Annotated in this window: 40 protein-coding genes and 1 pseudogene; 24 read left to right on the top strand and 17 right to left on the bottom strand. The window is 74.4% G+C overall.

The window, feature by feature from the left end; genetic code table 11:
• The 6 genes from KSNIM_RS08815 to KSNIM_RS08790 all read left to right on the top strand — a co-directional run.
• The coding region (locus KSNIM_RS08815; RefSeq protein ID WP_317634002.1) for a BTAD domain-containing putative transcriptional regulator at nucleotides 1-965 on the top strand (965 nt) is incomplete at its 5' end.
• Nucleotides 966-1,250: 285 nt separating this feature from the next.
• Nucleotides 1,251-1,625 (top strand): GatB/YqeY domain-containing protein, encoded by a 375-nt coding sequence (locus tag KSNIM_RS08810; RefSeq protein WP_317634001.1) that lies wholly within the window; start codon nucleotides 1,251-1,253, stop codon nucleotides 1,623-1,625.
• 77 nt (nucleotides 1,626-1,702) lie between these two features.
• A complete protein-coding gene (locus tag KSNIM_RS08805) occupies nucleotides 1,703-2,410 on the top strand; it encodes a hypothetical protein (protein ID WP_263102667.1) in 708 nt (235 codons plus the stop codon).
• A 97-nt stretch (nucleotides 2,411-2,507) separates the two neighbouring features.
• On the top strand, nucleotides 2,508-3,479 hold the full coding sequence (locus KSNIM_RS08800) for a zinc-binding dehydrogenase (RefSeq protein ID WP_263102666.1): 972 nt from the start codon (nucleotides 2,508-2,510) through the stop codon (nucleotides 3,477-3,479).
• Nucleotides 3,480-3,561: 82 nt separating this feature from the next.
• A complete protein-coding gene (locus tag KSNIM_RS08795) occupies nucleotides 3,562-4,605 on the top strand; it encodes a S66 peptidase family protein (RefSeq protein WP_263102665.1) in 1,044 nt (347 codons plus the stop codon).
• A gap of 160 nt (nucleotides 4,606-4,765) precedes the next feature.
• Nucleotides 4,766-6,679, top strand: a complete 1,914-nt coding sequence (locus KSNIM_RS08790) for a hypothetical protein (protein WP_263102664.1) — start codon at nucleotides 4,766-4,768, stop codon at nucleotides 6,677-6,679.
• 158 nt (nucleotides 6,680-6,837) lie between these two features.
• Here the strand turns inward: KSNIM_RS08790 and KSNIM_RS08785 are convergent, their stop codons facing one another.
• The 4 genes from KSNIM_RS08785 to KSNIM_RS08770 all read right to left on the bottom strand — a co-directional run bounded on the left by KSNIM_RS08785 (nucleotide 6,838) and on the right by KSNIM_RS08770 (nucleotide 11,545).
• Nucleotides 6,838-8,214 (bottom strand): S8 family serine peptidase, encoded by a 1,377-nt coding sequence (locus KSNIM_RS08785; protein ID WP_263102663.1) that lies wholly within the window; start codon nucleotides 8,212-8,214, stop codon nucleotides 6,838-6,840.
• A gap of 193 nt (nucleotides 8,215-8,407) precedes the next feature.
• Nucleotides 8,408-9,166 (bottom strand): 3-oxoacyl-ACP reductase FabG, encoded by a 759-nt coding sequence (gene fabG, locus KSNIM_RS08780; RefSeq protein WP_263102662.1) that lies wholly within the window; start codon nucleotides 9,164-9,166, stop codon nucleotides 8,408-8,410.
• An 11-nt stretch (nucleotides 9,167-9,177) separates the two neighbouring features.
• Nucleotides 9,178-10,365, bottom strand: a complete 1,188-nt coding sequence (locus tag KSNIM_RS08775; protein ID WP_263102661.1) for a thiolase family protein — start codon at nucleotides 10,363-10,365, stop codon at nucleotides 9,178-9,180.
• A 31-nt stretch (nucleotides 10,366-10,396) separates the two neighbouring features.
• Complete coding sequence (locus tag KSNIM_RS08770; protein WP_263102660.1) at nucleotides 10,397-11,545, bottom strand: acyl-CoA dehydrogenase family protein; 1,149 nt, start codon at nucleotides 11,543-11,545, stop codon at nucleotides 10,397-10,399.
• A 125-nt stretch (nucleotides 11,546-11,670) separates the two neighbouring features.
• Between KSNIM_RS08770 and KSNIM_RS08765 the strand changes: the two genes are divergently transcribed.
• The gene (locus KSNIM_RS08765; protein WP_263102659.1) at nucleotides 11,671-12,309 is read left to right on the top strand and encodes a TetR/AcrR family transcriptional regulator; all 639 of its coding nucleotides are present in this window, start codon (nucleotides 11,671-11,673) and stop codon (nucleotides 12,307-12,309) included.
• 115 nt (nucleotides 12,310-12,424) lie between these two features.
• Nucleotides 12,425-12,713, top strand: a pseudogene (locus tag KSNIM_RS08760) (peptidase S12); the annotation flags it as partial.
• Here KSNIM_RS08760 and KSNIM_RS08755 read toward each other — a convergent pair.
• From KSNIM_RS08755 to KSNIM_RS08720, 8 genes are all read right to left on the bottom strand, one after another.
• Complete coding sequence (locus tag KSNIM_RS08755; protein WP_263102658.1) at nucleotides 12,694-13,920, bottom strand: aminoglycoside phosphotransferase family protein; 1,227 nt, start codon at nucleotides 13,918-13,920, stop codon at nucleotides 12,694-12,696. The pseudogene KSNIM_RS08760 and the gene KSNIM_RS08755 overlap by 20 nt on opposite strands.
• 70 nt (nucleotides 13,921-13,990) lie before the next feature.
• On the bottom strand, nucleotides 13,991-15,112 hold the full coding sequence (locus tag KSNIM_RS08750) for a nitric oxide synthase oxygenase (protein WP_263107874.1): 1,122 nt from the start codon (nucleotides 15,110-15,112) through the stop codon (nucleotides 13,991-13,993).
• 261 nt (nucleotides 15,113-15,373) lie between these two features.
• Entirely contained in the window at nucleotides 15,374-16,822 is a 1,449-nt protein-coding gene (locus KSNIM_RS08745; RefSeq protein WP_263102657.1) for a sugar porter family MFS transporter, read from the bottom strand.
• Between the two features lie 112 nt (nucleotides 16,823-16,934).
• Nucleotides 16,935-17,906 carry an L-histidine N(alpha)-methyltransferase gene (gene egtD / locus KSNIM_RS08740; RefSeq protein ID WP_263102656.1) on the bottom strand — a complete coding sequence of 324 codons (972 nt, stop codon included), beginning with the start codon at nucleotides 17,904-17,906 and terminating at the stop codon, nucleotides 16,935-16,937.
• The gene (gene egtC, locus KSNIM_RS08735) at nucleotides 17,903-18,751 is read right to left on the bottom strand and encodes an ergothioneine biosynthesis protein EgtC (protein WP_263102655.1); all 849 of its coding nucleotides are present in this window, start codon (nucleotides 18,749-18,751) and stop codon (nucleotides 17,903-17,905) included. Before egtC ends, egtD begins: the two co-directional genes overlap by 4 nt.
• Nucleotides 18,751-20,082 (bottom strand): ergothioneine biosynthesis protein EgtB, encoded by a 1,332-nt coding sequence (egtB, locus tag KSNIM_RS08730; RefSeq protein ID WP_411543677.1) that lies wholly within the window; start codon nucleotides 20,080-20,082, stop codon nucleotides 18,751-18,753. The genes egtC and egtB overlap by 1 nt, the downstream gene beginning before the upstream one ends.
• Nucleotides 20,076-21,350 (bottom strand): ergothioneine biosynthesis glutamate--cysteine ligase EgtA, encoded by a 1,275-nt coding sequence (gene egtA / locus KSNIM_RS08725; RefSeq protein WP_263102654.1) that lies wholly within the window; start codon nucleotides 21,348-21,350, stop codon nucleotides 20,076-20,078. The genes egtB and egtA overlap by 7 nt, the downstream gene beginning before the upstream one ends.
• A gap of 143 nt (nucleotides 21,351-21,493) precedes the next feature.
• On the bottom strand, nucleotides 21,494-22,624 hold the full coding sequence (locus KSNIM_RS08720; protein WP_263102653.1) for an aminotransferase class I/II-fold pyridoxal phosphate-dependent enzyme: 1,131 nt from the start codon (nucleotides 22,622-22,624) through the stop codon (nucleotides 21,494-21,496).
• A 391-nt stretch (nucleotides 22,625-23,015) separates the two neighbouring features.
• On the opposite strand from KSNIM_RS08720, the gene KSNIM_RS08715 reads away from it, so the two are divergent.
• Nucleotides 23,016-25,241, top strand: coding sequence for a glycoside hydrolase family 6 protein (locus KSNIM_RS08715; protein ID WP_263107872.1), 2,226 nt, complete (start codon nucleotides 23,016-23,018; stop codon nucleotides 25,239-25,241).
• Nucleotides 25,242-25,355: 114 nt separating this feature from the next.
• Here KSNIM_RS08715 and KSNIM_RS08710 read toward each other — a convergent pair whose 3' ends face one another.
• Nucleotides 25,356-27,122 carry a glycoside hydrolase family 15 protein gene (locus KSNIM_RS08710; RefSeq protein ID WP_263102652.1) on the bottom strand — a complete coding sequence of 589 codons (1,767 nt, stop codon included), beginning with the start codon at nucleotides 27,120-27,122 and terminating at the stop codon, nucleotides 25,356-25,358.
• A gap of 165 nt (nucleotides 27,123-27,287) precedes the next feature.
• Here KSNIM_RS08710 and KSNIM_RS08705 point away from each other — a divergent pair, with 165 nt between their 5' ends.
• The 13 genes from KSNIM_RS08705 to KSNIM_RS08645 all read left to right on the top strand — a co-directional run bounded on the left by KSNIM_RS08705 (nucleotide 27,288) and on the right by KSNIM_RS08645 (nucleotide 44,397).
• The gene (locus KSNIM_RS08705; protein ID WP_263102651.1) at nucleotides 27,288-28,094 is read left to right on the top strand and encodes an SAM-dependent methyltransferase; all 807 of its coding nucleotides are present in this window, start codon (nucleotides 27,288-27,290) and stop codon (nucleotides 28,092-28,094) included.
• The gene (locus KSNIM_RS08700; RefSeq protein WP_263102650.1) at nucleotides 28,091-30,217 is read left to right on the top strand and encodes a putative bifunctional diguanylate cyclase/phosphodiesterase; all 2,127 of its coding nucleotides are present in this window, start codon (nucleotides 28,091-28,093) and stop codon (nucleotides 30,215-30,217) included. The genes KSNIM_RS08705 and KSNIM_RS08700 overlap by 4 nt, the downstream gene beginning before the upstream one ends.
• 297 nt (nucleotides 30,218-30,514) lie before the next feature.
• A complete protein-coding gene (locus tag KSNIM_RS08695) occupies nucleotides 30,515-31,351 on the top strand; it encodes a glycosyltransferase family 2 protein (protein WP_263102649.1) in 837 nt (278 codons plus the stop codon).
• Entirely contained in the window at nucleotides 31,348-32,661 is a 1,314-nt protein-coding gene (locus tag KSNIM_RS08690; protein ID WP_263102648.1) for a glycosyltransferase, read from the top strand. The genes KSNIM_RS08695 and KSNIM_RS08690 overlap by 4 nt, the downstream gene beginning before the upstream one ends.
• Nucleotides 32,662-32,666: 5 nt before the next feature.
• Nucleotides 32,667-33,887 carry a glycosyltransferase family 2 protein gene (locus KSNIM_RS08685; protein ID WP_263102647.1) on the top strand — a complete coding sequence of 407 codons (1,221 nt, stop codon included), beginning with the start codon at nucleotides 32,667-32,669 and terminating at the stop codon, nucleotides 33,885-33,887.
• On the top strand, nucleotides 33,884-35,260 hold the full coding sequence (locus KSNIM_RS08680) for a lipopolysaccharide biosynthesis protein (RefSeq protein WP_263102646.1): 1,377 nt from the start codon (nucleotides 33,884-33,886) through the stop codon (nucleotides 35,258-35,260). Before KSNIM_RS08685 ends, KSNIM_RS08680 begins: the two co-directional genes overlap by 4 nt.
• Complete coding sequence (locus KSNIM_RS08675) at nucleotides 35,257-36,228, top strand: glycosyltransferase family 2 protein (RefSeq protein ID WP_263102645.1); 972 nt, start codon at nucleotides 35,257-35,259, stop codon at nucleotides 36,226-36,228. Before KSNIM_RS08680 ends, KSNIM_RS08675 begins: the two co-directional genes overlap by 4 nt.
• The gene (locus KSNIM_RS08670; protein ID WP_263102644.1) at nucleotides 36,225-37,037 is read left to right on the top strand and encodes a polysaccharide deacetylase family protein; all 813 of its coding nucleotides are present in this window, start codon (nucleotides 36,225-36,227) and stop codon (nucleotides 37,035-37,037) included. Before KSNIM_RS08675 ends, KSNIM_RS08670 begins: the two co-directional genes overlap by 4 nt.
• Before the next feature lie 60 nt (nucleotides 37,038-37,097).
• Nucleotides 37,098-39,011 (top strand): glycosyltransferase, encoded by a 1,914-nt coding sequence (locus KSNIM_RS08665; RefSeq protein WP_263102643.1) that lies wholly within the window; start codon nucleotides 37,098-37,100, stop codon nucleotides 39,009-39,011.
• Entirely contained in the window at nucleotides 39,008-40,288 is a 1,281-nt protein-coding gene (locus KSNIM_RS08660) for a glycoside hydrolase family 16 protein (protein WP_263102642.1), read from the top strand. Before KSNIM_RS08665 ends, KSNIM_RS08660 begins: the two co-directional genes overlap by 4 nt.
• A gap of 20 nt (nucleotides 40,289-40,308) precedes the next feature.
• A complete protein-coding gene (locus KSNIM_RS08655; RefSeq protein ID WP_263102641.1) occupies nucleotides 40,309-41,631 on the top strand; it encodes an ATP-grasp domain-containing protein in 1,323 nt (440 codons plus the stop codon).
• A 112-nt stretch (nucleotides 41,632-41,743) separates the two neighbouring features.
• Nucleotides 41,744-43,180 (top strand): lipopolysaccharide biosynthesis protein, encoded by a 1,437-nt coding sequence (locus tag KSNIM_RS08650; RefSeq protein ID WP_263102640.1) that lies wholly within the window; start codon nucleotides 41,744-41,746, stop codon nucleotides 43,178-43,180.
• Complete coding sequence (locus KSNIM_RS08645; protein WP_263102639.1) at nucleotides 43,177-44,397, top strand: ATP-grasp domain-containing protein; 1,221 nt, start codon at nucleotides 43,177-43,179, stop codon at nucleotides 44,395-44,397. Before KSNIM_RS08650 ends, KSNIM_RS08645 begins: the two co-directional genes overlap by 4 nt.
• 4 nt (nucleotides 44,398-44,401) lie before the next feature.
• On the opposite strand, the gene KSNIM_RS08640 is transcribed toward KSNIM_RS08645, so the two are convergent.
• The 4 genes from KSNIM_RS08640 to KSNIM_RS08625 form a co-directional block, all read right to left on the bottom strand.
• Nucleotides 44,402-45,616, bottom strand: coding sequence for an NAD(P)-binding domain-containing protein (locus tag KSNIM_RS08640; protein ID WP_263102638.1), 1,215 nt, complete (start codon nucleotides 45,614-45,616; stop codon nucleotides 44,402-44,404).
• 73 nt (nucleotides 45,617-45,689) lie between these two features.
• Nucleotides 45,690-46,367, bottom strand: a complete 678-nt coding sequence (locus KSNIM_RS08635) for an FxLYD domain-containing protein (protein ID WP_263102637.1) — start codon at nucleotides 46,365-46,367, stop codon at nucleotides 45,690-45,692.
• A 299-nt stretch (nucleotides 46,368-46,666) separates the two neighbouring features.
• Entirely contained in the window at nucleotides 46,667-47,782 is a 1,116-nt protein-coding gene (locus KSNIM_RS08630; protein ID WP_263102636.1) for a chemotaxis protein, read from the bottom strand.
• Between the two features lie 148 nt (nucleotides 47,783-47,930).
• Nucleotides 47,931-48,590, bottom strand: coding sequence for a GTP cyclohydrolase II (locus tag KSNIM_RS08625; protein WP_263102635.1), 660 nt, complete (start codon nucleotides 48,588-48,590; stop codon nucleotides 47,931-47,933).
• Nucleotides 48,591-48,794: 204 nt separating this feature from the next.
• On the opposite strand from KSNIM_RS08625, the gene KSNIM_RS08620 reads away from it, so the two are divergent.
• Nucleotides 48,795-49,703 (top strand): NADP-dependent oxidoreductase, encoded by a 909-nt coding sequence (locus KSNIM_RS08620; protein WP_263102634.1) that lies wholly within the window; start codon nucleotides 48,795-48,797, stop codon nucleotides 49,701-49,703.
• Nucleotide 49,704: 1 nt separating this feature from the next.
• Nucleotides 49,705-50,475 carry a VOC family protein gene (locus tag KSNIM_RS08615; RefSeq protein WP_263102633.1) on the top strand — a complete coding sequence of 257 codons (771 nt, stop codon included), beginning with the start codon at nucleotides 49,705-49,707 and terminating at the stop codon, nucleotides 50,473-50,475.
• Nucleotides 50,476-50,526 lie beyond the last annotated feature (51 nt).

The following is a 50,526-nucleotide window of genomic DNA, read 5'->3' as shown; positions in this document are numbered from 1 at the left end:
CCACCGGACCGGGCCGCCCGCCGCGGCCCACCCTGCCCCAGCAGACCGACCGGTCCGGGGACCAGGCCCCCGCACCGGAGCCGACGCCGACCCACGACCCGGCACCCGACGTCGCGGCCCCGGCCACCACCTCGCCCCGCGCGGCCGCGGCCCGCACCGACAGCGCCGAACTGCTCGCCATCCTCCGCTCGCCGGAGGCCCACACCAGCCGCACCGCGCCGAGGCTCAGGGTCCTCGGACCGGTCGACGTCACCGGGGCCACCGGCACCACCGAGCCCGCCGCCGTCCCCCGCCTCACCGAACTCGCCGCGCTGATCGCCCTGCGCCCGGGCATCGACCACGCCACCCTGGACCGCGAACTGCACCCCGGCGCGGCCCACCTCGCCGACCTCGCACCCTCCCTCGCCGCGAGCCCGCTACCCGGCAAACTCACCCGCCTCGCCGCCTGGCTGGGCACCTCCGCGGACGGCCGCGCCCACCTGCGCACCGACCAGCCGGACGGCTACACCTTCGCCCCGACCGTCAGCTGCGACTGGGACGAGTTCCGAGGGCTCTACCGCCGCGGCATGCGCTCCACCAGCTCCACCGCCGATGCGGCGCTCGCCCACGCCCTCGCCCTCGTCCGCGGCGCACCGTTCGCCGAGGCCCCGGCCGACGCGTACGGCTGGGCCGAACCGGAACGGCAGGACATGCTCGCCGCGATCGTCGACACCGCGCACGAACTCGCCGTCCGGCGCCTCCAGTACGGCGACCACCGGACCGCGGAGGCCGCCATCTTCCGCGCCCTCGCGGTCGCCCCGGACGTCGAACTCCTGCACCGCGACCTGTTCTACGCGTACGCTTCCGCGGGCGCCCGCGACCAACTCGTGCGCGCCGTCAACCGCCTCGACGCCCTGAGCCGCCGCACCGGCCGCGACCTGGACCCGGACACCGTGGCCCTCCTCCGCGACCTCCTCGCCGCCTGAGAGGGCAAACCGAGGGTCAGCACCCCCGGGACGCGTGGGAGCACCTCCCGGCCGAAGGCTGGGGAGAACTGCGCAACGCGAGGGTGGATGCACCCACTGATTCGGGGTGAGCAGCCAAGTCAGGGGCGCGGGGACTGCGCAATCCGGGAGTGGGCAGCCCGTGAGGTTCGGGGCCGAGCCCTGGTCCGCAAGGCGAGCCGCATCCGGATCGCTCAGTTCCCCGCGCCCCTGGGCCACCCGTGAATTCGGTCGCGGCGGAGGCGGCAGCCCGGTTAGCGTCCGGGAATGACGAGTGAGTCGACGAGTACGGACCTGCCCCTGCGTCCCCGTCTGCGGGCCGCCCTCACGGTGGCCATGAAGGCGCGTGACAAGGTGGCCGTCGATGCCCTGCGGCCCACCCTCGCGGCGCTGGACAACGCCGAGGCGGTGGAGCGCCCCGAGGGCGCCGACCGGCATCTCGCGGTCGAGCTGATCCCGATCGGTGCGGGTGCCGCCGAGGCGCCCCGCCGCGAGCTGACGGAGGAACAGATCGTGGGGATCGTCCGGGCCGAGGCCGCCGAGCGGGCCGAGGCGGCGGAGACGTACGAGCGGGCCGGCCGCCCGGACCGTGCCGAGCGGCTCCGGGCCGAAGCAGCCGTTCTCCTCTCCCACCTCGGCTGATTCCCGGGCCCCGGCCATTGTCAGTGGCGGACGGCAGGATGCGCAGGGAGCAGCCGAGCGCGTCCGGAGGAGCAGCCGTGAGCACCGTGAGCACTGAGAGCAGCGTGGGGTCCGATCGGCCCGTGGAGTTCGTCCCGGCGTGGTGCGCCACCGATCTGGGGGTGCACCGGCCGTGCCGCGGCACCTATGAGTGGTACCCCTTCGAGGGGCTGCCGCCGCTGGCGGCGGGCCGGTTCGACGGGGGGTTCGGCTGGCTGGGCGGGCTGGGGCCGGCCGATCCGGAGCGGGTGGCGCTGCTGGACGGGGTGGCGGCGGCGCTGGCCGGTACGGGCTGTGAGCTGCCCGCCGATTTCGTGGCCCTGCTGACCTCGGCCCGCTGCCACGACGTGCTGGACGAGGTCTCGGTGACGGCCTGTTGGACGGACGTGTCGCAGCCGCTGCCGAGCCCGTTCGAGCCGGGTGCGCGTCTGGTCCGTTTCCTGCGGGACCAGCAGGACTGCGTGTTCTGGTACCTGTACCTGCGTCCCTCGGGGGAGGCGTTCGTGGTGGGATCGCCGCTGGACTTCGCCTGCCTGCCGGAGTGGGAGGAGGCGGAGGGGCCGGCGGACCTGAGTGCCGCGGTCGCCCGGTGTGCCGCGGGTTTCGAGGAGTTCGCCTACCGCTTCTGGGTGGAGAACCGGCTCTGGCAGGCGCTGCAGCACGAGGAGGTGCCGGCCGCGTCCGAGCTCGCCGAGTACCTGGCCCACTACACCGACCGGTACACCGGCCCGATCGCCGCGGTGTGACCCGGGTCGTGCCGTGATCCGGCTCCGCCGCTTGACCTGAAGTCCGCTTCACCCTGCAGGCTGGGGGTGCGGGGTCGGAACGAGCCGGGGAGCGGTCGTGCGTGCGGTGTGGTTGACGGAGTTCGGTGGGCCCGAGGTGCTGGTGGCGGGCGAGGCGCCCGATCCGGTGCCCGGTCCGGGGCAGGTCGTGGTGGACGTCGCGTACGCCAGCACGACCTTCGTCGAGACGCAGTTCCGGGCGAGCGGCCGCGGCCCGTTCGCCGCGGTGCCGCCGCTGGTGCCCGGCAACGGGGTCGGTGGCACGGTGGCGGAGGTCGGCGAGGGGGTGGACGGGGCCCTGCTGGGCCGCCGGGTGGTGACCTCCACCGGCGGTTCCGGCGGCTACGCCGAGCGGGCGCTCGCGGCCGCCGCCGATCTGGTCGCGGTGCCGGAGGGGCTGGCGCTGGACGAGGCGGTCGCGCTGCTCGCGGACGGCCGCACCGCGCTCCTCCAGCTGCGTGCCGGCCGGGTCGGTGCCGGGGACCGGGTGCTGGTCCTCGCGGCCGCCGGCGGCGTCGGCAGCCTGCTGGTGCAGCTGGCCGCGGCCGCGGGTGCGACCGTGGCCGGCGCGGCGGGCGGCCCGGACAAGGCGGCCGTGGCGGCGCGCCTCGGCGCGAAGCTCGCGGTGGACTATCGGGACGCCGGCTGGCCGGAGCTCGTCCGGGCCGGTGCCGGCGGGCTGGACGTCGTCCTCGACGGTGTGGGCGGCGACCTCGCCCGGGACGCCTTCGAACTGCTCGCGCCCGGCGGGCGGATGGTCAGTTACGGCCTGGCCGGCGGCAGCTGGGCGGCGATCCCGCCGGAGACGGCCGCGGCCCGCGGAGTGGAACTCGTCTCACCGGCCCGGCCGGCCCCGGCACTGTTGCGTGAGGTCACCGCCGAGGCGCTCGCCGAGGGTGCGGCCGGCCGGCTCCGACCGGTGATCGGGCAGCGGTTCCCGCTGGAGCGCGCGGCCGAGGCGCACGCCGCGATCGAGTCGCGGGCGACCACCGGCAAGACCCTGCTGGTCGTCCGGGAGCAGCCGAACTGACCGACCGTCATGGCGGCCGGCTCTCGTGCGCGCTGCCGAAATCGGCTTCGGCGCACGGGCGGGTCGAATCTACGATCGGAGCATGACAGCTCCCTTGTACCCGCCCAAGCCGGAGCCCGGCGACCGGGTGGCGATCCTCTCGCCGTCCTCCGGTCTGCCGGCCGTCCTGCCGCTGCCCTTCGACCTCGGTCTGCGCCGCATCGCCGAGGAGTTCGGTCTGAAGCCGGTGGAGTACCCGACCACCCGGCGGACGGGCTGCTCGCCGCAGGAGCGGGCCGCGGACATCCACGCGGCCTTCGCCGACCCGGAGATCAAGGCCGTGATCGCCAGCATCGGCGGCGACGACCAGATCACCGTGCTGCCGTACCTGGACGACGAGCTGATCCGCGCCAACCCGAAGCCGTTCTTCGGGTTCAGCGACAACACCAACCTGCTCACCCACCTCTGGAACCTCGGCATCGTCGGCTACCACGGCGCGTCCGTGATGACCGAGTTCGGCCGACCGGGCGCGCTGCACCCCGTCACCGGGGCCTCGGCGCGCGCCGCGCTCTTCACCTCCGGCCCGTACGAACTGGCCGAGCCCGCGGAGTTCAACGACGTCGACCGGCCCTGGCAGGACCCGGCGACCTTCGAGTCCGAGGCGCAGATGCAGCCCGCCGAGGGCTGGACCTGGCACCGGCCGGACCGGGTGGTCGAGGGGGTCAGCTGGGGCGGCAACCTGGAGATCCTCGGCTGGCTGCTGATGGCCGACCGGGGCATCCGCAGCCCCGAGGCGTACGAGGGCTGCGTGCTCTTCCTGGAGACCTCGGAGGAACTCCCGTCCGGCGAGGAGGTGTTCCGGATCCTGCGCAACATGGGGGAGCGCGGGCTGCTCGCCCGCTTCCCCGCGCTGCTGATGGGCCGGGCGAAGGCATGGTCCTTCGACCGGCCGAACGACGCCGGGCAGCGCGCCGCGCACCGGACGGAGCAGCGCGAGGCGGTGCTGCGCGCGCTGGCGGCGTACGCGCCGGACACCATGGCGGTGTTCGACGTCGACCTCGGCCACACCGACCCTCAGGTGGTGATCCCCTACGGCGGCACCGTCCGGGTGGACGGGCCCGCCCGCCGGATCACCGTGACCTACTGACGGACCGACGGCTCCGCCACCCGCCGGGGGGGTGATCGAAGACCCGGCCTGGAAAGGGCCCGGGATCACCCCGTATGGTGGCGAAATCGTGCGTGGTGGCGGGCATCGCGCAGTCAAGGGCGAGGCCGCGGCGGGCGGCGGGGCGGGGCGGTGACCGGGCGTGGCGGACGTGACAGCGGCCTCCGGCGGCGGCGAGCGGAGACCGTTCGACACGGACACGCCCCCGGGGCCGGCCGGGTACCGGCCCGGCGAGGAGCAGGCCGAGCCGCCCGCTCCCGTGCCGCACACCGGTTGGACGGCCACCATGCCGGCCATCACCCTGCCGCCCGCCCCGCCGCCGCAGCCGCCGGGCCCGGCACCCGTGCCGCCGCCTGCGGCTGCGCCCCTGACCGCTGCGACGGTCCCGCCCGGCCCGGGGCCGACCGGCCAGCCCGCAGCCCCGCAGCTGCGCGGATTCGGCGCCGGCCTGCGCGGCCGGATCCTGGTCGTCGAGGGCGGCTACGGCAGTACCGGTCGCCGGCCCTGGGGCCGTGGCAGCTCGCAGGCGCCGGTGCTGTCCGCGATGCTGGCGGCCGTCTCCCCGCACGTCCTGCTGGCATCGGACGCGGTCGACGCCGTCCACCTCCCCGGTGCCGGTGACCCGCAGACCGTCCTCGCCCACCTGCGCGCCGCCGCCCGGCACCCGGGCCCGCTGCTCGTCCACATCGGCGGGCACCTGGTCACGGACCGGCGCGGCGAGCAGCTCTTCCTGACGCTCCGTGACGCCCGCTCGCACGACACCCTGCCCTGGCACGCCGTGGCCACGGAGCTGCAGCACCGCCCGCAGGAGTGGGACACCCTGGTCGTCGGCGACCTGAGCGCGGACCAGACCGCCTGGCCACTGGTGCAGAGCACCATCTCGCCGCTCACCGACGGCGTGCCGCTGTGGGCCGTGGTCAACCCGGACCCGGACCAGGTCGGCACGTTCACCCGCGCGCTGATCGAGGTGCTGCACGTCGGCGTCCCCGGCGCGGGACCGGTGCTCGCGCCGGAGGAGCTGCGCGGGCAGGTGCACTCGGTGCTCCGGCCGGAGGCCGCCGTCCTGCAGTCGCACGCTCCGGACCGCCCGGTCTTCCGGAACACCTCGCGGCAGATCGGCGACACCTCCACCGAGGCCCGGCTCAACGAGGCACCCCGCCCCTCGGCCGTCCAGCCGAAGCGGCCCGGGGCCCGCCCCGGCCGGCCCCGCCCGGCGGCACCGGCCTCGGCCGCGCCCCGGATCACCCTGGCCAAGGCGCAACAGCAGGCCGTGCCGCGCGGCCCGGTCTCGCTGCTGAAGCCGGGGGTGCCGCCCACGCCGCCGCGCCCGCCCCGCCCGGTGTCGCTGCGCAAGCAGCTGCCCGGCGACCCGCCGGTGCCGCCGCCGCTCTCCACGGAGGCGGCGGCCGAGACGGCCGAACTCGCGCGGACCGCGGTCGTCCCCGACCCGATGGGCGCATCGGCCGAGGAGCCCGGGGCCGCGGCGGGTACGCGCGCGGCCCGGGTCGAGCTCGGCAAGCGGACGGACCGGGTGGAGCTGGGCAAGCGGACGGACCGGGTGGAGCTGGGCAAGCGGACCGAGGCGTCCCCCTCCGCGGAGCCCGCGGCGGAGCCGGCCTCGGACTACCGGGACGCGGTGGGCCGGATCGTCCGGGCCGCCGACGCCGGCGAGCACGACACCGCTGCCGAACTCGCCCTCGCCCTGGAGGAGGAGGCGGTGGCCGTGCACGGCACGGCGGCCCCGGAGGTGCTGCAGGTCCGTCAGGTCCGCGCACACGTCTCCCGGCTGGCGGGCCGTACGGTGCTGGCCGCCGACCTGTACCGGGAGGTGGCCCTGGCGCTGCTCGGCACCGCGGGGGCGGAGGACCCGGAGACCCAGCGGGCGGCCACCAACGCCGAGGCCTGCTGGCGGGCGGTGGCCGATCCGGTCGAGGCGATCCGGATCGCCCCGGAGATCATCGAGCTGCGGGCCCACCTGCCGGGCCCGGACGGCCGCAAGCTGCGGGCCGCCGAACGCTACCTCGCGAAGCTGGCTGCGGCCGCCGCCGAGGGCTGACGTCCGCCGAGGGATGACGTCCGGCGAGGGATGACGTCCGCCGAGGGATGACGTCCGGCGAGGGCTGACGTCCGGCGCGGGTCGGCCACCGGAGGGCCGCGGACGCCGGAGGGCCGCCCCGCCGACAGCGGCGGGACGGCCCGGAGGTGCGGGGCGGGTCAGCGTCCGGCGAGCGCGTGCACGAAACGGGTGCCGTCCACGGTGCCGAGGCCCGAGGCGAGGTCGTAGCCGGGGGCCGCCTGGTAGCCCGTCACCTTGTCCCAGGAGTTGTCGCCCGCGGTGACGTCGGTGATGCCGCTCCACTTGGCGGGCAGCATCGCCAGGCCGTACATCCGCCAGTTGAGCTGGCCGAGGCGGTGCCCGGCGAGCTGGTCGGCGAGGGCGACGACGCCCGAGAAGATCGGAGTGGCCTCGCTGGTGCCGCCGGTGAGGTGCCAGCCGACCCGGGTCGGGTCGTAGGACTCGTACGTCCAGGCCGCGCCGTCGACGGCGGCGCTCATCGAGATGTCCGGGGTGCCGCGGTGGTTGCCGGTCACCTTGGCCACGCCGGCCTGGTACCAGGGGCGCTCGAAGACCCCGGAGACGCCGCCGCCGGCCGCGCCGTAGTCGTCGTGCCAGACCTTGTCGGGGGCGGTGCGGGCGCCCTTGTCGTCCAGGGTGAGCTGGGTGCCGCCGACGGAGGTGACCAGCGGGTCGGCGGACGGCCAGGAGTTGACCTTGTACGGGTACAGGTCGGAGCCGTTCTCCATGGCGTCGGTCGCGCCGTTGTCGCCGGAGGCGGCGAGCACGGTGACGTCCCGGGCGGCGGCCTCCTTGAAGGCGTACCGGAGCTTCTCGATGGACGAGAAGTCGTGCTTGTCGAAGCCGGGGAAGGTGTTCTCGGTGGCGCCGAAGCTCTGCGAGATCACGTCGGCCCGGCCGGCCTTGATGAGCGCCTTCTCGGCGTCCATCATCTCCGGCAGGCCGGTGACGCCCTCGGTCTCGGCGACGCCGGTCTCCACCAGCACGATGTGCGCGTCCGGGGCGATGGCGTGGGCGTACTCGACGTCGAGGGTGGTCTCGCCGGCCCAGCCGGTGTGCTCCTCGTTGGTCGGGTCGAACGGCGGCACGTTGCCCCACTTGACCACCTCGACGTTGGTGTCGGGCAGCCCCCACTGCTTGTCGAAGACCTCCAGGTCGTGCTGGATCGTCGGGGAGCCGAAGGAGTCGACGATGACGATCGTCCGGCCCTTGCCGGTGACGCCCTGCCGGTAGAGCGGGTCGAGGTTGTAGGCGGTGCGGTACTGCAGCGGCGAGTAGCAGTGGATGCCGATCTGTGCGACGCACTCGGCGGTCGATATCGGGGCGGTGCGGCCGGCCGCGCTGATGTGGCCGCTCGACGCGGGCCGGACGTGGACGGCCGGCCCGTGGAAGGCGGACCCGGCGGCCGGCCGGGCGACGGCGGTGCCGCCGGCCAGGGCGGTGGCCCCGACGGCGAGCAGCGCGAGCGCCCGGACGGTGGAGCGGGGACCCGCGGTGACGGGATGCGTGCCCATGGGACTCCTCGGTGGAGGGGTGCCGACCGGTCGGTCGGCACCCCACATCCCACCGGGCCGGGGCCCGTTGATCCATAGTCACCCCGGGGCCGTCGCCATCACCGCGATGGGCCACCGGATCGGGTAAAGACCACCCCCGGATTCGGTAAGCCCGCCCGTTGCCGAGCCGGTGCTGGCGGACGCGTCCCGTCCGTCAGCGGGCGCCGCCGTTGATGTACAGCGTCTGGCCGCTGACGTACGAGGCGTCCTCGCTGGCGAGGAAGGCGACCACCGAGGCGACCTCCTCCGGCTGCCCGACCCGCCGCAGCGGGGTCCGCTCGGCCGCCATCGCCTGGTGGTCCTCGGCGGAGGAGCCGACCCGCTCGGCGGTGGCGGCGGTCATCGCGGTGGCGATGTAGCCGGGGGCGACCGCGTTGACGTTGATGTTGAACGGGCCGAGCTCGATCGCCAGGGTGGCGGTCAGACCCTGGATACCGGCCTTGGCGGCGGCGTAGTTGGCCTGGCCGCGGTTGCCGAGGGCGGAGCGCGAGCTCAGCGAGACGATCTTGCCGTACTTCTGCTTCACCATGTACTTCTGCGCCACGTGGCTGCAGTTGTAGGCGCTGGTGAGGTTGACGGTGAGGACGGCGTCCCAGTCGTTCTTCGCCATCTTGAAGAACAGGTTGTCGCGGGTGATGCCGGCGTTGTTGACCAGGATGTGCAGCGCGCCGAGGTCCTCGACGATCTGCGCGAACACGGCGTCGACCGCGTCGTAGTCGGCCACGTCGCAGCCGTACGCGCGGGCGGTGCCGCCCTTGGCGGTGATCGCGTCGACGGCGGCCTGCGCCCGCTCGGCGGTGAGGTCGACGACGGCCACGGTCGCGCCCTCCTCGGCGAGCCGTGCGGCGGTGGCCGCGCCGATGCCCTGGGCGGCGCCGGTCACCACGGCCACCTTGCCTGCGAATCGCGTCATCTGATGTTCCCTCAGTTCTTCTCGACGAGTACGGCGGTGCCCTGTCCGACACCGACGCACATGGTGGCCAGGCCGCGCCGGGCGCCGGTCCGGCGCATGCGGTGCAGCAGGGTGGTGAGGATGCGGGCGCCGGAGCCGCCCAGCGGGTGGCCGAGCGCGATCGCTCCGCCGCTCGGGTTGACCAGGTCCTGGTCGAAGCCGAGCTCGTTGACGCAGGCGAGGGCCTGGGCGGCGAAGGCCTCGTTGAACTCGGCCTCCTCGACGTCGCCGACCTGCCAGCCGGCCCGGGCCAGCACCTTGCGGGTGGCGGGGACGGGGCCGATGCCCATCACGTCCGGGTGGACGCCGGCCGAGGCGCCGGCCACGTAGCGGCCGAGCGGCTCCAGGCCGAGCCGGCCGAGCGCCTCCTCGGAGACCAGCAGCAGCGCGGCGGCGCCGTCGTTCATCGGCGAGGCGTTGCCCGCGGTGACGGTGCCGCCCGCACGGAAGACCGGCGTGAGGCGGGCCAGCTTCTCGAGGGTGGTGTCCTCGCGGATCGACTCGTCCTCGGAGACGGTCACCCCGTCCGGCCGGACGACGGGCAGCAGCTCGGCGTCGAAGTGGCCGTCCTTGCGGGCGGCGGCGGCCCGCTGGTGGCTGCGCAGCGCGAAGGCGTCCTGCTGTTCGCGGGTGACGCCGTAGCGCGCGGCGACCTCCTCGGCGGTCTCGCCCATGGAGAGGACGCCGTGCAGCTCCTTCATCCGCGGGTTGGTGAGCCGCCAGCCGAGCCGGGTGTCGAAGGTCTCCATCCGGTGCGGCATCGCCTCGTCGGGGCGGGGCAGCACGAAGGGGGCGCGGGTCATCGACTCGCAGCCGCCGGCGACGACGACCTCGGCCTCGCCGGAGCCGATCGTCCGGGCGGCGGCGGTGACGGCCTCCATGCCGGAGGCGCACAGCCGGTTGACGGTGGCGCCGGGGATGCTGTCGGGCAGCCCGGCGAGCAGCACGGCCATCCGGGCGGCGTTGCGGTTGTCCTCGCCGGCCTGGTTGGCGGCGCCCCAGTAGACGTCGTCGATGAGGGCCGGGTCGAGCTGCGGCACGTCGGCCAGCAGACCGGAGAGGACGGCGGCCGACAGGTCGTCAGGCCGGACGGTGGACAGCGCGCCGCGCAGCCGCCCGATCGGGGTGCGGCGGGCGGCGGCGAAGTAGACGGGACGCACTTCGTCGGGCTCCTATCGTGTCTCGTGGACTCTAGAACGCGTTGATGCCGGTCAGGGATCGCCCGATCAGCAGCTTGTGGATCTGGCTGGTGCCCTCGTAGAGGGTCATGACCCGCGCGTCGCGCAGGTACTTGCCGACGGGGTACTCGTCGATGAAGCCGTAGCCGCCGAACACCTGCAGGGCGTTGTTGGCGGCGCGCACCGCCGCCTCGCTGGCGTACAGCTTGGCGGTCGAGGACGCGGTGGCGAAGGGCAGGCCGCGCTCGATCAGGTCGGCGACCTTCCAGGTGAGCAGCCGGGACGCCTCGACGTCGACGGCGATGTCGGCGAGCAGCTCCTGCACCAGCTGGTGGGAGGCGATCGGCTTGCCGAACTGCTCGCGCTCGCCGGCGTACTTCACCGCGGCCTCCAGGCAGGCCCGGGAGATGCCGACGCAGCCGGCCGCGACCGACATCCGGCCCTTGGCGAGCGCGGACATCGCGACCCGGAAGCCCTGGCCCTCGGCGCCGAGCCGGGCGCCGTCCGGCACCCGGACGTTGTCGAACGAGAGCTCGGCGGTGGCCTGGCCGCGCAGTCCGAGCTTGCCGTGGATCGTGCGCCGTTCGAAGCCGGGCAGGCCGGTCTCCACCAGGAAGGCGGTGATGCCGCGGTGGCCGTCCTCGCCGGTGCGGGCGAAGACCAGTGCGACCTTCGCCCAGGTGCCGTTGGTGATGAACGTCTTGCCGCCGGTGATCAGCCAGTCGTCGCCGTCCCGCACGGCCCGGGTGGTCAGATTGGCCGCGTCGGAGCCGGTGCCGGGCTCGGTCAGGGCGAAGCAGCCGAGCACCTCGCCGGAGGTGAGCCGGGGCAGCCAGGCCCGCTTCTGCTCCTCGGTGCCGTACCCGGCGATCGACTTGCCGACCAGGCCGAGCGAGACGGAGACGATGCCGCGCACCGCGGAGTCGCCGCGGCCGAGTTCCTCCAGTGCCAGGCAGTACGCCAGGTGGTCGCCGCCGCTGCCGCCGTACTCCTCGGGGATCGTCAGGCCGAGGAATCCGAGCTTGCCGAGCTTGCCGACGATGTCGCGGTCCACGGACTCGGCGCGGTCCCAGGCGGCCGCGTGCGGCACGATCTCGCGGTCGGTGAAGGCCGCGGCGAGGTCGCGGACGGCGGCCTGCTCCTCGGACAGCTCAAGATTCATGGCGGCGGACACTCCATAAACTAGCAGTGCAAGTTTTAATGGGAGCGTAGCCCCACCGCCCCGCCCGCGGAAGGGGCCGCCTGCAAGAATGTGTGACACCCCACCCGATCGGAGGCCGCGACCGCATGGCCCGCCCGCGCACCCCGCTGCTCAGCCGCGAGCGGATCGTCGACGCCGCGCTCGCCCTGGTCGACGCCGACGGTCTGGACGCGCTTTCCACCCGCCGCCTCGCCACCGAACTCTCGGTCAGCGGACCCTCCCTCTACAACCACTTCGCCACCAAGGACGACCTCCTCGACGCCGTCGTCGACAGCGTGATGGGCGAGGTCGACCTGTCGATGTTCGACGCGCCGGAGGACTGGAGCACCGCCCTGCGCGACTGGGCCCGCAGCTACCGCGCGGCCCTCGCCGCCCACCCCAACGTCGTCCCCGTCCTCGCCCAGGGCCCCGGCCGCCGCCCCAACGCGCTGCGCCTCGCCGACGCAGTCTTCGGCTGCCTCGTCGACGCCGGCTGGCCGCGGGGCCAGGCCACCCGGATCGGCGCCCTGATGCGCTACTTCATCACCGGCTCCGCCCTCGGCTCCTTCGCCGGCGGCTTCCCCGAGGACGCCGCCGTCTACGCCGCCGACTACCCGCACCTCGGCGAGGCCCACCGGCTCGCCGAACACCGCCGCACGATCGACGAGGGCGCCTTCGAGACCGGCCTCGACGCCCTCCTCGACGGCCTCGCCCTGCGGCACCCCTCGGCCGGTCCCAAGCCGTAGGCAGTCGGTCAACCACATACGGGGCGCCGGGAACTGCGCAGTCCGGGAGTGGTGCTGCTGGCGAATCCGGCTCGCCCCTGGTCCGTCGGGTGGCCTGAAGCCCGCCACCCGGCAGCAGCAGACGGCCTGGGTGCCCGGCTCCTCCGAACCCGCCGGGCCCGGCACCAACGCGGCGGGCCTCGCGCTGTTCCGCTACACCACCCGCTGCGGCACCGTGTACGGCCACACCGGCAGCACCGCCGGCTCCACCCAGTTCGCCGCTGCCACCCCCCGACGGCCGCCGCGCCGTGACGGTCTCCGTCACCGAGCAGATCAGCCAGAGCACCCGGCCCGCGCTGCTCGCGCAACTGCGGGCCGTCGAGGAGGACTTCGTCTGCGGACTGCTCAACGGCCCGGGACACTGAGAGCGTCGGCCGCCGCCAGCGCGGCCCGCACCTCCGAGGCCGGATCGCCCTCGTGGTAGATCCGCTCGCTGCGCTCGATCCCGTCCAGGAACTCCTGGTAGCGGACGGCGTAGCCCAGGTGCACCAGCGGCGCCGCGAGCTCCAGCGCCCGCAGCGGGTCCGAGCCCGGGGCCGCCGCCGACCAGGCGGCGGCCCAGACGGCCCGGACGTCCGCCCAGCGCCGCTCGCCCAGGAAGTCCTGCGGCCGCAGCCCGTCGAAGGCCGGATGCCCGAAGAAGGCGTCCGAGAAGTCGACCAGCACCGTGGCGCTGCCGTCCGAACGGTAGTTGCCCGGGTGGAAGTCGCCGTGCACCAGGGTGAGCGGCAGGCCGCAGGCGTCCAGCGCCTCGATGACCGCGGGCAGGGCAGCCAGCAGTGCCCCGGCCCGCCCGTGCTCCTCGGCCGAAAGGTCGTCCAGCCGGGGCAGCAGTTCCCGGGCCTGTTCCAGTACCCGTCGCGGCGAGCGGTCGCGCAGCCCGCGCGCCGCCGGGTCGGCAGTCAGCGCTGCGGCCAGCCCGGCCTGCACGGCGACCGTGCGTCCGATCGCGTCCAGCATGGCGTCCTCCGGCAGCCCCCAGCAGTCCTCGCCCGGCACGTGCTCCAGCAGCAGCCGGCCGGGCGCCGCCGCGATCACCCCCGGCACCAGGGCCGGGTCCAGCGAGGCGACCAGTGCGATCGGCCGGTGTTCGTCCGTGCCGAACGGCGGTGTGGTCTTCAGCCAGGCCGGCCCGTCCGCCGTGGGGATGCGGACCAGGCCCGACAGGTTCCAGCTCTTCACCTGCTCGGCCGGGCCGGTCGCCGGGCGGCCGCGGTCCCGCAGCGCCTCCTCGGCCCAGGCCAGTGCGGCCCGCAGGCCGTCCGCCGTGGCCCAGACCGCCCGCAGCGGGTCCTCCGCCAGCCGGGCGGACCCCTCGTCGAGCACGGCCTCGGGCCGGCGGAGCGCCTCCGCGTGGTATACCACGTGGCCGCCCCGCCCGGCCTCCCCGCCCGTCACGGACACCAGGCGCAGCACCAGCACCGGCACCCCGAGCCGCTGCTCCAGCCCGCGGGCGACCGGACCGACCTCCTGCCACCGCGGATGGTCCACCTCGAACGGCCCGACCTCCCCCAGCGTCTCGCCCTCGAAGGTCACCACTGCCGTCACACTGCGCCGCACACTCTGGTCCACCCGCGCATTGTGACCATCCGTCAGCCCCCCGGCCAGCGATTTTCCCCGCGACCGCCCGGCTCGCCCCCGCTCAGGTCGCCCCCTGTTCCCTCGCCAGGAAGGCCGGCCGCAGGTCCGGATCCACCGGGTCGTAGTACCGGTGGTACACCGGCGTCAGCCCGCCCGAGACCGGCGGCACGATCCAGCTCCAGTCCGTCGGTGTGGGCCGGCCGTGCCGCTGCTCCCGCGCGACGTGCGCGAGGAACCGCGCCGACTCCGTGTGATGGTCCGCCATCGTCACCCCCGCCTGCTCGTACGAGTGCAGGACCGCCACGTTCAGCTCGACGAGCGCCCGGTCGCGCCAGAGCGTCCGCTCCGACCCGGTGTCGAGGCCGAGCCGCCGCCCCACCTCGCCGAGCATGTCGTACCGGTCGGCGTCGGCCAGGTTCCGGGCGCCGATCTCGGTGCCCATGTACCAGCCGTTGAACGGCGCCGCCGGGTAGCGGACGCCGCCGATCTCCAGGGTCATGTCGCTGATCGCGGGCACGGCGTACCAGCGCAGGCCGAGCCCCTCGAACCAGGCGTGCTCGGGGTGCCGCAGCGGCACCTCCAGCACCGCGTCGTCGGGCAGCTCGTACCAGTACGGCTCCTCGCCCGGCCGGTCGCGGATTATCAGCGGCAGCACGTCGAAGCGGTCCTCGCCACTCTTCCAGCCGAGCCCGCGGGCCCGTTCGGCGAGGGCGGCGCCCGCCGGGTCGCCGGTCCAGCCGCCGTCCCCGTCGGGGTGGCCGGCGTAGCGGACGAGCTGCTGGTTGAGGATACGCGGGGCGGGGCGACCCGGCCGGTCCGGTGCGAAGACGGAGATCACCGGGCGGATCCGGCCGCCGTTGGTGGCGGTCCGCAGGTGCTCGAAGCACTCCTCGGCCATCGCGTCCGGGGTGTCGACGTGGCGCAGGTCGCGGACGACCAGGCTGCGCCAGTAGAGGCGGCCGATGCACCGGGCGGCGTTGCGCCAGGCCAGCCGGGCGCCGAAGGCGAGCTCCTCGGGGGTGTGCCGGTAGCTGCCGGTCCGTTCGATCTCGGCGAGCACCCGGCGGACCCGCGGTGCGGGGTCGCCGGTGCCCGGCTGCTCCCGGTGGAACTGGCGGACGAAGGCGACGGCCTCTCCCACCAGCGCCTCCGCCGGCGCCGGCTCGACGGGTGCCGGGGCCACGGGCGGCTGGGGCGCGTGCTGGTGGGCGTAGGGGCAGACCGCGGCGGGTCTGCGGGTGGTGCGAATCCGACGGAAGATCAAGGACACATCCCTCCCTGGCGTCATGGGTACCGGATGTCCCGGGCCGTGCGCGGAGAGTGCGCGATTGTGCCGCGTCCCGAAGCGGCGACCGCTAAGGTGCCCCGCCTCCGCCCGGCGCAGCCGGCCGCACACGGCGAAGGGGCGCCCGCAGGCAGCGGACGCCCCTCGACTCCCGGTGGTTCAGCCCATGTCCTCCAGCCGGATGCCCTTGGTCTCCTTCATGAAGCGCGCCACGAAGACGATCGAGCCGAGCGCGAAGGCCGCGTACAGGGCGTAGGTGGCCGAGAGGTTCCAGCGGGACATCGCCGGGAACGACACGGTGATCGCCCAGTTGGCCAGCCACTGTGCCGAGGCCGCGACCGAGAGGGCGGCGGCGCGGATCCGGTTGGGGAACATCTCGCCGAGCATCACCCAGACGACGACGCCCCAGGAGAGCGCGAAGAACAGCACGAACAGGTTGGCCGAGACCAGCGCCACGGTGCCCTGGAGGTCCGGCAGGGTCACGTCGTCGCCGGTGCCGGTGGCGGAGGAGAAGGCCCAGGCGGCGGCGCCGAGGGTGACGGCCATGCCGGCCGAGCCGATCAGGGCGAGCGGCTTGCGGCCGATCCGGTCCACCAGCAGGACGGCGATCGCGGTACCGGCGATGTTGATCACCGAGCCGATGAAGCTGATCATCAGCGAGTTGCTCTGGTCGATGCCGACGGACTGCCAGAGGATCGACGAGTAGTAGAAGATCACGTTGATGCCGACGAGCTGCTGGAACACCGAGAGGCCGATGCCGACCCAGACGATCGGCAGCAGGCCGGCCCGGCCGCCGAGCAGGTCGCGGAAGCGCGGCCGGTGGTCGGAGGCGATCAGGCCGCGGATCTCGGCGATCCGGGCCTCGGTGTCCGTCCCGTCGCCCTCGACCTCGCGGAGCACGGAGCGGGCCTCGTCCAGCCGCCCGGCGGAGATCAGGAAGCGCGGGGACTCCGGGATCATCGCCGACATCACGAAGTAGAGCGCCGCCGGCAGCACGCAGATGCCGAGCATCCACTGCCAGGCCTCCAGGCCGAGCAGGCTGCCCCGGGTGTCGCCGTCCGCGGCCTCGGCGAGCAGCCAGTTCACCAGCTGGGAGACGGCGATGCCGAGCACGATGGCCGCCTGCTGGAAGGAGGCGAGCCGGCCGCGGTACCGGGTCGGGGCGACCTCGGCGATGTAGGTCGGGGCGATCACCGAGGCGATGCCGATCGCGGCGCCGCCGAGCACGCGCCAGGCGGCGAGGTCCCAGGCGGAGAAGGGCAGCATCGAGCCGGCGGCGCTGAGCGCGAAGAGCACGGCCGCGGCCTTCATCACCCGGATCCGGCCGTACCGGTCGGCGAACCGGCCGGCCAGCGCGGCACCCACCGCGGAGCCGAGCAGTGCGGAGGAGACGATCAGCCCGGTGACGCCGTCCCCGATCCCGAACCGGGCCTGGATGCCGGAGACGGCGCCGTTGATCACCGAGCTGTCGTAGCCGAACAGGAAGCCGCCGAGCGCGGCCGCCGCCGTGATGAAGACCACGAAGCCGAGCCGGTCCGGAGACTGCGCGCGGGCCGCTACGGGCTGTTGGGTGACGCTCACGATCTCTGACTCCTGTGTACTCGACATTGAGAGAGGCGTCAGGATCGTACCCCCGGCTTGTTCATCACATGTACGCACTATCCGGACAATGGGGCAAACGTCCGCCGGGTACTGTTCAAGAGCTGAATTGTATGAGGATTCAGACGGGCTCCGAGAGCGACAGCCCGAAGCGCCCCGCGGCGTCCGTCCACCAGTGCGTCAGCCGCATCCCGGCCGCCGCCAGCTCGTCCGCCACCCGCTCGCGGCGGAACTTCGCGGAAACCTCCGTGCGCAGCTCCTCGCCCGCCTCGAAGTGCACCGGCATGTCCAGCGCCGGGATCTTCACCGTCTGGTCGCGGACGGAGCGCAGCCGCATCTCGATCCACTCCTGCTCGGCGTCCCAGAGCGCCACGTGCTCGAAGGCGTCCGCGTCGAAGTCGGCGTCCAGCTCCCGGTCGAGCACGTTCAGCACGTTCTTGTTGAACTCCGCCGTCACCCCGGCCGCGTCGTCGTACGCGGCGACCAGCACCGCCGGGTCCTTCACCAGGTCGGTGCCGAGCAGCAGTGCGTCGCCCGGCTCCAGGGCCGCCCGCAGCGTGCGCAGGAAGCCGGCCCGCTCGGCGGGCACGAAGTTGCCGAGTGTGCCGCCGAGGAAGGCCACCAGTCTCGGCCCGCCGCCCGGCGGCAGGCCGAGACCCCGGGTGAAGTCGGAGAGCACCGCGTGCACGTCGGTGCCCGGGTAGTCGGCGATCAGTGCCCTCCCCGCGGCTTCCAGGGCGCTCTCGCTGACGTCCACCGGCACGTACGCCCGAAGGCTGCCGATCCCGTTCAGCGCGTCCAGCAGCAGCCGGGTCTTCTCGGAGGAGCCGGACCCGAGCTCCACCAGGGTGCGGGCCCGGCTGAGTGCGGCGATCTCCGCGGCCCGGTCGGTCAGGATCTCCCGCTCGGCCCGGGTCGGGTAGTACTCGGGCAGCCGGGTGATCTCCTCGAACAGTTCGCTGCCCCGCGCGTCGTAGAACCACTTCGGCGGCAGCCACTTGGGACTCGCGGTCAGGCCCCGCTGCACGTCGTGCCGTAGTGCGTGGCTGAAGTGGTCGGCGGGCAGCAGGCGGGTCAGGTCGAAGGTGCTCACGGCGAGTCGTCCTCTCGCGTCGGGCGGCCGGCCGCGGGTGCGGGCCGGTCGCTCTCCTCCTCGGTGCGCCCCGGTCGGGCGGACTCCTGTGCAGCGGGCGCCGGTTCGGCGCGGTCGATGGGGTGCAGCGCCACGCCGGCCGGCCCGGCGAGCAGCAGCGTGCGGTCGGGGACCTCGATCCAGCCGGGTTCGTCGTCGTACGGCTCCGAGGCGACGACCACGCCCGGTCCGGCGCGGTGGAACAGCGTGTCGCCCCAGGCCGTCGCGGCGATCGACGTCCCGTCGGTGACGAGCAGGTTGAGCCGGGCGTCGCCGTACTTGGCGGCCTCCCGGACGGTGTCGGCCAGGGCCTCGCCGAGCTCGGCGCCGGTGCGCAGCCGGGCCAGCAGCAGCGCCCACAGCAGGGCCGAGTCGCTGCGCGCCTCCAGCGCCATCAGGTCGGCCGGCGGCAGGGTGGCGGCGAGCGGGCCGTACCGCTCGGGCCAGCCGGGCAGGGCGCCGTTGTGGCTGAACAGCAGCCGCCCGGCGGCGAACGGTGCGGCGGCGGCCTCGCCCGGCGCGCAGCCCGCGGTGGCCGAGCGGACGGCGGCGAGCAGGGCCCGGGTGCGCACCACCCGGGCGAGGTCGGCGAGGTTCTCGTCCGCCCAGACCGGCCCGGACCGCCGGTAGCGGGCGGGCCGCTCGTCGCCCGCCGCGTACCAGCCGATCCCGAAGCCGTCGGCGTTCACCGTGCCGTACCGCTGCCGCCGGGGTGCCCAGGACTGCCGGACGAGCCCGTACGGCGGGTCGAACAGCAGGGCGCCGAGGGGCAGTTCACCGCCGAGGTAGGCGAGGTGGCGGCACATCAGGCGTCCTCCGTGCCGTTGGCGGAGCGGGCGGTTCGGAAGCCGGCGAAGATCTGCCGCCGGACCGGGTAGTCCCAGTTGCGGAAGGTGCCCCGGCAGGCGACGGGCGCCACCGCGAACGAGCCACCGCGCAGCACCTTGTACTCCGGGCCGAAGAACACCTCGGAGTACTCCTTGTACGGCCAGGCGGTGAAGCCGGGGTAGGGCAGGAAGTCACTCGCCGTCCACTCCCAGACGTCGCCGATCAGCTGCCAGGCGCCGCAGGGGGCGGTGCCCGCCGGGTAACTGCCGGCCGGGGCGGGCTGCAGGTGCCGCTGGCCGAGATTGGCGTGCTCGGCGGCGGGCGGCCCGTCACCCCAGGGGTAGCGCCGGGAGCGGCCGGAGGCCGGGTCGAAGCGGGCGGCCTTCTCCCACTCCGCCTCGGTGGGCAGCCGCCGCCCGGCCCAGCGGGCGTACGCGTCGGCCTCGTACCAGCTCACGTGCAGCACCGGCTCGTCCGGCGGGACGGGTTCGACGGTGCCGAACCGGCGGCGCAGCCACTGGCCGCCGTCCCGGCTCCAGAAGAGCGGTGCGACCAGGCCGGCCTGCATCCGGTGCTCCCAGCCGGCCGGCGTCCACCAGCGCGGCTCCCGGTAGCCGCCGTCCTCGACGAAGGCGAGGTACGCCGCGTTGGTGACGGGGACGGTGTCCAGCCAGTAGGCGGACAGCTCGACCTGGTGCGCGGGCCGCTCGTTGTCCAGTGCCCACGGCTCGGTGTCGGTGCCCATGGTGAACGGGCCGGCCGGAACGAGGACTTCGGCGGGCAGCTGCTCGTCGGCGGCGGCCGGCGGGGGAGGGGCGGCCAGCACGGCGGCGCCCTGCCGCAGCTGATGGGTGATCAGCATCGTCTCGTCGTGCTGCTGCTCGTGCTGGGCGATCATCCCGAAGGCGAAGCCGGCGTCCAGCAGCGGCGCGCCCTCCAGCGGACTGGCCTCCAGCAAATCGAGGACCCGGCCGCGGACCTCGTGCGCATAGCGCCGGGCCTCGTCGGGCGGCAGCAGCGGCAGGCTGGGCCGTTCGGCCCGCGGGTGCTCGAAGGCGTCGTAGAGCGGGTCGATCTCGGGGTGCATCGGGTCGTGGCCGCCGACGTTGCGCAGCAGCCACAGCTCCTCCTGGTTGCCGATGTGCGCCAGGTCCCAGACCAGCGGCGACATCAAGGGGGAGTGCTGGGCGGTGAGGTCGTGGTCGTCCACGCAGCCGGTGAGCCCGGCCGTGCGGTCGCGGGCGGCCAGCAGCTCGGTGGCGATCGCCTCGCGGAGCGTCGCCGGATCGGTGCGGTCGGCGTTCAGCACGGTGCGTCCTCCTCGACGGCGGGGCGGCGGCCCGCGCGCACGGCGTCCAGCTGGTCGTCGGCCGGGCAGCGGCCCCGCGCGGGGTAACGGTCGGCGTACTCGGTCAGGGCACGGCGCAGGCCGGCGGTGTCGGGCACGCGGGCGAGCGCCCGCTCGGCGGCGGCGAAGCAGGCGAGCGCGGCCTGCCGCAGTTCCGGGTCGGCGGTGGCGAGGGCGGCGGCCCGCCGCCAGAGGCTGCAGCGCGGCGGCGGCAGCGCCCGGTCGTGGCCGAGCGGCTCCAACGCGGCGAGCGCCGCGTCGGTGGCCTCCGGGTCGTCGAGCAGCGCGGTCACCAGGGCGAGCGGTACGAGCCAGCCGTCGCCGGGCTGCGCGTCGATCATCCGCAGTTCCAGGTGGCCGCGCGGCCGGACGGGCGGGAAGAGCGTGGTGCGGTGGTACTCGAGGTCGGCCAGGGTGGCGGGCCGCTCGCCCGCGCCGCGCAGCCACTGCCGGAAGGTGAGGCCCGGCGGCGCCGTCCAGGGCCGGCCCTCGGGCCGGCGGACGCACAGCACCTCGGCGTCCAGCACGTACCGGGCCCAGGCCTCGCGCGGGTCGCCGTCGGGCGGCGGCGCGAGGGTGCGGGTCGGGTCCATCCGGGACCACACCACCTGCCGGCTGGACCGGAAGCCGGTCGGCCGGCCGTCCAGCAGCGGCGAGTTGGCGAAGGCGGCGACCAGCACCGGGCCGAGCCGGTGGACGAGCCGCCAGCGGCGGGCGACGGCGGCCTCGGTGCCGGCGTCCACGCAGACCTGCACCGACGCGGTGCCGGTCATCATGATCCGGCCCCAGGGCCCGGCGCGGTCGAAGAAGGTCTGCATCGCGCGGTAGCGGGGGTGTTCGGCCTGCATCCGGCGGGCCCGGCCGAGCGGGTCGGTGCCGCTGCCGGTGAGCCGCAGACCCTGGCCGGCGAGAGCGGTGCGCAGGGCGGCCTGGTCGCGCAGCAGGTCGGCGGCGCAGGCGGCAGGGGAGTCGGCGGGCCGGGAGCTGAGCTCGACCTGGCCGCCGGGTTCCCTGGTGAAGCGGGAGCCCGCCGGGAAGCGCGGGCCGTCGTGGTCCTCGGGCAGGTCCGCGAGGGCCGCCGCGGTGCGGGCGGGGTCGACCGGCCGCTCGGGACATCGGCTGTCGTGGACGAACCACTCGGCCTCGACACCCACCAGGGCGGGAGGCCCGATCTTGAAACAGATTCCGGCCAGATGGGTTTCGGCGGACGCCTCGGTCAGCGGCGTCACGCTGGGTGTCTGATCGATGCGGTCGGTGCTTCGCTGCGGACGGACGGGTATCACCGGACTCACCATCCCTCGGTACGCGGTTGCGGCCCGGTATTTCCTGCTCAGTCTGCTACGGGGCAAACATCGCCGCCGCTCAACGCAGGTCAGGAGCGTGCCAGTCGGTGCAGCGCGCACTCCAGCCGCGGTAGCGGCAGGGCGTAGTTGAGCCGGAGCAGCCCTGGTCGGGGCGCGCCGAAGTCCGAACCGTCCGCCAGCTCCACGTCACGCTCCGTCATCGCCGCCTCCCTCGCCCGTTCGGGTGGCAGACCGAGGACGGCCCCGTCCAGCCACATCAGGTACGAGGCCTGCGGGCGGGCGAGCACGGCCGGGCCGAGCGCCGCCAAGGCGAGGTCCCGGGCGGTGGCCAGGTGCCGCAGCAGGCCGTCCAGCCAGTCGTCCCCCGCGGTCAGGGCGGCGCGCTGGACGATCTGCTCCAGCAGTCCGCCCTCCCAGATCCCGAGTGCGGCGGCCCGTTCGCGGACCTGCGCGCGCAGACCGCCGTCCGGCACCAGCAGCCAACAGCTGGGGACGCCCGAGGTGTTGAAGGTCTTGCCGACCGATCCCACGGTCACCGTGTGCCCGGCCGCGGCCGGATCGGCGACGGCCGCCGCGACCGGGTGGCGCAGGCCGTGGTCGGGGTGGATGAGGTCGCCGTGCACCTCGTCCGAGACCAGCAGGCCGTCCTCGGCGGCGGCGAGCGCGGCCAGCGCGCCGATCTCGGCGGCCGTGCGCAGCCGTCCGGTCGGGTTGTGCGGACTGCTGACCAGCACCACCCCGGGGCGCTGCGCCGCGAAGCGGTCGACGGGCAGTCCGAACGGGTCCTCGGCGCGGCCGAGCGGGACGGTGGCGAAGGGCAGGCCGGCGGCGGCGCACAGGCCGGCGAAGCCGCCCCACTCGGGCGCCGCCGCGACGGCCGTCCGGCCGCGCATCCGCGGAGCGGCGGCGTCGAGCAGCAGCCGCATCGCGGTGCGCGGGCCGCAGGGCAGGCAGAGCACCCACGCCGGGTCCACGGCCGCGCCGTGCCGGCGGCGGTACCAGTCGGCGACCAGCCGCGGCCCGTCCGGATCGGCCACCGTGTAGCCGAACGCAGGATGGCGGGCCCGCGCGGCCAGGGCGGCACCGATCGCGGCGGGGCCGGGGAGATCCATGTCGGCGAGACCGAGCGCGATCCGGCCCCGGCCGGCGCGGGCCCACTTGCTGCTGCCCGTCCCGGTGCGGTCGAAGGACTCCGTCACCACTGCTCCCTCCCTCCGGCCGGCGGGCGGCGCCCGCCCCTGCACGCCAAGGGTGCGGCACCCGCGCGCCCGGGGCGCGGTGCTCGCGTTCGCAGCATGTCCAAAGAGGGAGCGCTCCCACGGCAGTTGACGATTCGCATCGTCAACTCCGTCCGATGCCTTGACGGGGCATGGCCTTCGTGGCTTGATATCCCATGAGCTCAGGGCCTAGCCCTGAAGCGCGGGTTGAGAAGTCCCGCTGCTCCGACGACTCGTCGACCAAGCTCCGAGTGTTCCATCGACGTATCGTCGATCCCCGGTAAGTGGGAGCGCTCCCACCAGGTGACTCCCTCCGATGCACGTCAGGGTCCCTCCCCCACCCGAAAGGACTCCGTAAGTGCCTTCCCCCATCATGCGGCGTCTGCGCACGTCGGCCGCGGCCGCGGCGCTGGGCGTCGCAGCCGTGCTGCCGCTCGCGACGGCCGTCCAGCCCGCCGCCGCGGCCGAGGCCAAGCTCGACAACCCGTATGCCGGCGCCAAGGTCTATGTGAACCCGGACTGGTCCGCCAAGGCCGCCGCCGAGCCGGGCGGTTCCGCGGTCGCCAATCAGCCGACCTTCGTCTGGATGGACCGGATTGCCGCGATCAGCGGCTCCTCCGCGGCCAAGGGCCTGCGGGCCCACCTGGACACCGCCCTCGCCCAGGGCGCCAACCTGGTACAGATCGTCATCTACGACCTGCCCGGCCGCGACTGCTCCGCCCTCGCCTCCAACGGCGAACTCGGCGCCACCGAGATCGGCCGCTACAAGACCGAGTACATCGACCCGATCGCCGCGATCATGTCGGACTCCAAGTACGCGGGCCTGCGGATCGTCAACGTCATCGAGCCCGACTCGCTGCCGAACCTGGTCACCAACGCCGGCGGCACCGCCGGTTCGACCGACGCCTGCGCCACCATGAAGGCGAACGGCAACTACGAGGCCGGCGTCGGCTACGCACTGCACACCCTGGGCGCGATCCCGAACGTCTACAACTACCTCGACGCCGCGCACCACGGCTGGCTCGGCTGGGACTCCAACATGGGCCCCGCCGCCACCGAGTTCAAGAAGGCCGCCACCACCGGCGGCGCCACCGTCAACGACGTGGCCGGCTTCATCGTCAACACCGCCAACTACAGCGCGCTGACGGAGCCGTACTTCAAGGTCACCGACTCGGTGAACGGCACCACCGTGCGCCAGTCCAAGTGGGTCGACTGGAACTACTACGTCGACGAGCTGTCCTTCGCCCAGGCGCTGCGCACCAAGCTGGTCGGCGAGGGCTTCAACAGCAGCATCGGCATGCTGATCGACACCTCCCGCAACGGCTGGGGCGGCGCCGCCCGTCCGGCCGGTCCGGGCCCGCTGACCTCCGTCGACGACTACGTCAACGGCAGCCGGGTCGACCGCCGCATCCACGCCGGCAACTGGTGCAACCAGAGCGGTGCCGGCCTCGGCGAGCGCCCGACCACCGCGCCCGCGACGGGCATCGACGCCTACGTGTGGGCCAAGCCCCCGGGTGAGTCCGACGGCGCGAGCCAGGCGATCGCGAACGACGAGGGCAAGGGCTTCGACCGGATGTGCGACCCGACCTACACGGGCAACGGTCGCAACGGCAACAGCATGTCCGGCGCCCTGCCGAACTCGCCGCTCGCCGGTGCCTGGTTCTCCGCGCAGTTCCAGCAGCTGCTGGCCAACGCCTACCCGCCCGTCACCGGCGGTACCACCGACACCCAGGCGCCGACCGCTCCGAGCGGTCTGACCTCGCCGGCGAAGACCTCCGGCAGCGTCACGCTGTCCTGGACGGCCTCCACCGACAACGTCGGCGTCACCGGGTACGACGTGTACCGCGGTGGCGCGCTGGTCGGCTCGTCGGCGACCACGTCGTTCACCGACACCGGTCTTGCCGCCTCGACGGCGTACAGCTACACGGTGAAGGCGAAGGACGCGGCGGGCAACGTCTCGGCGGCCTCCGCGACGCTCTCCGTCACCACCTCGGCCGGCGGCACCGCCGACACCCAGGCGCCGACCGCTCCGAGCGGTCTGACCTCGCCGGCGAAGACCTCCGGCAGCGTCACGCTGTCCTGGACGGCCTCCACCGACAACGTCGGCGTCACCGGGTACGACGTGTACCGCGGTGGCGCGCTGGTCGGCTCGTCGGCGACCACGTCGTTCACCGACACCGGTCTTGCCGCCTCGACGGCGTACAGCTACACGGTGAAGGCGAAGGACGCGGCGGGCAACGTCTCGGCGGCCTCCGCGGCGCTCTCCGTCACCACCTCGGCCGGCGGCACCGGTTCCGGCTGCACCGCCACCTACAAGGTGAGCAGCGACTGGGGCGCCGGCTTCAACGCCGACGTCACCGTCACCAACAACGGCACCACGGCGATCAACGGCTGGAAGGTCACCTGGACCTTCGGCGGCCAGCAGAAGATCTCCAACCTCTGGAACGGCAGCTACACCCAGTCCGGCCAGGCGGTGACCGTCACCAACGCGGCCTACAACGGCGCGATCGGGGCCGGCGGCTCGGCGGGCTTCGGCTTCGGTGCGACCAACTCGGGCGGCAGCAACGCCGTCCCGACGCTGACCTGCACCGCGCTGTGACCCGCCCCGCGAGCTGATCGCGGCCCCCGGGCGGCCGATCCCACGGCGGTGGGATCGGCCGCCCTTGTGCATGAGTGACCCATCAGGCGCTGCGGCAACAGCCCGGGGGCTTCCTCACCGCGAGGCCAGTTCGAAGGCGGAGTTGACCAGTGCCACGTGGCTGAACGCCTGCGGCATGTTGCCCAGTTGGCGTCCCGAGTGCGGGTCCCACTCCTCGGCCAGCAGCCCGACGTCGTTGCCGAGCGAGACCAGGCGGACGAACAGCTCGCGGGCCTCGCCGGCGCGGCCGATCGCACCGAGGGCGTCCGCCAGCCAGAACGAGCAGGCGAGGAAGGCGCCTTCGGCGCCGGGCAGGCCGTCCGCGCGGGAGCCCACCGAGTAGCGCCGGATCAGCCCGCCGTGGTCCAGCCCGGCGCGGACGGCGTCCACCGTGCGCACCACCCGCGGGTCGTCCGGCGGCAGGAAGCCGCTCTTCACCACGAACAGCGTGGCGGCGTCCAGGTCCTGCCCGCCGTAGTCCTGGACGAACAGGCCGCGGCGGCGGTCCACGCCGTTCTCGCAGACGTCCGCGTGGACGGCGTCGCGCATCTCCCGCCAGCGGTCCACCGGGGCGGGCAGGCCGGTGAGTTCGGCCATCTTCAGGGCGCGGTCGGCGGCGACCCAGGCCATCACCTTGGAGTGCACGAAGTGCCGGCGGGCACCGCGTACCTCCCACAGGCCCTCGTCGGGTTCCGTCCAGTGCTTCTCCAGGTAGGCCATGAGCGTCCGCAGCAGGCTCCAGACCTGGCGCTCCATCGGGATCCCGGCCTGCAGGGCGAGGTGCATGGTGTCCACCACCTCGCCGTAGACGTCGAGTTGGAGCTGCCGGACGGCGACGTTGCCGAACCGGACGGGGGTCGAGCCGTTGTAGCCGGGCAGCCAGTCGGCCTCGATCTCGGGCAGTCCGCGCTCGCCCGCCACGCCGTAGACGGCCTGCAGGTCGCCCGGGTCGCCGGCGATCGCCCGCAGCAGCCACTTGCGCCAGGCGGCCGCCTCCTCGCGGAAGCCGCCGCGCAGCAGTGCGGAGAGGGTGAGGCTGGAGTCGCGCAGCCAGCAGAAGCGGTAGTCCCAGTTGCGTTCGCCGCCGAGCACCTCGGGCAGCGAGGCGGTGGGGGCGGCGACGATCCCGCCGGTCGGCTCGTAGGCGAGCGCCTTGAGGGTGATCAGCGAGCGCAGTACGGCGCGGTGCCACTCGCCGCGGTAGTGGCAGTCCGACGCCCAGCGCTCCCAGCCGTCCAGGGTGCCGGCCAGTGCCTGCGCCGGGTCGGCTCGCGGCGGCGCGTGCAGGTGGGAGGGCTGCCAGGTGAGCACGAAGGGCACCTGCTCGCCGGCGGAGACGGTGAAGTCGGAGGCGGTCGAGCCGTCGTCGCCGTAGGTGTGCACCCCGGCGGGCACCCGCAGCCAGGCGGAGTCCGGGCCGGCGACGGCGACCCGGTGGTGCTCGGTGCGGCGCACCCAGGGGTCGACCCGGCCGTAGTTGAACCGCAGCCGCAGTTCGCCGCGCATCGGGACGGTGCCGCTGACGCCCTCGACGATCCGCACCAGCTGCGGGACGCGGTCGCGCTGCGGCATGAAGTCGAGCACCCGCACGGTGCCCTCGGGAGTGGCCCAGACCGATTCCAGGACGAGGCTGTCGCCGAGGTAGCGCCGTCGGGTGCAGTCGCCGCCGGAGGCGGGCGCGAGCCGCCACGCGCCGTGCCGGCGGTCGCCGAGCAGCCCGGCGAAGCAGCTGGGGGAGTCGAAGCGCGGCAGGCAGAGCCAATCGACCGAACCGTCGCGGCCCACCAGGGCGGCGGTTTGGAGGTCACCGATGAGGGCGTAGTCCTCGATGCGTCCGGCCATCGGGACCATTCTCCGCCGAAGGCGTCAGGAACCGCGCGGCGTAAGGAAATCCCGGGACGCGGACGAAGGGAGCCGGGAACTCCCGTTCCGCTTGCAAGGAAGATCAGATCATAGGAAAATCATGTCGAGTTGTTGGCTTTTTCCTGAACCGGAGGGGGTGCCGTCATGCGGCAACCGAACTGGGTGCCCGCCGGAACAGACCTCGAGAAGCCCAACGCGGCCCGCATGTACGACTACTACCTCGGCGGCTCGCACAACTTCGAGGCGGACCGGCAGATGGCCCGCAAGGCCGTCGAACTCTGGCCGGAACTGCCGCAGATCATGCGGGCCAACCGGGCCTTCCTGCGGCGGGCCGTCCAGCACCTCGCCGAGTCCGGCATCACCCGGTTCCTGGACATCGGCTCCGGGATCCCCACCTTCGGTCCCGTCCACGAGGCCGCCCGCCGGGTCGCTCCCGGCGCGCGCGTGGTCTACGTCGACAACGACCCGGTCGCCGTGGCGCACAGCCGCATGCTGCTGGAGGACGACGTGCTGAGCAGCGTCGTCCAGGCCGACCTGCGGTACGTCGACGACCTGCTCGCCCGTCCCGAGGTGAGCCGGCTGCTCGCGGAAGGCGAGCCGGTCGCGGTGCTGCTGGTCGCCGTGCTGCATTTCGTGCCGGACTCCGACGACCCGCACAAGCTGGTCGCGGCGCTGCGCGACGCGCTGCCGCCCGGCAGCGCCCTGGTGCTCTCGCACGCCTCCCTGGAGGGCCGCCCCGACCAGGCCGGCGCCCACCAGGACCTCTACCGGCGGACCCCGACCCCGCTCACCATGCGCGGCCGGGAGGCCATCGAGGCCTTCTTCGACGGCTTCGAGCTGGCCGAGCCCGGGGTCGTCTACCTCCCCGAGTGGCGTCCGGACGATCCGCAGGCGGTCGGCCCGCATCCGGAGCGGATGACGGGCCTGGCCGGCGTCGGACGACTGCCGTGAGCGGCGGGCTGCCGGTGGGGGCCGGCAGCACCGAGGGGCTGCGCGGGGAGTGGGCCCGCCTCCTCGGCGGCAACCACGGGGCTGCGGTCCACCCGCGGGTCGTCGACAGCCTCGTCGACCGCACCGCCGAGCTGCTCGACCGGGCCCGCCGCGCCCGGCCGTTCGACCCCGCCCCGGCCCGGCAGGCCGGTGCGATGCTCGTCGACGCGCACTTCACCGACCCGGAGCTGCTGGCCCGGGCGGTCGAGATCCTGCACCGGCAGCCCGCCGCCGACGGCGTCGGCCCGATGCTCGCCGGCGCCTTCGCGGCCGGCTGGGCCGCGGCCCTGCGCGAGCGGACGCTGCGCGAGCAGGAGGCGATCCGGCTGGCGGCGGACACCGCCCGGCACGGCGTCGAGCGCGCCCTGCGCGAGTCCGAGGCCCGCTTCCGGGCACTGTTCGAGAGCGCGGCGATCGGCATCGGCATCGGCGACGTCGAGGGCAACATCCTGGCCGTGAACAAGGCCATCGGGGAGATCTTCGGCGTGGGCCCGGAGGACATGTCCGGCCGCCGGGTCGGCGACCTCGTCCACCCCGAGGACACCCCGGGCGTCTGGGAGGCCTACGGCGACCTCATCAGCGGCAAGCGCGAGTACTTCCAGGTCGACAAGCCCTACTACCGGCACGACGGCGAGGTGGTCTGGACCCACCTGACCGTCTCGCTGATCCGCGACGCCGACGGCGTGCCCAAGTACCAGGTCGCCATGCTGGAGGACATCACCGACCGCTACCGTCTGCAGGAGCGGCTGCGCCACCAGGCCACCCACGACCCGCTCACCGGCCTGCCCAACCGGGCCGCGTTCTTCGAACGGCTGGAGCGGCTCTTCGAGGAGCCGGAGCCGGGTGCCCGGTTCGGCCTGTGCTACGTCGACCTCGACGGCTTCAAGGTGGTCAACGACAGCCTCGGCCACGACATGGGCGACCAGCTGCTCACCGCGGTCGCCAGCCGGCTGGACGCCGCGCTCACCCCGCTCGGCCACATGGTCGCCCGACTGGGCGGCGACGAGTTCGTGGTGCTGCTGGAGAACTGCCGGGGCGAGCAGGAGGCGGTGGCCGCGGCCAAGACGGTGCTCGCCGCCCTGGCCAAGCCCGTGATCGTCGGCGACCACAAGCTCGCGGTCGGCGCCAGCGTGGGCGTCCTCGAGCGGAGGGTCGCCACCACCACCCCGGGCGCCGCCGTGCGGGCCGCCGACCTGACGCTCTATCGGGCCAAGGAGGCCGGCCGCGGCCGCTGGACGCTGTTCGATCCGAAGGAGAACGCCCGCGCGGTCAGCCGGTACGCCGTGTCCGTGCGGATGCCGTCCGCGCTGGACCGCGGAGAGTTCTTCATCGACTACCAGCCGCTGGTCAACCTCGCCGACGGGTCGCTCGCCGCGGTGGAGGCGCTGGTGCGCTGGCGCCACCCGCAGCTCGGTGTGCTGGGGCCCGAGGAGTTCGTCGGCACCGCCGAGGAGACCGGTCTGATCATGCCGCTCGGCCGGTGGGTGCTGGAGCAGGCCTGCGGCCAGGCGGCCGACTGGGTGGCCCGGTTCGGTGACCGGGCCCCGCAGCTGAACGTCAACCTGGCGGTCCGTCAGGCCCGCAACGCCGGACTGGTCGCCGACCTCGACCGTATCCTGCGCACGAGCGGTCTGCAGCCCGGGAAGCTGCAGCTGGAGATCACCGAGTCCACCGTGGTCGGCCCCGAGGACGAGGCGCTCAAGTCGCTGCACGGCCTGGTCGACCTCGGCGTGTCGCTGGCCGTGGACGACTTCGGCACCGGCTGGTCGAACCTCGCCTACCTGCGCGACCTGCCGGTCTCCGGGCTGAAGATCGCCGGCTCCTTCGTCGGCGACCTGCACGACCCGGCCAAGGACACCCACCTCGGCTGGCGGATCGTCAGCGGACTCGTCTCGCTCGCCCACACCCTCGGGCTGACCGTCACCGCGGAGGGCGTGGAGAACCGCGCCGACGCCGAGCGGCTGCGGCTGATGGGCTGCGACTGGGCGCAGGGCTGGCACTTCGGCCGCCCCGTCCGCCCCGGCGAGATCGCCCGCCGGATCGCCGAGGCCAACCTGCCGGAGGCGGTCGACCTCACCGAGTGAGGGGCCGTCGACTGCCCGTCGAGAATTAAGGCAATTCAGACAAAACCCTCCAAAATCCTTGACTCGGTGTGACCGCCGTGAGGATGATGGCTCCAACCGGTACCGCTACGGCGGGATGCCAGGTACCGGCCGTCACCGTCGGCGCTCCGTGCGCCCGAGACGACCGACGCATTCCGAGGGTTTGGCCCGGGGGGCTCACCGAGGCCGCGGGGGACGCAGCCCGAGCGTCGTTGATCCGTCTCCACCCCGTTCCGCGGGCACCCGTGTGCCCTGCCGCCTCCCGAGAGGCCGCTCGCGATGAGCACCACCGCGTCTTCCGACCCCCAACAGCCGTACCCGACGCCCAACGGCCGACCCAGGCGGCGCTCCAGCGACCGCCAGACCCAGCCGCAGCCGCAGCCGATGCGCAGGGCCGGGGACGTCCCCGCCCGGCACACCGTCAGCCTGGTCGTCCCGGCCCACAACGAGGCCCGCAACATCCCCTGGGTGTTCGAGCAGATCCCCCGCTGTGTCGACGAGGTCATCCTGGTGGACGGCTCGTCCAGTGACGCCACCCTCGCCATGGCCCGGCACTGCCTGCCGACCGTGCGCAGCGTCCAGCAGACCGGCCCCGGCAAGGGCAACGCCCTGCGCACCGGCTTCGCCGCCGCCACCGGCGACTACATCGTCATGATGGACGCCGACGGCTCCATGTGGCCCGGCGAGATCCCGCACTACCTGCACTTCCTCGACAACGGGTACGACTTCGTGAAGGGGTCGCGCTGCATCGCCGGCGGCGGCTCCCTCGACCTCACCCGTATCCGCTCACTCGGCAACCGCGCCCTGCTCGCCGTGGTCAACCGGCTCTACCACACGATGCTGACCGACCTCTGCTACGGCTACTGCGCGTTCCGCCGCAGCTTCCTGGACGAACTCCGGCTGCGCTCCTCCGGCTTCGAGATCGAGGCCGAGATGATCGCGCACGCCCTCCGCTCGGGTCTGCGCATCGCAGAGGTCCCGAGCCTCGAACTTCCCCGCCGCAGCGGTCGCTCGCACCTCCACGCCGTCTCCGACGGTCGACGGGTGTTGCGGACGCTGATCGCCGAGCGTCCCGGCGCACGGTCCGCGGCGCCCGTTGCCGTGGGGGAGCGATGATGAATGGCTACGACCGGCGCACCCCGGCAGCCTGCCCGCGCCCAGCCGCCCGCGAATCGCTCTACACCCCCGTCCGGGTGGTCGAGCTGGACCTGGACGAGCCCGGGAGGCTGCACGCGCCCGGCGGTCTCGGCCCCGTCGACCCGGACGGCCGCGTGTTGGCGTTGGTGCGGCTGCACGGACACCCGCTCGGGTTGGTCCAGGCCACCGGCACAGCAGGCGATCCCGCCACGCTGCGTCGGGCGCTGGTCGAAGCCGCTCACCGGGAACTGCGCGTTCCCGCCCTGTCCACCGCGACACCCGCGGCGCGTCCCCGCCGGACCGGGCCGCCGCGGGTGCCAGCGGGCTCGCCGACCGTCACCGTGGTGGTCTGCACCCGCAACCGGCCGCAGTCGCTCCGCACCTGCCTCGACTCGCTGCTGCGCACCGACTACCCGTACGTCGAGGTGGTCGTGGTCGACAACGCGCCGGTCGGCACCGCCACCCGCGACCTGATCGAGGCGCGCTACTCCGACCAGGTCCGCTACGTCTGCGAGCCGCTCCCCGGCCTCGCCCGGGCGCGGAACGCCGGGCTCGCCGCGGCCCGCGGCGACGTCTGCGCCTTCGCCGACGACGACCTGGTGATCGACCGGGGCTGGGTGGCCGCCCTCGCCGAACCGTTCCGGGCCGACGACCGGATCGGCTGTGTCACCGGCCTGGTGCTGCCCGCCGAGCTCGACACCGCCGCCCAGGCCGTGCTGGAGCGCTACGGCGGCTACTCCCGCGGCTTCGCCGCCCGCAGCTGGTCGCTGCGCGAGAAGGACGCCGACCCGCTCCTGCGGTTCTCCGTCGGCCGGTTCGGCTCCGGCGCCAACATGGCCTTCCGTACCGACCTGCTGCGCGCCGTCGGCGGCTTCGACCCGGCCACCGGCGCCGGCACCCCGGCCCGCGGGGGCGAGGAGCTCTACGCCTTCTTCTCCGTCTACAACGGCGGCCACGACATCGCCTACCAGCCGGAGGCCATCGTCTGGCACCGCCACCCGCGCACCGACGAGGCGCTGGCCCGGCAGATCTTCAACTTCGGCGTCGGCTTCGGCGCCTACCTGACCGCCGCGGTCGCCCACCGGCCCGACGTACTCGCCGACCTGCTCCGCCGCCTGCCGCAGGGCCTGTGGCGCTGGCAGGCCGTCCACCGCCGGCGCGCCGCCGAGGGCTGCGGGCCCGAGCCGGTGCCGGGCCTCGGCCGCCGGGAGTTCCGCGGCCTGCTGTACGGCCCGTTCTCCTACCTCTACACCGTCTGGCACCAGCGCGGCGCCCGAACCGGAGAGTGATCACCATGACCGCCGCCACCGCGCTGCCCGACCCGCCGGCCGCGATCGTCGACCTCGACCTCGCCCACCCCCAGGACCTCCGCGTCCCCGGCGGAGCGGCCGCCCCGCCGCCGGCCGGCGGACCCGTCCTCGCCCTGGTGCGGCGGCACGGCCGGCCGCTCGGCCTGGTCACCGCGACCGCGGCCCCCGGGGACACCTCCGGTCTGCGGGCCGCCCTGCTCACCGCCGGCACCGCGCTCGGCGCCACCCCGGCCGCCCCGCCGGCGGCGGCCCCGCTGCCCACGCTCACCGTGATCATCTGCACCCGCGACCGCACCGACCTGCTGCCGCGCTGCCTGGACGCGCTGCTGCGGGCCGCACCCGAGGGCGCCGAACTGCTGCTGGTCGACAACGCGCCCACCGACCTCACCACCCGCGACCTGGTGCGCGACCGCTACGGCGACCGCATCCGCTACCTGCACGAACCGGTGCCCGGCCTCGCGCGGGCCCGCAACACCGGCCTGGCCGCCGCCACCGGCGAGGTGTGCGCCTTCACCGACGACGACGCCCTGCCCGACCCCGGCTGGCTGCACGCCCTGCTGGCGACCTTCCGCAGCGATCCCCGGATCGGCTGCGTCACCGGCCTGGTGCTGCCCGCCGAGCTGGACACCCCCGCCCAGGCGGCGTTCGAACGCCACTGCGGCTTCTCCCGCGGCTTCGCCCCGCGCACCTGGTCGCTCGCCGACCAGGGCGGCGACCCGCCCGTCCCCTACACGGTCAGCCGCTTCGGCACCGGCGCCAACATGGCCTTCCGGACGGAGGCTCTGCGCGCCATCGGCGGCTTCGACCAGGCCACCGGGGCCGGCACTCCGACCCGCGGCGGCGAGGACCTGCTCGCCTTCCTGCGGGTGCTCACCGCCGGACGCCTCGTCGCCTACGCGCCCGACGCACTCGTCTGGCACCGCCACCGCCGCACCCCGGCCGCGCTGCGCTCCCAGGTCTACGGCTTCGGCGTCGGCTACGGCGCCTACCTGGCCGCCGCCGTCGTCCAGCGCCCCGCGCTGCTCGCCGACCTCCTCCGCGGCCTGCCGAAAGCCCTGCCGATGGCCCCGGGCCGCCGCCGCAACAGCGCCGCGTCCCCGCGCGAACTCGTCCGACTGCACCGCCGGGGGCTGCTGGTCGGACCGCTCAGCTACCTCTACAGCCGCGGACGCCAGCGCACCCTGCCCGCCGGGACGCAGCCGTGATCACCGAACTCGTCTCCCGCCGCGCCACGGGCCCCCGCCCCTGCTCGTGCCCGCTGCCGCTGCCCTGCGAGTGCTCGTACGCCACCCTGCTGCGTGCCCGCGTCCGGGCCGTCACCCGCCGGACGGCGGGCGAGCCCCTGCTGCGCAACGGGCACATCCTGGCCGCCAGCGCCGTGCTCTCGGCCGCGCTGGGCTCGCTGTTCTGGATCTTCGCGACCCGCTGGTACAGCGCGGAGACCGTCGGCACCAGCTACGCGGCGCTGTCGGTGGCCGCCCTGATGTCCGGCGTCGGCCGGTTCAACCTCGGCGACGTCCTCGTCCGGTTCGTCCCCCGGGCCGGCCGGCACACCCGGCGGCTGGTGCTGCGCTGCTACGCGATCAGCGGCGGGCTCAGCGCCCTCGCCGCCTGCGGCTTCCTGCTGCTGATCCCGGTCGTCGCCCCCAGCCTGGACTTCCTGCGCGCGCCGCTGCTCGGCACCGCCTTCGTCATCGCCGCCGCCGGCTACTCGATCTTCGACCTCCAGGACGGCGCCCTCACCGGCCTGCGCCGCACCGGCTGGGTGCTCGGCGAGAACATGATCTTCGCCGCCGCCAAGGCCGCCGCCCTCGCGATCTGCGCGGCCCTCGCCGTCGGCACCGGCATCCTCACCTCCTGGGCCGTCGCCCTGCTGCTGTCGATCGTCGTCACCAACACGGTGCTGTTCCGCCGGGCCATCCCCGCCCACGAGCACGCCGACCGCACGGGCGCGCCCATGCCGCGCCGGCTGATGCGCTACGCCACCGCCGACTACCTCGGCAAGCTCGCCGCCATCACCACCTACGCCGTGCTGCCGCTGATGGTGCTCGCCCAGCTCGGGGCGGCCCAGAACGCCTACTACTCGCTGGCCTGGATCATCGCCGACACCTTCGACATCGCCGTCTTCAGCATGGGCGCCTCCCTCGTCGTCGAGGGCGCCCACCGGCCCGACCGGCTCCCCGAACTCGCCCGGCGGATGCTCCGCCACGCCGGCCTGCTGGTCGCCGCCGCCACCGCCGTCGTGGTCGCCGCCGCGCCGTGGATCCTCGGCCTCTTCGGCCCCGGCTACGCCGCGCACGGCACCCCGGTGCTCCGGCTGATGGCGATCGCCTCGCTGCCGACCGTCCTGATCACCGTCGCCATCGACGTCGCGCGGGTCCGCCGCAACCTGCGGCGGCTGATCGGCCTCCAGGTCGCCCACTGCGTGCTGGTCATCGGCCTCACCGCCGTACTGCTCCCGGTGTACGGACTCACCGGGGTCGGACTCGCCTGGCTGCTCGCCTGCTGCGCCGTCGCCGTGCCGTTGCTGCTGACAATGCCACGCTGGATGAAGGCGCCCGAAAGGAGGACGGCATGACCACCGCCCCGCCCGCCGCGCGGACCACGCTGTCCGTCGTCATCTGCGCCTACACCCTGGACCGCTGGGACGACCTGTGCGCCGCCGTGGACTCCGTCCGCGGCCAGCGCCGGCCGCCGGAGGAACTGGTCCTGGTCGTCGACCACTGCCCCGAACTCGCCCGCCGCGCCGAGCAGCACTGGCCCGGAGTCCGGGTGCTGCCCAACGAGCAGCGCCGCGGCCTGTCCGGTGCACGGAACACCGGCGTCCGCGCCGTCGGCGGCGACGTGGTCGCCTTCCTCGACGACGACGCGGTGGCGGCACCCGACTGGGCCGACCGCCTGCTCGACGGCTACCGCGACCCGGCGGTGCTCGGCGTCGGCGGGTACGTCCGGCCGCGCTGGGAGACCGGCAGGCCCGCGTGGTTCCCCGGAGAGTTCGACTGGGTGGTCGGCTGCTCCTACCTGGGCCTGCCCGAACGGCCCGCGACGATCCGCAACTTCACCGGCGCCAACATGTCCTTCCGGCGCGCCGAGGCGGTCTCGGCCGGCGGCTTCCGGCTCGACCTCGGCCGGATCGGCACCCGACCGGTCGGCTGCGAGGAGACCGAGTTCTGCCTGCGGCTGGCCGCCCGCCACCCGGACGCACAGCTGCGCTACGACCCGGCCGCGGTCGTCCACCACCACGTGCCGCCCGGCCGCGCCACCTGGGCGTACTTCCGGGCCCGCTGCTACGCCGAGGGCCGCTCCAAGGCCGTCGTCGCCCGGCACACCGGACCGCGCCCCGCGCTCGCCTCCGAGCGGCGCTACCTGCGGCACACCCTGCCCGCCGCCGTGCTGCGCCACCTGCGCCGGGCCGACCTCCGCTCCGCGGGCGCGCTCTGCGCCGGGGCGGGAATCACCCTGCTGGGCTACACCGTGGGCCGCGCAGCCCTGCTGCTGCCCCGGCCGTCCGTGGCCGTCCTCCGGTCGGCGAGGAGCCCGCGATGAGAGCCGTCCCCGTCTTCCTGTACCACTCCGTCTCGGAGGACCCGCCGGACTGGATCGCGCCCTACACGGTCTCCCCGAAGACCTTCCGCGAGCAGCTCGACCGGATCGCCGACGCCGGCCTGACCGTCGTCCCGCTGCGCCGGCTGGTCGCCACCCTGCACGGCGGGCCCGCGCTGCCCGCCAACGCCGCGGTGCTCACCTTCGACGACGGCTTCGCCGACTTCTACTGGACGGTCGCCCCGATCCTCACCGAGCGCGGCCTGCCCGCCACCCTGTACGTGACGGTCGGCGCCATCCACCCGCCCGGCGGCGAGCCCACCGGCAGCCTGCTGCCCGACTCGCGCATGCTCAACTGGCGCCAGGTCGGCACCCTCGACGCGGTCGGCGTGGAGATCGGCGGCCACTCCCAGACGCACGCCCAGCTCGACACGGTCTACGGCCAGCGCCGCACCGACGAGATCGTCGGCAGCAAGAAGCGGCTGGAGGACGCGGTGGGGCATTCGGTGACCGCCTTCGCGTACCCGCACGGCTACTCCAGCCCCGCCGTCCGCCGCCAGGTCCGCGCCGCGGGCTGGACCTCGGCGACCGCCGTCGAGAACAAGTTCAGCTCCGCCACCGACGACCCGATGCGGATCTGCCGGCTGATGGTCCGCAGCGACACCCCGGACAGCGTCTTCGACGACTGGACGGCCGGCCGCGGCAGCCGCATCGGCCCGATCCGGGAGAGCCTCTACACCCGCGGCTGGCGGTCCTACCGCAGGTTCACCCGCTTCATCGGCGCCCCGGTCGGCGGTCCGCCCAAGGACTGACCCTGCGCCCGAGGCGCCACCCCCCCCGTGACACGCCACCAGCCCGGAGAGGGCCCACCGATGGTTGACCAGCAGATCGCCGACACGAGCCGCCCGCCGGTTCAGCGCCGCCCGACCGCGGCTCTGCTGGCCCGGGCGCTCGGCGGACGCGGCCCGGCCGCCTGGCTCACCGTCGGCGCGCTGCCGGTGGCCGCCGCGCTGTGGGTGCTGGCGCTGCGCGGCGCCCGCCTCGACCGGTTGGGCGACCTCGGCCTGCTCCAGGCCCTGCCGATGACCTACTGGGCCGGCTTCGCCGTCCTGCTCGCCGGCTTCGTCGCCGTTCTCTACCAGCCGCGCATCCCGCAGGGCTGGGCCGCCGCGTACGTCGTCGCGCTGATCACGATGATCCACGCCACCCCGAGCGTGCTGTACCCCACGCTGCGCTACGCCTGGGCGTGGAAGCACATCGCGGTGGTCGACGCCATGCTCCGGCACAACGGCACCGTGCCGAACGCCGGCGGCCTGGAGCTCTACAACGAGTGGCCCGGCTTCTTCCAGCTCAACGTGCTGTTCCTGCGCGCCACCGGGCTGCACTCCGCGCTCGGCTACGCCTCCTGGTACCCGCTGCTGGCCAACCTGATGCTGCTCGGCCCGCTGCTGCTGCTCTACCGCGCGCTCACCGACAGCCGCCGCCTGGTCTGGGGCGGGGTCTGGCTCTTCTACTCCGTCTCCTGGGTCGGCCAGGACTACTTCTCGCCGCAGGCGTTCGCCTTCCTGCTGTTCGTGCTGCTGCTCGCGCTGGTGCTCGGCAGGCTCGCCGCCCTCCGGCGGGCCGCCGCGGCCGCCGCCGAGGGACCGCCGGCGGCCACCGCGCTCACCGCCGGGACACCCTGGCTCGGCTGGTACGCCATGACGGTGGTGGTCCTCGCCGGCATCGTGATCTCGCACCCGCTGACCCCGGTGATGACGATCAGCGTCCTCGCCATGCTGAGCCTGCCGCGCCGCAACCGGCGGACCGTCCTGCCGGTGCTGGGCGCCGCCGTCGCGATGACCTTCGCCTGGGACTACACGGTCGCCCACAAGTACCTCGCGCAGAACGCCAACCAGCTGATCGCCGGCCTCAGCGCCACCAACAGCAACGTCCGCCCACCGGGCCAGCTGAGGTTCGGCACCATCGCCCCCGACCAGGCGATGGTCGCCCGGCTCTCCCTCGGCATGTGCGCCGTGCTCGGCCTGCTCGCCGTCGTCGCGTTGATCTCGCAGCGCTGGGTCCGCCGCACCGGCCTGGTCGCCGTGCTGTTCGGCCCGCTGCCGCTGCTGCTCGGCAACAGCTACGGCGGCGAGATGATCCTGCGCGCCTACCTGTTCGTCCTCCCGGCGACGGCGTTCCTGGCCGGCACGGTCATACTGCGCAGCGGCCGGAGGCCCGTGCTGCACCGCGCCCTCGCCACCGTCGCTGCGGGCGCGCTCGCCCTCGGCATGTTCGGCAACTACTACAGCAAGGAGGCGATGAACTACTTCAGCCCGCAGGAGGTCGCGGCCCTGAAGCAGGTCACCGCGGACGCCCCGTCGGGCACGCGCATCGTCTCCGTCACCGGCGACCTCCCCGGCGGTGAGTTCAACTACGACGACCGGACCCGGGTCATCCTCAGCCAGCTGTCCGCGGAGGAACAGCGCATCATGCTCGCCGACCCGCTGCCGCTGCTGCGCCGCGAGCTGACCGTTCCGGTGGTGCCCGGCCCGTCCTACCTGGTGCTCACCCGCGCGCAGGCCGAGGCCCTCCGGCTGACCGGGGCGCTGCCCGAGGACACCGTCCGGCGGCTGGCCGAACTCGCCGCCGGGTCGCCGGAGTTCCGCGCCGTCTACACCAGCCCCGACGCGGTGGTCTACCAGTACACCGCTCCGTCCGCGGGCGTCGTCGGCCAGGTCGCACCGCCCTGGGGCGCCGGCGGCAGCAGTACCGGCCAGCAGAATCCCACCGGGAGGCAGCCGTGAACAGCTTCGCCGGACCGGCGGTGCGGTGCGTGCTCGCCGGCCTCGCCTGGGCCGGGGCCGCGGCCACCGTGCTGCCCGCGGGCCGCGTCCGCACCGTCCTCGCCGCGGTCGCGCTGCTGGCCGTCCCGGGCACCGCCCTGGTGCTGCGGTGCCGCTGGCCGGCGCGGTCCCGGTACGCGCCGATGGCGGCCGTGGTGCCCGCCGTCGCCTGCAGCGCCGTCCTCGCGGCCCTGGCCGCCGCCCCGCTGCTGCTCACCCACACCTTCACGGCCCGCCGGGTGCTGGTGGAGCTCGCCGTCCTCACCACCCTGCTGGTGCTGCCCTACCCGCGGCGCCGGCTGCCGCCGTCCGACCCGGCCACCCGCTCCACCCGCCAGGGGCCGCCGCCGCCCGGCCGGTACGACCGCTCGGCGCTGCGGGCCGGTGCACTGGTCGCGGCCTGCGTGCTGGCCGGTGCCACCGCCTGCAGCGACCCGACCGCCCTGACCTCCCCGGCGTCGCGGGCCCAGGCGGCCGGGCCGAGCACCCAGGAGGCGACCGGCCCGCCGACCCCGCCGGGGCCCTGGCACCAGGTCTTCCACGACGACTTCACAGGCTCCCGCCTGAACACCGCGGACTGGGCCACCTGCTACGACTGGAACGACGGCGGCTGCACCAACGCCGGCAACCACGAACTGCAGTGGTACCTGCCCGGCCAGGTCTCCGTCGGCAACGGCGACCTCGCCCTCACCGCCGAGCGCCGGGACACCCACGGCAGCGACGGCAAGACCTACCCGTGGACCTCCGGCATGATCAGCACCGGCCGCGACCACTGGGACGGCGCGCCGCGGCACACCTTCACCTACGGCTGGTTCGCCGCCGCCGTCAAGGTGCCGGTCGCGGCCGAGGGGATGTTCCCGGCGTTCTGGCTGATCCCCGCCGACGCGCGCGGCACCCCGCCCGAGATCGACATCGCCGAGTTCATCAACAGCGCCTCGTACGTGGACTCCAACCTGCACTGGCGGACCGCCGACGGCAGCGACACCCACATCGGCAACCGCTACGGCCCGGCCGACTTCTCGGGCGGCTACCACGTCTTCGCGGTCGACTGGCAGCCCGACTCGGTCACCTGGTACGTCGACGGCGTCCAGCGCTTCAAGGTCACCGAACCGACCGCGATCCCGCACGTGGCCATGGAACTCGTGATCAACCTGGCGGTCGGCTTCCAGACCGCTCCGCCGCCCGGCACCGACTCCGCCCGACTGGACGTCGGCTGGGTCGCCGTCTGGCAGCGCTGACCCCCGAGGAGGTGGACCGGATGCAGGCCGAGGGCCCGGAACTGGACCGCGGAGTACCCGTGCTGATGGTGAAGGTCGGCCGCTACCCGGACGCTTACGGAGCGTACGGCGCCGTTCGGTCGCTGGGCCGGGCCGGCGTCCCGGTGTACGCCATGGTGGAGGACGCGCTGACCCCGACGGCGCTCTCCCGCTACGTGCGGCGGGCCTTCGTCCGGCCCACCGGCGCGGGCGAGCCGGCCGGGGCTCTGGTCGCCGCCGTGCTGGCCGCCGGCCGTGCGATCGGCCGCCGGGCCGTCGCGGTGCCCACCGACGACGAGGCCGCCGTGCTGCTCGCCGAGCACCGCTCCGAACTGGCCGGGCACTTCCTGCTGCCCCCGGTACCGGCGGACCTGCCGCGCCGGCTCGCCGACAAGGGCGGGCTGTACGAGCTCTGCCGGGCGCACGGCGTGACCACCCCCCGCGCCGCGACCCCGGCCGACCGGTCCGAACTCCTCGCCACGGCCCGGGACTGGGGCTACCCGGTCGTCCTGAAGAACCTCGCCCCCTTCACCCGGCAGGTGAACCCCGCCGTCAGCCACACCACGATCGTGCCGGACGAGCCCGCCCTGCTGGCCGCCTGCCCCTCGGACGGCCCGCTCTCGGTGCTGCTCCAGGAGTACGTCCCGCAGTCCTGCGCCGAGGACTGGATCACCCACCTCTGCTGCGGGCCCGGCGGCAGGCCGCTGGTCGTCTTCACCGGCGTCAAGGACCGCTCCTGGCCGCCGGAGAGCGGGGTCACCACCCGCGGCCACACCCGGCCGAACCCCGAACTCGCCGCACTGGCGGCCGACTTCTGCGAGGCCATCGGCTACTGCGGCAGCGCCGACCTGGACTGGCGCCTCGACCGGCGGGACGGCCGCTACAAACTGCTGGACTTCAACCCCCGCAACGGCGCCCAGTTCCGCCTCTTCGAGACGGTGGACGGGGTGGACGTCGTCCGCGCCCTGCACCTCTGGCTGACCGGGCGCCCCGTCCCGGCCGGGCCGCAGCGGCCGCGCCGCTTCCGGGCGGGCCGGCTCGACACGTACTCGGCGGTGGCCGGTGCCTGGCAGGACCGCTGCCGCCCCTGGGGCCTGTGGCCGGAGCCCCGCACCGAACACGCCTGGTTCGCCGCCGACGACCCCGCCCCGGCGGTGGCGGCGCTGCTGCGCTTCGGCGTACCCGCGCCGTTCCGGATGGTGCGGTCCGCGCTGAGCCCGTGTCAACGGCGCGGAACGACGGGCGACCGCCGGACGGCCCGGCGGTCGGTCAACACCGGCCGCACGGGGGCCGATCCGACTCCGGTCGGAGGACGCGAGACATGACGGAGCACCAGGCGTCCCTCGGGGGACCGGAGGACCGCAGGGCCGCCGGCGTCCGCCCTCCGCACCCTCCACAGGCCCACCCGCGCCCGTCTCCGTCGAAAGGCAGCCCGAGATGAGCGCCGCTCTGCCCGTGCACCCCCTCAGCTTCCTGAGGGCCAGGATCGGAACCGCCCGGAGCTCCCGCACCGCCGAGCCACTCATCCGCAACGGCCATCTGCTGGCCGGCAGCGCGGTGCTCGCCGCCGTGCTCGGCGCAGCCTTCTGGGTCTTCGCCACACGCTGGTACAGCGTGGAGACGGTCGGACGGAGCTCCGCCGCGCTCTCGGTCGCCGGACTCCTCTCCGGCCTCGGCCGGTTCAACCTCGGGGACGTCCTGGTCCGGTTCGTTCCGGTAGCCGGGCGGCACACCCGCTGGCTGGTGCTGCGCTGCTACAGCGTCAGCGTCGTGGTCTCCGGCCTCGCCGCAGTGGGTTTCCTGCTGCTCGTCCCGTGGATCTCGCCGGAGCTCGGTTTCCTGCGGAACCCCGTCCTGGCCGGCTCCTTCATCGTCGCCACCGCCGGCTACTCGGTTTTCGTGCTGCAGGACGGCGCGCTCACCGGCCTCCGCCGACCCGGTTGGGTCCTCGGCGAGAACGCGCTGTTCAACGTGGTCAAGGCCGGCCTCCTGGCAGGCTGCGCCGCGTTCGCGATCGGCACCGGCATCCTGCTGTCCTGGTCCCTCGGGCTGATCGTCTCGATCGTCGTGACCAACGTGGTGCTGTTCCGCCGGGCCATCCCGGTCCACCAGCGGGCCGACACGGCCGACACACCCCGGCCGCAGCGGGTACTGCGCTACGCGACCGCCGACTACCTCGGCAAGGTCGTGGGCGTGACCACCGGCACCGCCGTGCCGCTGATCGTGCTCAACCAGCTGGGCGCCGAGCAGACCGCGTACTACTCGCTGGCCTACATCATCGCCGGCACGTTCTACGTGGCCGTGGCGAGCATGGGCGGCTCGCTGGTCGTGGAAGGCGCACACCATCCCGAACGGCTCGCGGAGCACGGACGCCGGATGCTTCGCCACGCGAGCCTGCTGGTGGCTGCGGCGACGACCGTCGTGGTCGTGGCGGCGCCCTGGCTGCTCCTCCCCTTCGGCGCGGCGTACTCGGCACACGGCACCACCGTGCTCCGCCTGATGGCCCTCTCCGCGGTGCCGAACGTGGTGCTCGGCATCGCCATCGAGGTGGCCCGGGTCCGCCGGGAACTGCGGAGGCTGGTCGCCCTCCAGGTCGTCTTCTCCGCCCTGGTCGTCGTCCTGGTCGTCGCACTGCTCCCCGCGCTCGGCCTGACCGGTGTGGGGCTGGCCTGGCTGATCGCCGCGTGCCTCCTGGCCGGGCCGCTGCTTGTGGACCTGCCGCGGTGGCTTCCCGCACCGCGGCGGAGGCCGGCCGGCTCGGCCCTCCGCCCGTGGCGGGCGGTCCGGCCCGCCCACGGGAGCGGCTCGCCGCCGTCAGAGCAGTACCGGCAGTCCGAGCAGGGCCTGCCGTCAGAAGGGGGTGAACGGCCATGACGCCGGTCCTGCCCGGCCTCGACCGACGGGTCCCGGTGGTGGTGGTACGGATCGGCCAGTACCCGTTCTCGCACAGCCCATGGGGGACGGTCCGGTCCTTCGGCCGCCTCGGTGTCCCGGTGTACGCGATGGTCGAGGGCCGGCACAATCCGACCACCGCTTCGCACTACCTCACGGGCGCGTTCGTCCGGCCGACCACCGGCAGCGAACCGGCCGAGCACCTGGTCGACATCCTCCGGGGCGTCGGCGAGGAGGTGGGCCGCCGCAGTGTCGCGGTGCCCACGGACGACGAGTCCGCCGTGCTCCTCGCGGAGCACACCGAGGAGCTCTCCCCCTTCTTCCTGATTCCTCCCGTGCCTGCGAACCTGCCGCGGCTGCTTGCCGACAAGGGCGAGCTCCACCGCATCTGCCGGGACCACGGCATCCCCTCGCCGTACACCGCCACGCCCGCCGACCGCGACGAGCTGGTGGCGACCGGGCGCGCCTGGGGCTACCCCTTGGTCCTGAAGAACCTCGCGCCGTTCACCCGGCTGGCGGAGCCGGTGGTCAGCCACAGCACGCTGGTACGGGACGAGCGGGAGCTGCTGGCGCTCACCCCGACGAACGGCCCGCTGTCGGTGCTCGCCCAGGAGTACCTGCCGGCGGAGCACTCCGAGGACTGGTTCACCCACCTCTGCTGTGGCCCCGGTGGAGAGCCGTTGGCCGTCTTCACGGGCCTGAAGGAGCGCGACTGGCCGCCCGGCGGCGGCTTCACCACCCTGGCACGCACGGTCGGCAACCCCGAACTCGCCGATCTGGCCGCAGGGTTATGCAAGAAGGTGGGCTTCGCCGGTGTCGCCGACCTGGACTGGCGGCTGGACCTGCGGGACCACCGGTACAAGCTGGTGGACTTCAACCCGCGGCAGGGTGCCCAGTTCCGCCTGTTCGAGACCGCCGACGGGCTGGACGTGGTGCGTGCCCTGCACCTCTCGCTGACGGGTCGCCCCGTCCCACAGGGCCCGGTGCTCCCACGGAACTTCCGGGTCGGCCGACCGGACCTGCTGGCAGCGCTGGCCACCGCCCGGTCCGGACACCGGCTGCCGCACGACCTCCTGCCGCGCCGGGCGACCGAACGGGCCTGGCTCTGCCGCGACGACGCGATGCCCCTCGTCGTCGATCTCGCCCGGACGGCCAGAACGGCCCCCCTCAAGCTGGCCCGACGACTGCTCCGCGCCTGACCGGTCAGCTTCGGGCGGCGATGTGCCGGCCGATCCGGTGAGCGGCGAAGTGCGTCCCGCAGACGAAGCGCATCACCGGTCCGAAGGTGTCCGCCGCCGCCAGCCCGGTGAAGTACAGGCCCGGCACGGACGACTCCAGGCCCGGGCCCAGCCGCGGTGCACCGGCGGCCGTGGTGCGGATCGCCCGGCGCAGCCCCTCGTCGAGGACGGCCAGCCGTGCCACGTCCGCCCGGTAGCCCGTGGCGGCCAGTACGTGGTCGGCCTCCAGCAGTTCGGTCGGGCCCTCCAGGCTCAGCCGGACGGTGCCGTCCACCGCCTCCGCCGCGGCCAGCGGATGCCCGGTGAGCACCGGGAACAGGTTGTCCACCCGCTCCTGCAGCCACCACGCCCCGGCCGGGCCGAGCACCCGGCGGACCCGGACGGCCCGCGCCTCGTCCGGCAGGAACCGGAACACCCAGGGGATGTCGGCGTAGGCGCGCATGCCCCATCCGGGGCCGAGGTTGCTGGACGGCCGGGTCACCCGGGCGGTCAGCGGTCGGGTGGACGGCAGGTCGGCGTCCGGCGGCTCGCCGTAGATCACCCGTGGGCCGCGGACCACCACGGTGGGGGAGGCGCCGGCCTCGTGCAGCAGGGCGGCGCTCTCCAGGGCCGACTGTCCGGCCCCCACCACCGCCACCCGCTGCCCGGCGAACTTCGCCAGGTCCGCGTGCTCGCTGGTGTGCGAGCACAGGCCCGTTCCCGTCAGAGCGGCGAGTTCGGGCGGCATGTACGCGAAGGGCCGCAGGCCGATCGACACCACCACCGAACGGGCCGTCACCGACTCGCCGTCCGCCAGCAGCACCCGGAAGCCGCCCGGCGCACCCTCGACCCGGGCGACCTGCGTCCGCTCCAACTCGGGCACCCGCTCCTGTTGGAACCACTCGCCGTACTCGACGAACTCGTCCAGCGGGATCGGGTACATGTCGCCGACCGTGCCCCGGCCGGACCGGTGGCGGAAGTCGTTGAAGCCGTAACGGCCGGACGGGTCGGAGATGCAGGACGCCCGCGGTGTCGACTTCAGGAACATCCCCGCGGGCATGCCCTCGCGCCAGCCGGCCATCGGGTCGCCGAAGGCCCGGAAGGTCACGCCGGCGCCCCGCAGGTGCGCCGCTGCCGCCAGCCCGTACGGGCCGGCACCGATCACGACGGCCTCGGGATCGACCGTTCCCCGTCCCTGCATGAGTGGCACCTCCGGTGTGGCACGACCCCCGTCCCAGCATGCGGCGGGGTCATGCGGTCGGCACCCCGGCAGGTCAGAACCGCTGCGCCCGCGCCACCTTGGCGTTGGCCGCGTCGACCTTCTGGTCACCGTGCGCCAGCACCGTGCGGCGCTCGCCCGGGGCGACGTCCGAGGTGCCGACCACCACCGTCTCCACGGTGGCCCCGGAGGAATCCAGGAAATCCACCTGGACGGCGTAGCTCGCCTTCTGCGAGGTCGAGTTGGTGATGGTGACGGTGGCCGCCGGGAAGCCGTCGGTGGCGGTGGTGGGCACGCCGGTCAGCACGACGTCGCCGATCGCGTTGCCGGTGCCGGCCACCCCGCTCAGGGCGGCGCTGGCGCTCTGCCGGGACTTCGACACCTGCGCGGACACCGAGGACTCGAAGGCGGCCGCCCGGGACTCCACCGAGGCCGCCGCCGCGGAGGCCGACGCGGCCCGGGCCAGGGCGGCCTCCTTGATCAGCGCGGCGGCGCTGGACGCGGCGGCCGAGGCGTCCTCACCGGTCAGCTCCGAGGCCTCGGCGGCGGCCGAGGCGGCGTGCCGGGAGGCCTCCGCGGCGGCCGACACGACCGCCGGGCTGATCCCGCCCACCGTCTTCTCCGAGCTGCTGCACGCCGCCGCCAGGGCCGTCAGCGCGGCTGCCGCCGCAAGGATCGCGCCGCCGCGGGCGGTCGGCCCGGTGAGGGGGCGGAGGCGGGAGTGCGGGGACATGGCGGCTCCTGGATCGCTCGGCCGAGGGTGCACAACTCCTCCAGCCTCCGCCGTGGCACGGCCCGCCGCGCGCAGGGCTGCGCCGCCCGGGTGCGTCCGCAAGGGCGTACGGAGCAGCCACAAGGGGCGCGCGGGGGACTGCGCGATTCGGATGCGGATCGCCGTACGAACCCGGGCTCGGCCCATGTCCCCGCGGTGCCGCCCCCGGACTGCGCAGTTCTTCCCGGCCCTCGGCCGGGAGGTACCCCACGCGCCCCCGGGTGGCTGCCCATGGGAGGCGCGAATCGGCGGTCAGCCGCTCAGTAGCGCAGCACCGCGGCGATGTGGTCGTGGGCGGTGAGCTCGTCGTCGGGCACGAAGACCACCTCGGCACCCTTGTCCAGTGCGGTCTCCACGAGCTCGTCGACGATGTCCTCGCGGACGCCCTCCTCCCAGCCGCCGGGCCCGCCGTCCTCCGCCGGGGCGAGGTGGCCGTCGGCGAGCCGCATCGTCCGCTGGAAGTGCTCCTCGACGGCGACCATGTCCACCCGTCCCTCGCAGACGGCCTCCCAGACCTCGTCCAGGCCGGCGGCGAAGGCCTTGCGGCTGCGCGCCGCGTCCAGCGCTGTGCTCACCCGGTCGGACTCGTGCGAGGCGAACTGGGCCATCGCGGGGGCGAGTTCCTGCAGCAGGGCGCGGTCGGGGCCGTCGGTGAGGCCGCCCTTGAGCACGGTCGCCACGGCCGCGCCGGCGGCGGTGCCGACCTCCTGCAGGGCGGACACCGCCTGCGGCAGGCCGATCAGGAACAACGGCCGGCGGTCCGCACCCAGCACGGTGCCGAGCGCGGCGTCCACGGACCGCAGGAAGCGCCGGGTCTCCTCGTTGCTGAAGGTGCTGGGCTGGCCGCCGGTGCGCTCCTCGCGCTGGACGTCCCAGTCCACGCCCTCCGCCTCCATCGGGAAGCCGTCGGCCTTGTGCTCGTGCAGGGCGAGGCCCGCGCCGCTCCACAGGGTGGCCCGGTCGGCGGCGACGGCCATCACCCAGTAGGGGCGCTCCTGGGCCTTCGCGGCGACCAGGTTGCGGGTCAGGAAGGTGTCGCTCAGCACGACCCGCTCGGGCACCTCGCGCGGCAGGCTCCACACCTGGTGCTCGTTGGTGGTCGCGTACACCACCAGCCCGTCCAGGGAGTGCCGCAGGTCCACCTCGGCGACCGCCCGTTCCAGCTGTTTGTGCAGGTCGATGCGGTCCTGCCGGGAGGCCTCCGGATCGGCGTCGATCCGCCGCTCGGCCTCGGCGAGGAGGTTCCTCAGCCGCACCGCGTCCTGCGCGTTGTCCGGCTCGCGGCGGTGCGTCGGCATGGTCAGCGAGACGGCCGGGTAGGGCCGGGCGCTGCGCAGTTCGCGCAGGGTGTCGGAGGTGAGGGAGTCGGTTTCCACGGGCGCTCTCCCGGGGTCGGTCCGCGCCGGGCGGGGCCCGGCGGGGCCGCGGGAGGGGTGGAGCGACGGACGGCGCGGCCCACCGACCGACGCTTCCACGCGCACCCCGGCGTCGCGCGCGTCCCTGCGCCGATCGGGTGAACCCCGGTCAGGCGCCCAGCGACAGGAACTCGATGCCGTGGCCGAGGGTGCGCGCCGTGCCGTCCGCCTTGGTGCGCAGGTAGCGGACGTTGCTCTCGGACAGGTGGACGCCGGTCGGCACCCGCTCGGCCACCGTGATGCCGAGGGCGGACAGCTGGCCGGCCTTGTCCGGGTTGTTGCTGAGCAGCCGGATGCCGGTGGCGCCGAGCGTGCTGAGCATCTGGGCGGCGGCGGTGTAGTCGCGGCCGTCCTCGGGCAGCCCGAGCGCGGTGTTGGCCTGGTAGGTGTCCAGGCCGGAGTCCTGCAGTGCGTAGGCGTCGAGCTTGTTGTAGAGGCCGATTCCCCTGCCCTCCTGGCGGAGGTACAGCAGGTAGCCGCCGGCCTCGGCGATCAGCTCGACCGACTCGCGCAGCTGCGGGCCGCAGTCGCAGCGGGCGGAGCCGAAGACGTCGCCGGTGAGGCACTCGGAGTGCAGCCGCACCAGCGGGGTGTCGCCGACCTCGCCGAGGGCGAGCGCGAGGTGCTCGGCGCCGTCCTCCAGCCCGTGGAAGGTGAACACCTCGGCCTCGACCCGGAAGCCGTCCGGGAACGCCAGCGGGATGCGCACCCGGGAGCGAACGGTGGCGGGGCCGGGCAGCGGCGTCCGGGCGGTGTCGGTCTGCGGCATGGCCGGGCCTCCGAGGTGATGTGGTTCAGAGATGTGGTTCAAATTCGAACCGCTGGTCCGGGTCCGACCGTACCCCCTGGTTCCAATTTGAACAACTGCCGTTGCCTCACGCACAACCCTCCCGTTCGGCCCACCATTCCCGGCCGTCCCGGCCGTGCGCCCAGCAAGCTGGCGGAAGGAAGTCGCCGACCCTGAGGGAGCAGCATGTCCAAGGCGTTCGGATACCGGGCGTTCGGAGGCCCGGAGCACCAGGAGTTCCTGGACCGCCCCGTGCCCGCCCCCGGGCCGGACCGGCTGCAGATCGCCGTCCGCGCGGCCGGGGTCAACCCGATCGACTGGAAGGTCCGCAACGGCTGGCTCGGCACCGACCGCCCGCTGCCCGCCGTCCTGGGCGTCGAGGCCGCCGGAGTGGTGGAGGCCGTCGGACCGGGCGTCGAGGGCTTCGCCGTCGGCGACGAGGTCTTCGGCGTCGCGGTGGCCGGCGCCTACGCCGAGCACACCCTGCTGGACGCCGCCGTCAGTGCCCGCAAGCCCGCGGGCGTCGGCTTCGCCGAGGCCGCCGCGCTGCCCGTCGCCGCCGCCACCGCCTGGGACGCCCTCGAACAGCTCGACCTGGAACCGGGGCGCACCCTGCTCGTCCTCGGCATCGCCGGCGGGGTGGGCAGCGCCGCCGCCCAGATCGCCCGCGCCCGCGGACTGAAGGTGGTCGGCACCGCCGCCGACCGCAACCGTGACTGGGTCGCCTCCGTCGGCGCCACCCAGGTCCGCTACGGCGAAGGGGTCGCCGACCGGATCAGGGCCGCCGCCCCGGACGGCGTCGACGGACTGCTCGACCTGATCGGCGGCGAGGACCTCCGGGAGGCGGCCGCCGTGCTCGCCGACCGCACCCGGCTGGTCTCCACGGCCGACCCCGGCACCGCCGCGGCACTCGGCGGCAGCGCCGTCCGCCGCGAGCCCGACCGGGAGGCGCTCGCCGCCCTGGCCGAGCTCGTCGCGGCCGGCGCCCTCGACCCGCGGATCACCGCGACCTACCCCCTCGACCGGGCTCCCGAGGCACTCGCCGAGGTCGAGTCCGGACACGCCCGCGGCAAACTCGTCCTGGTGGTGGAGTGACATGAGAATCGACAAGCCCGCACTCGGAGCCCCCTGCTGGGTGGAGATCTCCACCGCCGACCCGGAGGGCTCCAAGGCCTTCTACCGCGAGGTGTTCGGCTGGCGCACGGAGGTCGACCCCAACCCTGAGGCCGGCGGCTACACGCTGATGATGCTCGGCACCGACCCGGTCGCCGGCCTCAGCCCCGTCCAGCGCCCCGGACAGCCCACCAGCTGGACGATCTCCTTCGCGGTGGCGGACGCCGACCAGGCCGCCGCCGCCGTCCGCGGGGCCGGCGGCCGGCTGCTCATGGAGCCCGCCGACGTCCTCGACCTCGGCCGCTTCTGCGTCGCCGCCGACCCGGCCGGCGCGGTGTTCGCGCTCTGGCAGGCCCTCGCCTTCACCGGCACCCCGGTGATGGACGAGCCCGGCGCGCTCGGCTGGGTCGAACTCGCCACCCGGGACACCGCCGGCGCCAAGGAGTTCTACCCCAGGGTCCTCGGCTGGAGCGTCACCGTCGGCGAGATGTACACCCAGTGGGGACTGCCCGGCCGGGAGTTCGGCGGCATGGCCGACATGGCCGACCAGTTCCCCGCCGACGTCGGCCCCTACTGGATGCCGTACTTCGCGGTCGCCGACGTGGACACCACCACCGAACGCGCCGCCGTGCTCGGCGCCATCATCGCCCTCCCGCCCACCGACGTGCCCGACGGACCGCGGCTCGCCGTCCTGCACGACCCGCAGGGCGCGATCTTCGGCATCCACGTCGCCGGCGGCGGCGCCGGGCAGTGACACAGGAGCGGGGACGCCCGGCCGGTCAGGCCCGGCCGCGGGCCGCCGGCC

It is taken from the genome of Kitasatospora sp. DSM 101779, assembly GCF_025655475.1.
Classification (GTDB): domain Bacteria; phylum Actinomycetota; class Actinomycetes; order Streptomycetales; family Streptomycetaceae; genus Kitasatospora.
This window is presented reverse-complemented; position numbering and strand designations above follow the sequence as displayed.

Coding starts and splice junctions, on each gene's coding strand:
- KSNIM_RS08810 (WP_317634001.1), top strand. CDS start 1,251: ATGACGAGTGAGTCGACGAGTACGGACCTGCCCCTGCGTCCCCGTCTG.
- KSNIM_RS08795 (WP_263102665.1), top strand. CDS start 3,562: ATGACAGCTCCCTTGTACCCGCCCAAGCCGGAGCCCGGCGACCGGGTG.
- KSNIM_RS08785 (WP_263102663.1), bottom strand. CDS start 8,214: ATGGGCACGCATCCCGTCACCGCGGGTCCCCGCTCCACCGTCCGGGCG.
- fabG (WP_263102662.1), bottom strand. CDS start 9,166: ATGACGCGATTCGCAGGCAAGGTGGCCGTGGTGACCGGCGCCGCCCAG.
- KSNIM_RS08770 (WP_263102660.1), bottom strand. CDS start 11,545: ATGAATCTTGAGCTGTCCGAGGAGCAGGCCGCCGTCCGCGACCTCGCC.
- KSNIM_RS08765 (WP_263102659.1), top strand. CDS start 11,671: ATGGCCCGCCCGCGCACCCCGCTGCTCAGCCGCGAGCGGATCGTCGAC.
- KSNIM_RS08745 (WP_263102657.1), bottom strand. CDS start 16,822: ATGTCGAGTACACAGGAGTCAGAGATCGTGAGCGTCACCCAACAGCCC.
- egtC (WP_263102655.1), bottom strand. CDS start 18,751: ATGTGCCGCCACCTCGCCTACCTCGGCGGTGAACTGCCCCTCGGCGCC.
- KSNIM_RS08715 (WP_263107872.1), top strand. CDS start 23,016: ATGCGGCGTCTGCGCACGTCGGCCGCGGCCGCGGCGCTGGGCGTCGCA.
- KSNIM_RS08710 (WP_263102652.1), bottom strand. CDS start 27,122: ATGGCCGGACGCATCGAGGACTACGCCCTCATCGGTGACCTCCAAACC.
- KSNIM_RS08705 (WP_263102651.1), top strand. CDS start 27,288: ATGCGGCAACCGAACTGGGTGCCCGCCGGAACAGACCTCGAGAAGCCC.
- KSNIM_RS08695 (WP_263102649.1), top strand. CDS start 30,515: ATGAGCACCACCGCGTCTTCCGACCCCCAACAGCCGTACCCGACGCCC.
- KSNIM_RS08690 (WP_263102648.1), top strand. CDS start 31,348: ATGATGAATGGCTACGACCGGCGCACCCCGGCAGCCTGCCCGCGCCCA.
- KSNIM_RS08685 (WP_263102647.1), top strand. CDS start 32,667: ATGACCGCCGCCACCGCGCTGCCCGACCCGCCGGCCGCGATCGTCGAC.
- KSNIM_RS08675 (WP_263102645.1), top strand. CDS start 35,257: ATGACCACCGCCCCGCCCGCCGCGCGGACCACGCTGTCCGTCGTCATC.
- KSNIM_RS08670 (WP_263102644.1), top strand. CDS start 36,225: ATGAGAGCCGTCCCCGTCTTCCTGTACCACTCCGTCTCGGAGGACCCG.
- KSNIM_RS08665 (WP_263102643.1), top strand. CDS start 37,098: ATGGTTGACCAGCAGATCGCCGACACGAGCCGCCCGCCGGTTCAGCGC.
- KSNIM_RS08655 (WP_263102641.1), top strand. CDS start 40,309: ATGCAGGCCGAGGGCCCGGAACTGGACCGCGGAGTACCCGTGCTGATG.
- KSNIM_RS08650 (WP_263102640.1), top strand. CDS start 41,744: ATGAGCGCCGCTCTGCCCGTGCACCCCCTCAGCTTCCTGAGGGCCAGG.
- KSNIM_RS08645 (WP_263102639.1), top strand. CDS start 43,177: ATGACGCCGGTCCTGCCCGGCCTCGACCGACGGGTCCCGGTGGTGGTG.
- KSNIM_RS08640 (WP_263102638.1), bottom strand. CDS start 45,616: ATGCAGGGACGGGGAACGGTCGATCCCGAGGCCGTCGTGATCGGTGCC.
- KSNIM_RS08635 (WP_263102637.1), bottom strand. CDS start 46,367: ATGTCCCCGCACTCCCGCCTCCGCCCCCTCACCGGGCCGACCGCCCGC.
- KSNIM_RS08625 (WP_263102635.1), bottom strand. CDS start 48,590: ATGCCGCAGACCGACACCGCCCGGACGCCGCTGCCCGGCCCCGCCACC.
- KSNIM_RS08620 (WP_263102634.1), top strand. CDS start 48,795: ATGTCCAAGGCGTTCGGATACCGGGCGTTCGGAGGCCCGGAGCACCAG.
- KSNIM_RS08615 (WP_263102633.1), top strand. CDS start 49,705: ATGAGAATCGACAAGCCCGCACTCGGAGCCCCCTGCTGGGTGGAGATC.